This is a genomic window from Thalassoroseus pseudoceratinae, from assembly GCF_011634775.1.
GTDB lineage: Bacteria > Planctomycetota > Planctomycetia > Planctomycetales > Planctomycetaceae > Thalassoroseus > Thalassoroseus pseudoceratinae.
On record NZ_JAALXT010000005.1, the window covers coordinates 634,386 to 692,056 of the forward strand.

Here is a 57,671-nt window from a genome sequence, read left to right on the forward strand (position 1 = left end):
AGAGCTTCAATTCCTTGAAACGTGGTGATTGTGGTTGTCCGAAGATCGATCGATGTGACTTTGCCCAGATAGTCGCCCACTTCGACGATATCCCCCATCCGGTAAGGCTTATTAAACGCGATCAAGATTCCAGAGATGAAGTTCGCGGTGATATCTTGAAACGCAAAACCTAACGCCAACCCGATGACTCCCGCTCCGGCCAGGAGCGATGTCACGGTCTTGTCGAGATCCAAGATGCCAAGGGCAATAAACAGCCCAACGACAATGACACTAATCTTGACGATGGAAGTCAGTAGGTTTTGCACGCTTTCGGAAGACGTGATCTTCGCGACAACTTTTCCGAAAACACGTGCAGTGATCTTGGCCAAAAAATAGAAGATGACAAAGACAATTAAAGCCACAGCCAAGTTCGGCAAGTTCTTGACTGCCAGCTCAAACCAGCTTTGTAATTCTTCCGTTAAAAGGCTCTGAATCTTCTGCATATCCATATCGTTCTCACTCTTCGTATCACAACCAGTGTCACAACCAATCGCGGTCAACTAGTTGTTGAGTTTGAGACAAACGACTCATTCGAGCCTTTAGTGTAACCGTCCTGATCTGGAGCCGCCGTATTGCATCGTTATCGACTTGCATGCATGAGTTGCGTCGGCTGGAACTCGCCCCCGTGTTTGTGTCTGGCGATCTTTGATTGATGACCGTGATGTTTCGATGTGTTCGACATTTCGTGACGCACTCTCGATGACCGGACCGACAAAACCCGGACGAACACCGACAAGCGGAAACTTGTCTCAACTTACGCGGTGGCAAGTTGTGCCGCCGTCAGGGTATTTCGGAGCAACATGGCGATCGTCATCGGTCCCACGCCGCCGGGGACGGGGGTGATGGCGGTAGCAATTTCTTTGATGGGCTCGAAGTCGACATCGCCGACGAGTTTGCCATCAACGCGGTTAGTGCCGACGTCAATCACGGTCGCACCGGGTTTGACCATGTCCTGGGTAACGAACTTGGGCTTCCCGATGGCAGCGATCAGAATGTCGGCGGTGCGGGTGATCTCGGCAAGGTTCTCGGTTCGACTATGACAAACCGTTACCGTCGCATTCGCCAGCGGACCGCGTTGCATGAGGAGTATCGCCATCGGCTTGCCGACGATTTCGCTGCGTCCGAGCACAACAGCATGTTTCCCGGCCGTCTCGGTGCCGCTTTCTTCCAAGAGAATCTGCACACCGGCAGGCGTGCAGGGCAGGAACCGGGGCCGGTTTTGCACGATCAACCCCACGTTCTCCGGATGGAAGGCGTCGACATCTTTCGTCGCGATCACCGCGTCCAATACGGCTTTTTCCTCGATGTGCGACGGCAACGGCAACTGAACAAGAATTCCGTGCACATCGGCGGCGGCGTTGCATTCGGCGATGAGATCGAGCAGTTGCGACTGGGTCGTTTCGGCGGTCAACCGATGCAGCGTGCTCTGGATATTCGCTTGTTCACAAGCCCGTTGTTTGTTGCGGACGTAAACCGCGCTGGCGGGGTCGTCTCCGACGAGAATCGCGGCCAAATGCGGTTTGACCCCGGTTTTCTCGGTGAACGCTTTGGCTTCCGTGGCGATTTGTTCCCGTCGCTTCGCTGCGATGGCTTTGCCGTCAATGATGCTCGCCGACACGCTTGTCTTCTTTCAATTTGAAGTGGTTCCGCGGATTTCGGGGACGGAAGTCCGCTTCCCCCTGAACCCGGAATTCGCTATGACTGTCCTCATTGTGCAACTTACCAACAATGCTGACAGCGTAATGAACAGACGACACGCATACTGATCTGCGTGCCAATACCGCTCAACACCTATCAGATCACAATGGTAGCGTCACAAGATAGGGAGTTGAGAAAACCTTGTCGTCTCCCAACAATACTCCCTGGGACGGCCAGTTTAACAACACTGTTGGTCGGGCCGAAAGTCGACGCAGTGACGCGAATTCAACAGGAGTGATTTTTCCATGGCCGAAACGTCCACGCCGGATGCAACGAAACTCAGCAAGCTGGAACACCTCAAAGAAAACAGCCGCCAATTGCGAGGCACAATCGCCGAGGAATTGCAGGCCGGCGTTGAATGTTTCAATGGAGACAACTTGCAGTTGCTGAAGCATCACGGCAGCTATCAGCAGGACGACCGCGATCGGCGGAATGAGAAGGACGCCGACGGAAATCGGCTCGGCAAACGCTATATGTTCATGGTCCGCACGCGAATTCCCGGCGGAAAGGTGACTGCGGACGATTTCCTCAAAGAACTCGATCTTTGTGAGGAATACGGTAACGGCACCCTTCGAGTGACTTCGCGACAGGGGTTTCAGCTCCATGGCGTGCTGATCAAAGACCTGAAAGAAGCGATTCGGGGCATCAACCAGACGAAACTCAGCACCATCGCCGCTTGCGGTGACGTTTCGCGGAACACGATGTGCTGCCCGGCACCGTTCAAGAACAATCCGCTGCACGACGAGATGCAAGCCACAGCCGACGCCGTCGCCGAGCATCTCAAGCCGAAGACCACGGCGTATTACGAGATTTGGCTCAAAGACGAGGAAACCGGCGAGTCCGAGAAAGTCGAGGAATTCGTTCCCGTCGAGGAACCGGTTTACGGCAAACGGTACTTGCCTCGGAAGTTCAAAGTCGGCTTCGCCTTCCCGGAAGACAACTGCATCGACGTGTACTCACAGGATTTGGGTTTCTTGGCCGTTGTCGAGAACGACCAGATCGTGGGTTACAATGTCCTCGTCGGTGGGAGCATGGGCATGACTCCCGCGAAGAAGGAAACCTTTCCAGCGGTCGCCAAACGATTGACCTACGTCACGGCGGATCGTGTGGTCGACATTGCCGATGCCATTGTGAAAGTCCAACGCGATTTCGGTAACCGGGAAAACCGCAAGCTAGCTCGGATGAAATACCTCATCCACAACTGGGGCCTGCCGAAATTCAAAGCCAAAGTGGAAGAATACTTCGGCGAAAACTTGCCGGAGCCACATCCGACCGAAGTCACTGATGTCGATGACCATCTCGGTTGGCATGAACAAGGTGATGGCAAATGGTTCCTGGGTGTGTGTGTGCCGAATGGACGTATTCAGGACGAAAATGGTGTCCATTACAAGTCGGCGTTTCGAGAAATCCTGACGAAGTACGGCATGGAGACCCGGCTGACGGCTCTGCAAGATGTGCTGCTCTGCGACATCGAGGAGAAAGATCGCGAAGACATCACGCAGATCTTGAAGAGCAACAACGTCCCGCTGGCGGAGAACCTGACGCTGCTGAAGCGGTATGCGATGGCGTGCCCTGCGTTGCCGACATGCGGATTGGCCGTCACGGAATCGGAGCGAGTGGCTCCGGATATCCTGGCGGACATCGAGAAAGTCATGGACAAGCATGGCTTGATTGGCGAACGAATCGCGTTGCACATGACCGGTTGCCCGAACGGATGTGCCCGTCCTTACGCTCCGGATATCGGACTCGTCGGCAAAGGGAAGAACAAGTACACGCTGTATCTCGGTGGTGACACGGAGTGCACGCGAATCGGGTTTATCTACGACGATCTCGTGCCACAAAACGAAATCGCTCAACGGCTCGAACCGGTTCTGCAGTTCTTCAAATCCGACCGACAGAACGGCGAATGTTTTGGCGATTTCTGCTACCGTCAGGGTAAAGAGAAGCTCGCCGACTTCGCGGCTAACGCGTAAGTAGTTCTTCAGTACGATCACCCAAACCGCCGGTCATTTCCGGCGGTTTTTATTTTGCGCCGGCGGGCAAGATCATGTCTTCGTGCCAGAAGCGGCTTAGATCGCGAAGAAGTTGCAAGAACTTTCCAAAGTCGACCGGCTTGGTCATGTAGCTTTCGACGTGCAAGCGTTCGCTTTCGATCAGATCATCTTCCGCGGTGGAACCTGTCAGAATGACAACCGGGATCGACTGGAGCGATTCATCCGCTTTGATCTCCGCCAACACTTCCCGACCATCGCAGCCAGGTAACGTCAGATCGAGCAGGATCAAATCCGGTCGTGGGGCTTGAGCGTACTTCCCTCGCCGGTACAAGAATTCCAGTGCATCCTCGCCATCACTGAGCCAAGTCAGCCGATGAGCGACTTCACCTTTCTTGATGGCACCAATCGTCAGACGAGCGGCTACGACGCTGTCTTCCACTAGCAAGATATCCATCGGTCGTCCGACCGTATCATGAGTCATGAGTCCTGCCTCGACCGAGACGATTGTTTTCACCGCGTCCTTGGTGAAAGTTGCGTCTCTTGATGCGACTTACAAACTATTCCATTGGACAACCCAAAACTCTCCTCATCCTCATCTTACGGGGCGTTTATGAATCTGTCACGCGGAAAGTTCGGGAATCTCCCCCCTCGCTTACGAGTTCCTACCGGGAATCCCTACATCAAGTGTTGTCGGCCGGCTCATTGGCCCTCTATGCTGTATTGAAGTTCAACCGCACGTCTTAGAGACCGACCCATTATGATCACTCATCGACTTACACGCTGGCTCCATGTCGCTTTGTTTGTGATTGGACTTTCGTCAGCCCCCCCGATTTTCGCAGACCCATTGGCGGCTCCATTTCCCACGACGGGGTTGTTGCCGAAAACGGAAATCGGTGCGTTACGGTTTCTGAAGGAGCACCCCGAATTCGATGGGCGAGGCGTGCGGGTGGCGATTTTCGATACCGGCGTTGACCCTGGTGCCGTCGGTCTGCAAACCACCCCTTCCGGTCAGCCGAAGTTCATTGACTTCATCGATACCACCGGCAGCGGCGACGTGGATCTGCAAGAGACCGTCAAGCCGGACGGCAACCAACTGCCAGGACTGACCGGTCGCAATTTGAAACTCGATCCGCAGTGGAAGAATCCCGAGGGCATTTATCGTCGGGGGATCAAACGAGCGTATGAGTTGTTCCCCTCCGCCCTGGTGAGTCGCCTCAAGAAAGAGCGGAAGAAAGAGTTCCTCAAGAAACATCGGCAGGTGGAAGCGGAACTTCGTGCCAGTGTCGCGACTTGGGAAGACAGCGGATTGAAACTCACACCGACCGAGAAAACGCACCTTGCGGACTTACGGGCCCAACTGAAAGCGCTTCAGACTCTAGAGAACACTTACGAAGATCCCGGTCCGGTTTACGACGTGATCGCCTTCAACGATGGACAGCGATGGCGTGTCGTGGTCGATACCGACGAGGACGGCGACCTCACCGATGAAGACATACTCACCAACTACCGCGACGAACCGGCCTACGACACGTTTGACGAAGAAAGTCTGCTCAACTTCACCGTGCGTTTCGACGGCGATTGCTCGCGGGCATCGTTGGTCGTCGCGAGCGGATCGCATGGCACGCATGTTGCCGGAATCGTGGCGGCTCACTACGAGAACCAACCGGAGCTCAATGGCATTGCACCGGGGGCGCAGATCGTTTCCGTCAAGATCGGCGACACTCGGCTGGATGGCATGGAGACCGGGTCGGCTCTCGCCAGGGGTGTGCAAGCGGCCCTCGATTTGGATTGCGACCTGATCAACATGAGCTACGGCGAACCGACCAGCACGCCAAACGTCGGCGATTTAATCGATGTCTTTTCCAAAGCCGTCAATGAAAAGGGAACGATCTTCGTCGCAAGTGCCGGGAATTCAGGACCGTGTTTGACGACCGTCGGCGCTCCCGGCGGAACGACATCGGCCGTGATCGGTGTGGGGGCGTATCTGTCTCCGGAAATGGCCGCGACCGCGTATTCCTTGCGAGAACCAATTCCCGGCAGTGCGTACTCATGGACAAGTCGCGGACCGACTGCCGATGGAGATTTCGGTGTCGATATCTTCGCTCCCGGTGGAGCCATCGCTCCGGTTCCACCTTGGACACTGAACCGCAGTCAGCGAATGAATGGTACATCGATGGCCTCCCCCAACGCGTGTGGTGCGATCGTGTTGCTGCTTTCGGGATTGAAAGCCGACAAAATTGCGTACTCCCCGTACAGTGTCCGACGAGCGATCCAAAGCACCGCGGAACCGATCCGCACGATTGATCCGTTTGCTCAAGGCCCCGGTTTGGTGCAAGTCGATCGGGCTTACCAACATCTCACTACATTCGCCGATGCACTCGCCGAAGACTTGGCATTTCGCGTTTCGGTGTCGGGACGACATCACGACCGAGGGATTTATCTGCGGGAACGGAACATGACCGATTCGCCGCAAGAATTCCGTGTTCAGATCGAACCGGCCTTTCCCGAAGCCACGGAACCGCAAACGAAAGTCGATTTCAGTTTGTCGTTCAACTTCGAACCGTCCGCCGACTGGATTTCTTGCGGACGTCATATGTTGATGACCAGCGATGGCGGTTCGCTGGCGGTACATGTGGACCCCACGCGACTTCGTCCCGGTGCGTACGCGGAATCGATCGCCGCCTTCGATGCCACTCGGACCGACCGCCCCGCGGTATTTCGCATCCCGATCACGGTCGTCGTCCCGACGCCTAGCGACACCGACGATCCAGCACGAGTCGAACAATCCATGAACTTTGGACCGGGGGATGTCGGTCGTCTCTTTGCCGCCACTCCCGCCAATGCGACATGGGCAAACATTACACTCACGCTCAGCAAGGAAACGTCGGAAACGACTCCGGTCGAACCCAAACGGTTTCTGATGCAAACCGTGCAACTGCTTCCCGGTCGCACATTCGAAACAGCCATGAAGCGAAACTATCTGCTGCTTCAACCCGGCGAACCTCGCGTGATTTCGATTCAAACCACGGGGAGTCGACTGCTCGATGTCAGTTTGGTGCAAGATTATTCCAGCCTGAAGGAATCGAATGTCCGAGTCGAAGTCGAGTTTGAGGGACTCCAACCGGATGTCACCGATCTCGCGCTCACCGCGGGTGCTCTTGGCAGCCCGGTGTCAGTGACGGCGTTGACCGGGAAAGAACGCTTGAAACCAACCGCTCGGTTGGATCGGTTGCAGCGTTTCGTCACGCCAAGCGATGCCAGTATCCGCCCACTGTCGGACACGGATTCAAGCAACGCCGAGCAACTCTACGAACTCGAAACGACCTACGAATTCGAGCAATCGAAATCGGGAAAGGTCACGCTGCGATTTCCACAAACCGACGATTTGCTCTACGACTCACCGATCATTTCGCACCTTTGGAATGTCCACGATGCCGGTGGGCAACTCGTCGCGAGCGATGATGTCTTTCCGGAAGCGACCCAACTCGAAAAAGGTTCGCACACGCTGACCGTCAAGTTCTTCGATACCGATCCGGAACGCTTGGAAGACTTGTCTGCGGTACCGCTCGTAATGGAACGCAAACTGAGTTCTTCGATTTCCCTGAAGGTTTATCCGTCGCGAACCGCTGCCGCCGCCGAACGCGGCACCGTGTCCACAACACGATTGCAGCCGGGCGAATCGATGGACTTGTTCGTGGCGGCTCCGACGTTGAGTTCCCTTCCAAGCTCCGTGCAACCCGGTGATCGGCTGTTGGGAACCATTCACTACGGCGAGGAAAGTTCTTCGTCACTGGCGGGACGGCGGCCGAACGGTTGGCCGATCGCATGTTTGATTCCGGCGAATTCGAAGAGTCCATCAAAAACGAACTCGAATTCTTCCAGTGACAAGCCAACCGATCTCGCCGCCGCCATGCGGGACGCAGAAATTGCCTATCTAAAGTCTTTGTCTTCGCCGAAACAAGACCAGGAGTTTGAGACGTTAGCAGCGAAATTGCTGAAGTCTCATCAGGACAAATTGCCAATTCTGTTGGCAAGATTGCATCGGTTGGACAACGAGAAACGCCGGAAAGATCATTTGCCTAAAGTGGTGGATGCAGCTGATGCGGTGCTAGCGGAGATCGACACCGAGGCTTTGCAAAAGCACTTCGGCCAACGCCTCGATGAAGACGACCCGGAAGCGGTCAAAGAACGCAAGAAATTCGAGAAACTCCGCGACACACTGACTGACACGCTCTATCGCAAGGGCAGGGCGATTGGGTACCAGGAACTGCCAGACGTGGAGGAGAAACACCCCGTTAAAGATCCCAAAGCTCTCGATGCGGCCTTTGAAGCGAACTTCAAGGAACTCGCTCGATGGGTCGACACCACGGAGAAGAAATGGGATCTGCTGCATATTCGCTGGCTGCGTCGCAACGAACGATTCGGTCAGGCTCTCGAAATTCTCAATCGTGATTTGAAGGACTCCGCCCCGGATTATTGGAGACTCAAGAAACAACGGGACATCTACGAACAACTCGATTGGCTGCACGCCGCAGACTACGCGAACCGATGGCTCGCCATCCGCTTCCCGGACCGCGTCATGAAAACTCGCTAAATGGAATCAGCGGTTCTCCGGTCGTCCGCATCAGAGTGTGACCGAGAGGCAAGCCGAACTCGGAATTGATGGACGTCATTGACGTAACCGAGGGCGGCCTGCGTTTTCTCAATGCTTGCGGACACAAAAGACGGCCGCGCGGTCTAGCATGTTGAATCAAAGAATTCTATAACCAGCACTCAACGGAGAAAACGTACGCGTCTGATTGTGACGTTTCCAAAACCGGGTGGCATCACCCTCAACAGAAAGACGACTCATGAGCATGACGCTCCGCATTCGGATGTACCGCGACGGTCAAGTCGTCGAGGGTGATCGGGAATACAGATTGGCCTTCGAAATGGCCGAAACCGTGGACGAACTGTGTGAACAAATCGGTGTGATGGAACTCACGAACTTTTACGATCACTCCGACCTGGAAGCCGAGTTCGCCGCCGACGATGAATTCCCCGAAACCGATCAAGCCTGGTTCACCGCCGCCGATGGCCTGACGACTGTGGAAGCCGTTCTATCCTCGCTACACGATCAACCGGTCTCGTCGCTGCCAGAAGAACTTTCCGACGACGAGAGCCGGGAAAATCTGATCGACGAACTCGAACACTGCCGCAACACCCTCCGTGAAGCCCTCTCGGAAACGTTACCGTTCCATCTGCGAGTGGTGATGTAGGACCGATGATGAGTTGACGAGGTCTGGTGTGATGAATTGAATTTCCTCGGATTGGCACATCGGTGACAGATGTAAACGTTCCCGATAACCCGTCGCGGTCCTCCGACTCCTCCCTTTCATCCTCACTCCGCCATGCCCGCCTCGAAACGTTTTTCATCGCTTGATCCACTCACCGTCGGCACACTGCTTGGTGTGTTGGCGGCGTTGGCGTACACAGGGGCGAACACGTCGTTGCGGTTTCTCGCCCGCGAGAACAGCATGGACTGGGCGTTCTGGGTGACGACTTGGAAAAGCGTGCCGGCGGCGCTCGTGGCGTGGGTCATCATCGGCTATCGGATGTCGCAAGGTTTGGTCGCGTTGCCACCACGGAAAACGTGGGGCGTGCTGATCGCCGGCGGTTTGATGATGCAGATCGGCGGCAACGTGATGTTCCAATGGGCGTTGTCGTACATCGGCCTCGCGCTGACGGTGCCGATGACGTTCTCGACGATCCTACTTTCCAGCGCGATCCTGGGACGCATCTTCCTCAACGAACCGGTCAACAAGCAAACGCTGATCGCAATTGGTTTGTTGATCCTCGCGATTTGTAGCCTGAGTGCCGGAAGCGGTGAGTCGGCCCGTTCCGTCTTGGAAACCGTGAGCGTGACGGAAGTGTTGCTCGCGATTGGGGCGGCCATTATCGCAGGAACGGCTTACGGATCGGGCGGCGTTTTGATCAAGCGTCATCTCACCAGCGAATTGCCACTCGCCGCGACACTTGTCTTCTTCAACACCACCGGCGTGGTCGTGTTGGGCGTGTTGAGTGCCGTACGTCTCGGTCCCGCTGAACTGATGAAAACCGCCCCGCTGGATTTGACAGCCATGCTGACCGCAGGCGTCTTCAATGCCATCGCGTTCTTTTCTCTCGGTGCGGCACTGCGGCGAATTCCCGTTGTGCGAGCGAACCTCATCAACGCTTCGCAAGCCGCGTTATGCTCGTTCGCCGGCGTGATGTTCTTTCACGAAGCCGTCACGATTTGGCTGTTGATTGGCTTCGCACTAACCATCGCTGGATTGATCATCATGGGTCGGAAGACACGTGTTAGAACGCAGGCGGTCGACAACACGGAATCGGCGTCAGATACGCCTCCGAGCATGACGGACCCAAGCCAATTCCGATCCGAACTTCTGGAGAATACGTTCCTCGAATTCATTGAAATTCACCAAGAACTTCCATCGACGAACGATCGTGCATTGGAATTGGCGAGTGAAGACGACCTGCAACTCCCGGCGTTGGTTTTGGCTCATCGACAGTCAGCCGGACGTGGTCGCGGGGCGAATCGGTGGTGGGCCGACAAGGGCACATTGACGTTCTCGCTGATCATCGACGCTCATCACTTCCATGTTCCGCCGGAACGCTGGACGAAGATTTCCCTTGTCGTTGGTATGGCGATCTGCAAGGCCACGCATGAGTTTCTTCACCCCAAACGTCCGAGTCTGAAGTGGCCGAACGATGTGCTCATCGACGGTCGTAAACTCTGTGGGATTCTCATCGAGATGCCCTCTGCGGGATCGGGTCGTGTGGTCATCGGCATTGGTCTGAACGTCAACACGAACTTTGAAACCGCCCCCGAAGATATCCGCAGTCGGGCGACCTCGCTTCGTGACGAAACTGGCCTCGACCACAACCTGAATGAAGTTTTGCTCATGGTGCTGCGGGCATTGGAAACGGAACTCACCGGTTTGGCAAACGATGTCGATCTGCCGAGTCGTTGGGACCGTTGGTGTTGGCTGACCGGTCGCACGGTTGAAGTCGAAAACGGCCAACCAGCCACGCATGGTCTCTGTCGTGGCATCGACGCCGACGGAGCACTCCTCATCGACACCAATACCGGCACGAAACGCGTCTACTCGGGTGTGGTCCGAAGCATTTCGTAACACTTCTTTGACGAAGCTGTCTGCGTGTGCCACTGGCGTCTCGCCAGTGCGGTCGACCAGAACGCTCTCTCGCCAAGGCACAGCTGCCACAGCCGTGGCAAACATCTCTGGCAGCCCCGAACGCAACACCGTACCAATCGATCGGCGCGTACGTGATCCACATCTCGCACACGATTCGGGCCGAAATTGCCCTTTCCGACGAGCCACTCGGAACCAACAATAGCGCAACTTTGTTCACATGAAGTAAACGCTATCGGGGAAGGAGCCCAACCATGTCGGTCGTGAATTCTCGCAACGAAAAGATCCTGCTGCCGCGATCGGGAGCGGACGGATTTTGGCGAACGGTCATGGACCATTATGCCGGAACCGACACGCTCCGTTGGAAGTATCTGGCAATGCTCGCCCTCCGAGAAAACAGCGGTTGGCCGTTGGACACCATCGGCCTCGTCTTCGAGCATCCTCGCGGCCATGTCAGCCGGTGCTTGAGGAAAGTCAAAGCGGAACTCTGTGAGCAATTCAGTGCCGACGGCTTCGAGTGACGTGAGGCGTGGAAGACAGAAATCCGCCTCACGCCTGACTCCTTACGCCTCCCTCGATTGATCTCTTCCTGATTCGGATTTGGAAACTGATATGCAACTCCGCACGTTACCCATCACGGACCTCAAACCCGCACCGTACAATCCGCGGGTCGAACTCAAACCGGGCATGCCGGGGTATGAACGCTTAGCTCGCTCGTTGGATGAATTTGAACTCGTTCAACCGGTTGTTTGGAACGAACAGACCGGGCACGTGGTTGGTGGGCATCAACGTTTGTCGGTCCTGCGGGATCGCGGTGTGACGGAAGTGCCCGCCGTCGTGGTGTCGTTGTCCCTCGAACGAGAAAAAGCACTCAACATCGCTTTGAACAATGCGAATGTCGGCGGCGATTGGGACCCGACGAAGCTCGTTGAGTTGCTCTCCGATCTCGACGGACAAGAAGACTTCGATGCCACCCTCACCGGCTTCGACGCCGAAGAATTGAAGAATCTCGTCCTCGCCCCCGATCCAAATTTCGCACCGGAAACGTCCGAAGACACGCCGGAAACCGAACCAATCGTGCAAGTCACCTTCGAAATCCCCGAAGCCGATTGGCCGGATCACCGCGAGCGTTTCGATTCGCTCATCGCGGAACTCGACCTGAAAGTCCACGTGCGTCTGCCATCCTAAAGATGTGAGGAGTAAGGCGTGAGGTGTGAGGCGAAATACTGTCTTCCACGCCTTACCCCTCACTCCTCACGCCTCACATTTGCCACATTCCCCAGCCCCAAACTGTTCGACATGCAACTCAACGTCTCCTACGACCTCCGCCCCAAGCGGGCGAGTGTGAATACGTCGATCGTGATGGACGGATTCGGCATCGGTTTCGAAACCGGTCAACACACGATTGCCGAGGATTTCGAATTGCCGATCAGGCCCGACGATGTCGTGTTGTTCACGGGCGCCTCCGGTTCGGGTAAATCGAGCTTGATGCGGAACACGGGTGAGCAACTTCGAGATCAATCTGGGACGAAAGTCGTCAACGTCGATGACTTGGAACTCCCCGACCGCGTGCTGGTCGACGCCCTCGGCGTGCCGGTGCATGAATCGTTGGCATTGCTCTCTGCATGTGGATTGGCGGAAGCGCGGTTGTTGTTGCGAACTCCGAACGAACTGAGCGATGGGCAGCGGTATCGGTTCCGATTGGCGCTCGCACTCGCTCAGCATCCGGATTGGGTGATCGCGGACGAATTCACCGCCACGCTTGATCGCACACTCGCCAAGATCGTCGCCTTCAACATCCGTCGACTCGCCCACCGCACGGGCATCGGTTTTCTATTGGCGACCACGCACGACGATGTCGCGAGCGATCTCGATCCGTCACTTCACGTTGTGTGCCGACTCGATGGCCGGATGGAATGCACACGGAATGACGAACCCATATCGCCGCGAAAGATCAGTTTTTTCGACGACCTCAAAATTACCGTCGGCAGCAAGACCGATTGGCCCGCGTTTGCCGATTGGCATTATCGCAGTCATCACTTGGGGTTGGTGAAACGTGTCTCGGTGCTTTGGCATGGCGAGGAAAAAATTGGCATCTGCGTGTTCGCGTCGCCGCCGATTTCCCTCTCGCAACGCAATCGGTTTTTCGGATTGAACGGCGGATGGTCACGCACGTCGTTGCGAGCGCTCAATTCGCAACTTGTGACTTTATCACGAGTCGTGTTGCATCCGAGTTATCGCGGGGCGGGGTTGGCGGCGTGGTTCATTCGCGAGAGTTGCCGAGCGTGTCCGTGGCCTTGGATCGAAACGCTCGCTCAGATGGGGCATCTCAATCCGTTCTTTGAAAAAGCCGGGTTCGTCCGCGTGGGCGTGACGCAATCGAAGAACCAATCTCGCAGAGGACATTCCGCAATCTACGGAGGGAACCGCAATGGCCAAACGAAAATCAGCCACGAAACCCACGAAAAAAGCCGCCACTCGCAACCGGTCTACTACGTCTTCGACAACCGCTCCGAAGCGGCCAGGGACCAGGGGCAAGAAGTCAGAGCCGGAAAAGAAGACTGAGCCAACGCAACAGTCTGAACCGGAAGTGCTTTCAGTCGATCAACAATTGGCAGTGCTCCAATTGCTGCAACGCGGGGCGAGTCCGGCGGGAGCGATGCAGCAACTTGGTTTGTCGGTCGATGTGTTTCTGCGAACGGCTCTCAAAGATTCCGACTTTCACGAACGCACCATCGAAGTGACCGACGTGCTCAGCGGCAACGTCAAAGCGGTGCTGTATCGCACGGCGATGGAAGGCAACGTCTCCGCGCAACAAGCCTGGTTGAAGTTGTTCCCCTCTCGCATCGACAACCGCGAACCGCCGACACCCGCAACGTTCGACGAAATCTTGGAGACGCTCAGCGATGACCAACTGGTTGAATTGGCCCGTGCGATGGGCGTTGATCTGCCGCACGAAATTAAAGACCACCCATGATCAGCGGCAAGCCAGCCGCTCCCCTGAAGCATTTCGATCGGCTATGCGATTGAGTGAGAACGCAATCGAATCCTTTGGGAATTTGATTCAACCTTGGCAAGCCCTCGACTTCGCCGCTCTCGATCCCGCTTGGTTGTCGCTCGCTGGTTATGATGTGAAAACCTCTGTCCGACGAGCCTGGATCGAACGGCCCCGCGGTCACGGCAAAACGGCGGACATGGCGTTGCAACTCGCGTGGATTCTGTTGTTCTCCCAGCATCGCATCGAAGGCTTAGCAGCCGCTGCGGATCGCGATCAAGGCACGCTGATTCGCGATGCGTTGTTGCGGTTGTCGCTGGCGAATCCGGAATGGTTTTCGTCGCTGAAGTTCTGTCGACATTGGGTCGAACACAAACACAGCGGCAGCCGACTAACGATCATTTCGTCGGATGTTTCGAGTTCCTACGGGGCACTCCCCGACTTCGTGATCTGCGATGAACTTTGCCACTGGGAAAAACCGGACCTCTGGCATTCGCTCGTGTCCTCCGCTGCAAAGCGTCCGAAGTGCGTGTTGGCCGTGCTGACGAACGCGGGCGTCGGTCAGGGTTGGCAGTGGGAACTCCGTGAAGCCGCACGAACGAATGCGGAGAGTGACCACCCAACATGGCACTTCTCCAGCCTCGATGGCGTGCAAGCTCCGTGGCTCGATCCGCATCATTTGGAGGAGCAGCAGGCGTTGCTGCCGAAAGAGGTTTACGAGCGGTTGTGGCTCAACCGTTGGCAACAGTCCGACGGTGAATTCGTGACCCTCGCCGAAGCGGAGGCCTGCCGAGATGACGAGTTGATTTATCACGCAATCGGCAAAGGGGATCGGCAATACGTCGCCGCCGTCGACTACGCCGAGAAACACGATTTGACTGTCGGCGTGGTGGTGCATCGCGAGTTGTTCGAGGACGGTTTTCGCATCGTCGTCGATCGCATGGATGTCGTCGCTCCTCAGAGAGGTCAACCGACGCGAGTCGATTGGGTCGATGCCTGGATGCAAGAAATCCTCGCGGGTTTTCCGCATGTGCGGTTCGTGCTGGATGAGTATCAATTGGTCAGCGTGATTCAACATTGGGAAACGCGGACGGATGTCACGCGGTTCCCGTTCCGTGGCGGCATTGGCAATCATCGGTTGGCGACGACGTTGCGAAAACTCATTCTGCATCGCGAACTCGCCTGGTATCCCGGATGTGGACAACGCAACGACACCCACACACGCGACGACCTCGAAACCGAACTCGCTTCGCTGCTTTTGAAACAAAAATCCGACGGCCACATTCGCATCGATCATCGTCCCGACGGTCGTCACCACGACGACCGCAGTTTCGCACTCGGAGCGGCGTGTCTGCATTTGCTCGATGAAGAGTCACCGCCGGAGTTTATGCGGTTTGATGGTTTCATCGCGTGATGCTGATGTAAGGCGTAAGGAGTGAGGCGACGCAAGCGGGATTCGTGGGCCTCCACAACCCACAACTGACCACTAACAATCTTGAAAGGATTCGAACCATGCTCGGTTTTCTGCAAGATCAATGGAACACGCTTCGTTTGCGGGCTCGGTATCGCCGACTCGTGCAGGAACAACTCGTTTCACTCACCGAGGCCGACAGGCCGCAACCGGTCGCAGATGATCCCGGTGATTGGATGTTGCTCGGCGGCGAACGCGGGGTTTCGGAAACGGAACGGCAAGACTTGCGGACACAGGCTCGAAGGTTGGTGCATGAGCATCCGCATGCTCGGAATGTCTTGCGGCTATTGGAAATCTACGTGACTGGCCCAGGGTTTCAGTTGAATGCGGCAAGGTTGGCCCCGAATGACGGACCGGAATTGTCTCAATCGGTCGATCGCATTTGGCAAAGATTCTTATTCAGGAACCAACGACATTTCAGCATCCGCGAATTTGCTCGCCGAGTGTGGCGGGACGGCGAGTGTTTTCTGCGGTTGTTCGTCGATGAACATCAAACGCCAACGGTGCGATTCATCGACCCCGAACAAATCGGCGAACCGCCTGAATACGCGGGCACGCAGGGCATCATCACAGAACCGGACGACGTGGAAACGCCGCGACTCTATTTGCTGATCGCCCCTAACGATGGCCGTCTACGAACCGAGATTCCTGCCGATGACATTCTCCATACGCGGCGGGGTGTAGACTCGAACGAAAAACGCGGCGTCACTTGGTTCGCACCACTGATCGAACCGCTCGCTCAATTTGATCGTTGGCTCGACACGGAACTTACTGCTCGGAAATTGCAGGCGTCGATCGTGCTGTGGCGAAAGGTGCAAGGCGGACCTTCGCGGGCCAGTTCCGTCGCAGATGCCTCTCAAACCGGGTCGCTTTACGAGCATGGTGGCACGACGCGGCGAGAACGGTTTCGGGCGGGCACCATCCTCACGACTTCGCAAGGTACGGAACTGGAATATTTGCAACCGAACACCAACTTCGGTGACGCCGTTCCCTTGGGACGTCTCCTCCTATTGTGCACGGCGGCGGGTTCCGGGTTGCCGGAGTTCATGCTGACCAGCGACGCCTCCAACGGCAATTTTGCTTCGACGATGGTCGCCGAAGGACCGGCGGTGAAACTCTTCCAAGCCGAGCAACAGTTCTTCGCGGCGGAACTGGAACGCCTGTGGGTATGGGTGATTCGGCAGGCGATCGCACGGGGCGAGTTACCAGAGGACACGCTCGAACGCGTCCAACCGGAATGGACATTCCCGCAACTCGTCGCCCGAGATCGCAACAAAGATCGGCTGGCCGACGTGCGGCTGGCGAATGCGAAAATCCTCAGCCGAGCCGAAGTCGCCCGTCGTGACGGCACCAACCCGACCACTATGCGGAGCGAAATCGCTGACGAAGAATGATGATGTGATGAGGTCTGGTGTGATGATTTGAATATTCCTTGCCGTCGGTTTTCACCGGCGGCTTTTTGTGATTCGTAGGGTGCGTCGTGACGCACCATGTGATCGACGTTGAATGAGATTGGTGCGTTGCGTTTCACTCCACGCACCCCACGAAAATCTGCGCAACGTACTCGGCATAGGTTGAACACGCATGTCACTCACTCGAACGAAAGGACCGACGATGACTGTGACATCGGAACCGCCGTTGCAACAGTTGGCCGAGGAGATCCGCGATTGGCGGAGCGATGGTTTGATTGTCGATCGCGAGAATCGTTACGTGCGGAACGTCGCTCTCGCGGGCACTGTTTCCAAGAATGGATATCGTTACACCGAGCAGGCGTTGCAAGAGGCAACGTGCCTGTACCGCAATAAACCGGTGTTTCTCGATCACGCACCGTCGGCATCTCGAGCGACGCACCGCAGCACCCGCGATTTGGTTGGCTCGATCGTGAATCCGCGATTCGAAAACGGTCGCGTGCGGGGCGACATCCGTGTGATCGATACCGAAGCCGGTCGCACGTTCCTCGCTCTCGCCGAGTCGGATGGCCCTTCCGTCGGAATGAGTCACGTCGTCCTCGCCAAACGAAATGCCAACGGCACGATCGTCGAGCGATTGGAACAAGTCGTGAGCGTCGACGCGGTCGTCTTCCCGGCTTCGACTGTGACGTTCCGTGAAAGTCATTCGCCAGCGGGCGACGATCAAGGTGAGACGTTGACGCTCTCCAATCGCATCATGGACGAGTTGAATCAAATCCGCGAGCAAATCGCCAACCTGCACACCAAACGCATGGTTCCGCCGATCGTTTCCCCAACTCGCCCCACCAGCGGCGAACGCCAACCGCCCTCGACCGAAACCCTGACCGACGCCCAAGTGCTCTCCGCGTTGCGACAACGATAGTTCAGGCGACAGAAGTCACTTCGTCGGGTGCGTCATGACGCACCATCGGCACAGCAATCGTTTCGAAGAATCGGTGCGTCGCGACGCACCCTACAACAACACAACTGACAACCAACAACCAACAACCCACAACCCACAAAGGAAACAACATGTCCAATCAATTTCGATTCCGCAGCGGGCAGATGGCGCTTCGGAAAGTTCGCGTGGATTCGGGAACGGTGATCGAAGTCGGAGATTTGGTTTTTCTCGATACTGACGATGCCAAACCCGCGTCCGATTTCACTTGGGACACGGACCTCGCCACCACGCAATCCGCGTTCGCCACCGTGTTCTTGGGTATCGCTCATGAAGCGAGTGCCTCGGGCGAGACCGATCCGATCTCCGTCGATACCAGCCCGCTCTCCGTCTACGAGATGGATGTCGCCAGCGGTGCCTACGAAATCGGCGACGAACTCGGGCCGGATGAATCGTCGTCCACGCTGACCGATCAACAACTCGAAGCCGTCGGCAGCGGCGCGACCGGAGTCGCCTTTGCCGCTGAATACAAAACCTCCGGAGCCACCAAACTCCGCGTGCAGTTCAAATCCGCCTTCCACGCGGCGACGGCGTAGCCGCTTCGCGGGAGGTAGAGGGTCGTGGGTGGAGAGTTGCGAGTAGAAAACCCACCTCACACCCGACGCCTTACATTAACCGAACCGCTAGTCGACTCTCGGATTCAGACACAACCAACAACCGACCACTCACAACGGACAAAACCATGCCACACGTCAATCTCTCGATGCTGATCGAATCCCTTGGGCCGATGGGGTTCTATGACCGCGTTTGCTCGTTGCTTAACGAAGGGCAACTTTCGTCGGACGAGGTCAGTTACTACGAACTTGCGGATGCCTGCGGAGTGTTGCCGCGGTTGCGGTCGATGAATGAATCACTCTCGCCGACCGCTCATGTGTCCGCGTTGCTCTCGGAAGCCAATCCGGGCGTTGGCACGAATTTGTTTCAAGTCGTGACGGCGGAACTCATCGGTCGGCAAGTCATCGCGGGTTATGAGGACAGCACCGGATTCATCGGCGACAAACTCGTTACCGTGATGGCGAGCAAACTTCGCAACCAGAAGATCGCTGGCTTCAAAGCCCTCGCCGGTCCGACGGATGTTCCCGAAGGGCACTCTTATGAAGAGTCGAGCTTCGAGGACAAATACGTCACCACCGAGGAAACCAAACAAGGCCGAATTCTCTCGATCAATGAGGAACTCATCGCCTTCGATCAGACTGGCGAGATCAATCGGCGAGCGCGGGCACTCGGTTACTATTTGCGACAGGAACGTGAACGGACGATCGTGCGGGCCGTCACCGATGCCGACGCCGGCAGCGGCAAATATGTGTACCGACCCAGCGGCAGCGGCACGTCGCTGTATAAGACGGACGGTTCGCATCGCAACTGGATCGGTGCCGGCAACACGACCAGCACCGACTTCGACGCCGCCGTCCCGCTCGTCGATTGGACTGACGTCGAAACCGCGATGTATTACCGGGCTACCGAAGTCGTCGACGATCGAGTGGACGGCACGCCGCGTCCGATCGTCGCACCGGTTCGACAGTTGCTCGTGCCCGAGGCGCTTCGCGGCACGGCTCACAGCATCGTGAACTCGACCGAAGTCACCATGACCGACGGCGACAACCAAACCCGAGTGGCCAACCCGGTTCAAGGTCTGGTCGAAGTCCTCAGTTCGCCGTTCATCGACGAGCAGGGTGGGCAAGCCGCAAGCGATTGGTACATCGGCGACTTCCGCAAGCAATTCGTGTGGAGCGAAATCTGGCCGGTGCAAACCTTCCTGCAACGCGGCGACAGTGCGGCGGCGTTCGAGCGAGATGTCGTCCTTCGCGTGAAAGTTCGGCATTACGGCGGCGTCTCCGCCGTTGACACTGCCTTCGTGACCAAGGTCGATGGAGCATAGTTGGAAGATGTGAGGAGTGAGGCGTAAGGGGTGAGGCGTCGAATGGAAATCGCCTCACCCCTCACACTCCATGCCTCGCATCATCGCACCAGACCTCATCACATCATCATCTTCACACGGGGAACACGATGAGCGACCTTGACGACCTGTCCTCGGTCAGCGGCGACGAACTCAGCGAAGACCAGATTCGCGGAATTCTGGCTCAGATCGATTTGGACATCACGAACTTGCTCCGCGATGGCAAACTCTCGGCTCTCAAATACTCCGTTGGCAGCCGAGAGGGACGCACGACCGATCGGGCGGCGAATCTGCGGGCGCTTCTCGAAGCTCGTCAGCACTATCAACAACTTCTGAATTCGTTGCCGAGTTGGACGGTCTCACGTGGTGAAACGGAGGACGATTCGTGAGCGACTTCGATGACATCTTGAACGCTGACGCGCGATTGTTTCAGTCCGATTGGTCCGCGGTTTCCGTCTTCCAGCTGGCTTTGTATGACGGCGAAAGTTACACGAGCCTTCCGGGTGTGATCGTTTCAATTCGCGTGGGCGAGCCATGGGACTTCGAGCGTTACAAAGTTCCCCTGAAAACAGGCGACGCGACAACGGGCATGACGCCGAACGGCGTCGACATCGAAATCCGAGCACGGATTACGCCAGAAACCGGGACCGATACCGTGCTCGATGTGTTCGCGGAAATCGAAACGCTTCGACAAACCTTGCACGACATGACCGATGGGCAATTCGCTCTTTTTTTACATCACGACGAGTTCGCGAATCGGTATTTCCAAAGTTGCTCCGTCGTCCGCATGGACTACGACGCGTCCGATCCAACGATGTTGGACTATGTCCTGAAACTCCACGCCGACGATCCGGTCATCTACGGCGGGGACGAGTATTGAGTGGACGCGACGTTTGAATTTCCAATCATGCCCACGCAAAGCCGTGGGGATGACACCTGTTTCATGACACACACGCGAAATTCGTTCACGCCTTACGCCTCATTTTCTACGCCTCACACTGGCTTCGACACCATGCGACGCATCTTGCACTACTCTGAAACTCCCACGAACTACACCGGCGATCTTTCTGATCGCGCGATCCTGGGGGCGTGGTTTGAACTTCATCGCCAAGGCGGTTGCGGAGCCGGTGAGGTTCGGTTGCATGATGCGTTCGCAGATCGGGAGACGATCGCGGTCGGGGATTGGCTGGCGTTCGAATACGGTTCCGGGAACCGCTGGTATCTGGGTCGCGTGAATTCCCGAGAAGCGACCAGTCCGGCAGTTGTTGCTTTCCGACTTGAGGGCATGACGGCTCAGCTGGACAACGTGTTTCCCGGCGGGTTCGGTGCGTCGGCCAACGGCATCGCTCCGCATCGGTTCGCTCAGACCGACTTGTTCTCACTCGACCCGGATCATTCGGCGGAAACCATTGATTCTGTCAGCGGTCCAGCGGATGTCGTGCGTGTTCTCGTTCAAGATTACGTCACTCCGAACACAGACATTCTCTACGATGCCGACCGAATCGACGAACCCGCAAACGCCGCGAACGTGACGAGTCTCAAAATTCGCGGAGCGGAATCGGTCACATCGCTGTTACAAGATTTGGCCACTCGCGCACGGGGAGCCAATTGGGGCGTTGACGAAACCGGCACGTTCTTCTTTGAACCGGCCCCGACCACACCCGCCGCTATCTGGCAAGAAGGTCGCGATATCACCAAACTCGAAGAGACACTCGATCGACGGTTTCTATTCAATCGGATGATTCTGACGGGGGATCGAATCTACGCCGCCGACTCCAATGGCACGCAATCGAGTTACCGTTGGCAAGCTCATTACGTTCAACCTCAGAGCCGAAGTTCGTACGGGGAACGCAGCATCCGCGTGAGTGTGCCTTGGATTCGCACCGCTAACGATTCCCGGGCGTTCGCTCGCGAATTCTTTCGACTCTACGCCGAACCCACCCCGAAAATCCTGCTGGAAACCAGTTCGCAAGACACGCTGTTTCGACCGTGGACGGGAACTGTGCGAGTCGAAAATCAGGGCGGCGAGGAACTGATGACCGCCGTCGCCGAGACGGTGCGAGTGCTTTTCGATCACTCGCCACGATTTCGTTTTGAACTTGGTCCAACTGACCCACGCACATTTTGGTCGAAGCTTGGCCATGATAAACGCGAGGAATTGCCGCGAAACCCGGTCAGCGGATTCGGGGGCAGCGAGTTGACACTGACTTCGGAATCGAGTTCCACCGACAGCGGTAGTGTCGTTGTTCTTGATCACTTCACCGACACCCAGTTCACGTTGATTGAAAACCACTCGCCCGATGTCGGGGGAAATTGGCAACGGTGGAATTCGAATTGGTCGATCGGGGTCATTGATGCCAACACCGTTTCCCCCGATGGGCCGAATGCGTTGGCCGCCATCAACGCATTGACCGCGGACGCTGTTGTGTCGGTTTGGATGAAGCAATCGAACGGCAACTCGCCGAGCAATGGTGGATTGGTTCTGCGACTGGTCAACTCGCTGAATTATTGGAAGCTGATCGTCAATTACGCATCGCAATTACTGGAGTTGATCGAAGTCGTCGCCGGCACGCCCACTGTCCGTGATAGTACAAGCGTTTCCGTTCAGGGCAGTTCGATGGTGTTTCTGGAAGCCACATTGAACGGCAACGCAATCGTCGGTCGAGCCACATACGGGGCATCCGCAACACAGGCAAGTGTCAGCGACAATACCGCGTCTTCATCCGGAACCTCACATGGGTTGTGGGCCAACTTCCTGGACTCGTCGGAAGGCGATATTCCCCATGCATTCGATGATTTCCAAGTGCAAGAGTTGTAGTCGATCGTTGGAACATTGTGTTTGAAGACGGATCACTGACGCACGCCCTGGTTGGAGAGCAAGCTGATGACGGCGGTATTCTCTCGATTGCAAACGGACGGTTCCGAAGTCGCAATTTCGATCAATAACCTTTACGCCGGTCCGCAGCCGTCGGCATGTTGGTTGATTGGTGGCGGGCCGTCGTTATCGATGCTACCGATTGCGGAAATCGCGGCCTCGCCATTGCCGAAGATGACAATCAATCTCGCTGGCACTCGGCTGATTCGCCCCACGTTCTGGACCAGCTACGATCCAACCGCACGGTTCCATCGCAGTGTGTATCTCGATCCGAGTATCACGAAATTCGTCCACCGACGTCGAGCGATGGAGATCGTGCCAGATTCGACATTCAAGGTCTGTGAATGTCCGAACGTCATCGCCTTTGATCGCCAGAAACGCGGATACCGCGAATTCGTCTCCCCCTCAGCAACCGGTATTCTGGATTGGTCCGATTCGTTCGTGCAGGCGATTGATTTGCTTTATCAACTTGGCTTTCGCATCATTTATCTGGCTGGGTGTGAGATGCGTGTACGACTTTCGACGCAGCAAAAAAAGCTCGCCACCACCAAAGGGGTCTCTTATGATGCTCGTCAATCGTTGAGAACGTTTTTGCGAGACTGCAAACGCAGCGGAATCTCAGCGGCGGAGTTCGATAATCTTCCAAACCTTCAGCAATACCACTTCGACGATCACAAACCATTCGCGGCGGCGGTGCAGACGGACTGGCATTACTTTCGCATCACCCAAATGCTGCGACTCTCGCGAACGGCGATGGCCACAGCGGGATTACAACTCGTCTCGGTCACGCCGCATAGTCGACTCAATGACTTCTTTCCGTACGTGCCCGCCCGCAAAGTGGCTCGATTCGTCGAAACGTTCATCGGTTCTCCGAATCACGAACCCGTGCGGGGATTGTTAAGCCGTCAGGAACCTCGATTGCCCAATCTGCGAACGTCCCTGCAGGACATTCCCTCGCCAACGAATCACCGCGACGACTCTGACTTTGTCATTGAAAGCGAAGGCCCGATTCGCTGCCACTGAGTAGTTCGATGAACTTTTCGCGGTATTGGCCTCCGTTTTCTACCGCGATGGCCTGGACCGCACGGCCGATTTTTCTAAGAATTCCGAAGCTGATCAATTAGCGCGACCCCGATGGTCACTCACCCGGAACTGACCGATGCCGATTCAATTTGCATGCCCCTCCTGTGCCGCCGCGATTCGTGTTGACGAGTCGGCCGCCGGGAAAAAAGGAAAATGTCCACAGTGCGGTCGGGAACTGATTATTCCTCGCCCCACTTCCGCCGCACCGCAGGCAGGAGATTCTGGTCTCCCGGCAATTTCCGTTCAAGAACCGACCGCAGCACGGCGGTATTCGTCGCGGCGTCGAAAACGGTCTGGCTCACGATTCTGGTCGATCGCTGCACCGTTGGTGCTGTTCTCGATTGTCGTTGGTACGATGGTCTTCTTACTTCGGGAATCGGAACCCACCTTGGAGGGGAAACTCCCGGGAGAGGTGATTGCCGATTTCGAAATGCCACCGCAGTTGTTGGCCGCTCAAGACCTGGGAATTTCCGAGGAGGAATTTCAATCGTTATTGGAATCCGTCCGCGAAAATCCGCCACCAATTGGCATGATTCCCAAACAGTTGCGGTTGGTCATCGAAGCCGATACTGACGCGATTCGCGTTGGTTTTGAGAAGCTTCCGCAAACCGAACTGGTTCGCGTCACGGTTGATGCCGATCGGGAATTGTATTCGTGGTTGCTGGAACACCGGGCCGAATTGGATCGAATTCAACGACAAGCGGCCGAGGAAACATTGGCGGAATTCGTGAAATCGCTGCAACGATCTTACGACGAAGATCTTCCATTCGACACCGCAAGTTGGGCATCTCGGTTGGTGACACTTTTTGAGAACGGATTCGGATTCGCCACCGAAGCGGTTACGAAGACGAGTCGTGCCCGTTGCGTCTATGAAAGCGACGAGGGCGAGCTTCATTTTCTGTTGCCAGAGTCAACAAAGACGTTCCGACTCGAAGAACGCGAAAACAGCCCCGCAAAATTTCCCGGTAGCTACACGATCCAACTCGAGAGCAGTCGCTAACCAATTGCAGTGTTTTGCCGGGGCATCCGAACGCCAACCGCGCATAATAAAACGCTTCCCAATGACAGGGAAGCGTTAATCGCTGATCGAAGTAATCCGGCGGAAAACCGTGTTCCGATCGTCTGTATTAAGTGTGAAATCTCGTTCGCCTTAGGCTTGTTCGCGATCAATGCGGGTCATCTCGTCCAAGATGACCGGATGCCAATTGGCGGATCGTTCGCTGGAAATGGCGTAGTTCTTGCGAGCCCAAGTGCGAAGCCGAAGTTCTTCGATGAAATCTACGGTAGAGGTTTGATTGGCGAGCGTGTCCACTTGCCCGTTGATGACATTGGGAACGTCAGTCACGGTACTCATCGTTTTCATCTTTCCTATCAAGAACGATTCGGCTTTGAGATGTCAAAGAACAAGTCATTGACCATGAGCCATGCAGTGCGATATCTACGGATAGACCTCGATCCCTCTGCATCCTCACGTGCGGGAAAACATTACCATTCTCGTACCGCTTGATTCAAGCCACTCCCAAATAAAAAACCACATTTTTCTTAAAAAAATTGGAACTGCCGCGAACCTTTGCTGAACTGAACCATCGACCAGAACTTTTGGCGGAGTCGATTATCGGTTTGTCGTCGACACCGGCAGACGTTTGGCCTCGGGATCTTCCGGCGGACGATCGAGCATGAGGAACTCGAATAGATCGAGCAACTCTTGAGGCTTCAACTGTTTCTCCAGACCTTCGGGCATCAACGACACTGGGCTGACCTTCTGAGCCGCCACATCGTCTCGGGCGATAACTTCTTGTTTGCCACCTTGAATTTTCAATACAATTCGTGTGGGGCTGTCTTCGACGAGCAAACCGGTCACTAGTCGACCATCCACCGTAGCCACCGTGACGGCTCGGTAATCGGCTCCGATGACCAAACTTGGATCGAACACATTGGACAGCAATTGCTCCAACGAACTCCGACCATTGCGGGTGATATCCGGCCCGACTTCCTTGCCCTCGCCATAAATTTGATGGCATTGACCACAGAGCTTGTGGAACACGACTCGTCCAGCTTTGGGGTCGCCTTTGCCGGCTTGAATCTTTTGTTTCCATTCCTCGATCAGCTGTTCCCGAGCCGGATCGCGGCCATCGCGGACAACTCCCCAGTGCTGCCGAATGCTCTCGGCAAGTTCTTCGTCTCCCGTCGCCATCAATCGCCGAACTTGATTGACGTTCAACACGTTCGCCGAGACTTTCTCTTCGCCGATGGCGGCCAATAATTGCTTCGCCCAACTTGGGCGTTGTGTGAGCAGTTCGATCGCCTTCGGTTGTAAGACGGGCTCTAGTTTCGGCCAACTGGATAGCAAGACTGAGGCAATCTCATCTGATTGAAGTCGACCAAGCGACACCAACACCGCTTCCCGAAACTCGAACGAATTCCGTTCCGGATGCTTCAAGACCGTTGCCAAGTTTTGCGGAAGTTCGACGTCTTGAACGGCCACCAACGTTTGTAGCGCTTGAGTACGACGACGCGCGGACGCAGTCGAGTTGGTGAAGACATCTCGAACATCTTTTCTTGCGAGTTGATCACCCCATAGCGCGGCCATTCGTTTCGTGATGAAAGCCAATTGCGCTTGGTCAGTTTGCCAGATTTTCTCGAATTCCGCTTGGAGATCCCGACGAATCAATTTCAACTCACGGTTTTCGATCTCTCCAGACTGCACACGATTGACGATGCGTTCCAAACACAACCGAGCCGCGTCGAACTGCTCCGCCCGAATCAAACTGCCGACCAAATTGGAAACTCCAACGAGGTTCGGTGTTTTGTCGGAAATGGCAACATCGAGCACGCGAGGCAACAAGCCGATAACGTTCCTTGAATCCGCGTAGTTGGAGTTCGATGCCAACGAAAAGTAGAGGTTCGCGTCGTTCTGCAATTGCGGCAACAAGTTCTGCCAGACGATGTGCGGAATCAGCGGATCGTCGCCGCAACGATCGAGCACCCGCATCAAGGTCGGCATCGTGGACAGTCGATCGAGTTTCGCCGCAGCGATGGCAAGCTGAAGCTGCACACGCGGCGAATCTTCGGTTGAAACCATGTCGGCGAGACGGTCATCGACTTCCGCTGCCACCGAACCCAAATTCCCCGCCGCACGCACACCCCACTTGCGAACTTCCGGGTCCTGGTGGGACAGCAACTCCAAATGAAATTTTGGATCCAACCGATGCGAACCGATCAGTGCGAAAACGGCTCGCATTCGCACCTTCTGGGAAACTTCGTCCAGCACAACCTCGCGTAACCGCTTCCGTGTGTGATTCGCCAGCGACGATTGCGGGTCCGACAAACGCTCTGACAGAATCCGCTGAGCAACACTCGCGAAGAAACCGTTATTGCCATGCAGTCGTTTGATGAGTTGTGTGTCTGTTTCCTCGGCGAGATTGAACGGAGCAGGGCGGGGCGTGTTCTTGTAGCGAACTCGATACAGTCGCCCTTTCAGCCGGTCGATGCCTTTCGGGTCACGGTTCGCATCTTGATAACAGTGATACCGGTCGTACCAATCGAGCACATACAGCGAACCATCCGGCCCGGTCTTTTGATCGACTGGCATGAACCAGACATCATTGGCGGTCAGGAAGTCCGGACGCGGTTTGGCGAAGTACGTCGCCCCGCGATCTTCCAGCGTATCGACATTCACGCAACCGCCGTGAATGTTGCCCATATAGAGATGACCGCGGTACTCCTCGGGGTAGGCATCGGAATCGTAATATTCAATGCCGCAATAGGCAGCCATCTGATGCTTGTGTTTGACGATCGACCCCAACTTCCAAGTGTGCGGTGGATACGGACCGCCTTGCCGATGGTAGTATCCGGTTTCGGTCAGATGCCACAAATGGTCGATCACGCAAGCACTGATGAACGCATCCCCTACCGGATTGAACGCCACGCCCCACGGGTTGCTCGTGCCTTCACAGAAGACTTCGAACTCCCAAGTTTTGGGATGAATGCGGAAGAGTGCGCAGGTGAAACGGAACCCGTTGGGATTGTCTTTCGCGTGTGGCGAGTTCGCGGGATACTTCACATGACTCGCGTTGAAGACACCGTTCAAACCATAAAGATAGCCATCCGGTCCCCAGGTCAACGAGTTCGGCAGCTCATGCGTGTCGTACCGTCCGAAACCGGTGACGACCACTTGAGAGGTGTCGGCTTTGAGGTCGCCATCGGTGTCTTGCATGAACAGAAGATTGGGAGCGTTCGCCACCCATACGCCGCCATGACCAACCGCAATTCCGGAGGGAATATTGAGCCCGTCCGCGAAGATTGTGGTTTTGTCCATCCGGCCATCGCCGTCGGTGTCTTCCAGAACTTTGATGCGGTCACGACCGGGGCCGGGTTCACGACGGGGATACTCGAAACTCTCCGTCACCCACACGCGGCCTTGTTCGTCGAACGTCATCGAGACGGGATTGACGAGGTCCGGTTCCGAAGCCACCAGCTCGACCGCAAACCCGTCCGGCACGGTCATCTTTTGGATTGCGTCTTGTGGGGACAATGGCGGTCCTGGGGGTTGGCTTTGACGACGCGGAATGAAGTCATCCGCCATCACTGAACCAACGAAGCTCAGAACCAGACCGACTCCACCCCACAACCATCCCACGCGAGCGTCTTGCATCGGATTCCTCGTTGATTGACGAGATTCAGAACTCAAGAGAAGAATTCTGTTATACCGAAAACCCATTCAAAGATTGAGCGAGTCTGGCATCGCAAGCCGTCGTGCCTTCCATAGCGCAATAAAAAAGCCCCACGGTTTCCCGTGAGGCTTTCGAGTCTCGAAGTGTTCTTCACAGTCGCTTAGTACAAGCTGTTGTCCAAAACACCTTGTCCGTTTCGTTGACCGTTCGAGGACAACAACTGCAAGTAGACTTGGGTATTGATCGTGTCAGAGATACCTTTTGCCGCACCATCAGCGAAGGCAACGTGTACGATATCTTGGTGGTTGGAAGCTGCCTTCGCGTTGTTTCCACCAGACGTCGTTGGGGCGTTGATTCCTGAACTTCCCAAACTAGTGACCCCACCGACACCCAAGTTCGTCTTACTGCTGGCGCCAAAACCGCCACCACTCAAATCGCTGATTGCCACACCAAAACCCAAGACTGTCGGGCTGCTTGAACGCCATCCTGCAGACGATCCCAAGGTGTTCTCGGCGATGAGAATGGTACTCCCGAGCCCGTCTCCTTGAGAGATGAAATCAAACGACATGTTCCGATTGCCTGCTCCACCAATTCGTTGGAACATTGCACCGGTTGAATACGCTTCCAGGTAATCGAGTGATCCGCCCGCTGTACCGTCCAAGGCAAGTTCCGCATCACCAGCATCAGGTCCACCAGGGCCGGCATCGGTTCCGCTTGTCAACCCGCTCATGTATCCCATATTGACCCGGTAGGTCAAACCAAAATCTTGCTGCCAAGCGTTCAGGTCATCCGGGCAGGTGAAGACTTGCAACCAAGTGTTTGCCGGAGAGGCTCCCGCAACCGCACCACCAGAACCATCCGTACCGGTAAACGGATCCGCTGCCCCTGCCGCTGCGTTGGTACGCAACTGACGTTGAACAGCTTCGTTGTCCAAGGTGTTGAGAAGTTGAACAGGCCAGCCACTAATCGCTTGCTCAGGACCGGTGCCTTGAGTCACGTCTCGAACGTAGGGAAGTTGGCTGTTGTGGGAACTTCCGAAGTTTTGCATCGCGATTCCCAGGTTGTGCAGGTTGTTGAGGCACTGGGTTCGGCGAGCAGCGGCACGGGCACTTTGCACAGCGGGAGCGATGAGCGAAATCAACGTGGCGATGATCGAAATCACCACCAACAATTCGATCAAAGTGAACCCGCGACGACGCGACGCGGTGCGATGGCGAGAAACGTTCATGTTCATCCTTCTTTGATTCAAACGAGCGGTCAGTGGACTGTGTGATGGAAACAGATTCGATTTGAGCTGAAATCGCTGGAAATTCGCGATCTTTCAGAGCTGTGCGATCGAGTGGCAGGAAGCCAGTTGATCAGGTCTTGTTCACGTCATTCGCCGCGAAGTGAGACACCGCCCCACAGAATAATAGGACGTCCCTGCTAGAAACGCATTCGGTCACTCAACATCAACAGCGATTTTTGCAAAATAACGAGAAATATCAAGAATTGAACGAAAAAGCCGCCGGTGGGAACCGACGGCTTGTGTGAACGTTTATTCGATGATTTCTCGATGGACGATTAGCTTTCGGTAATTGAACCCTTGTGGGTTGTTGCCATTCCGATTGCCCCAGAACGCGAAGGTCGGTGGCAGATCGTGCATGGACGGATCGTAGTCCTCGAACCGCAAGTCGAAGTTTGCCGGCCGCAGCTCACCAAACGCCTTGCTACGGTCGACCACGTAGAAGTCACGATACGCCGGAGAATCCGATAGCTTCCCGCCAACCTGCTGCAGCGTGTACGTTTCGCTACCAACAGTCACGTCGGTCTCAACCACTTCAAAGAAGTCCACCTGCACAAAGACAAAGAACGCATTCGTTCGCGTTGTCGAGTTATTCAGCAACTTCGAGAACAACCGATACTGTTGATTCGCATCGGCATTTGAGGAATCTCGCAGCTCGAACAATCGTCGTCGGTTGGATACCGAGACACCATTCGCCACATCGAGTGGCAATTCGCGGAGAACGGTGTGATCGAGGCTGTCGAGACCATCAGAGGTGAACGTCAGTGGACGGAACGGCTTCGCTGATGGAGACCCCGGCAAGATCGCGGCCAAATTGTCCGTAATCGCTCCCGCTGAGACTAAGTCGAGCCCATCGCGTGATTGAAGGAACTCACTCCACCAATCCCGTCCTGTCGTCGAAAATTCCTGACTATCCGGCATGTAACGGATGGGGCTGCCATAATCGGTATAGGGCACACCATCTCGGATCGGTGTCATGGTGCTGAACGCCGATGAGTCGTCGATCAACCCTGCCAACGATGCCGGATAACGAATGCCGTTGAGGTTCATCAAACCTGGTTCCCGGATTTCCCCTTCGCGGGAGATCACCGAGGGCCGTTCGAAGAACTCAAGCAAACGGTACCAACGGTTATCGAATTTGACGGGAATGTCGCCATCGACGCCCGCATTTCGTTCGTCTTCTTCGTCAGTTTCACTATCCCCGTCGTCATCCATCCCCGCGAACCCCGGGAAACCATCGCTTCCCCGACCGCCGGGAATCAGCGGACGCACGAACTTAGCGACTCCCGCCGTATTCACACCATTGCCGAACCCGTTACTCTCATCGAGTTTGGCGGTCAAATCTTCTGGGCCGTACAACGGAACCTGCAACAACTCGCTGACGGAATAGAAGTCTCGGTCACCATGTGGCTGCCAAAGCGTATAGTTGCTGTTCTGGTTGTCGCGACCAAGAGTGTTGAGACGGAACAGTTGATAGTTTGCAGTCTTATATGAATCGAAGTCCATGTCGTCACTATAGGTTTCTGCCATGCCGTCGTGATCGAGGTCGACGTCCATCTCATCGAAAGCCCCAGCGGGATTGGGAATACCCGCGTACCGTTCGACCGCGTTTCGATCGAGACGCTGAGTCCGCTCACGACTTTCGATTTTGTCTTTGAGCAACCGGGCTTTGATTTCCCAGCCGTTCTTGTCATTTTCCGTGAGACGCAAATCACCAACACCTTCACCATTCGGATTCAGCGTGAGCACGTCGACATCGATCCATGGGTTGTCACGGTTGTAGTCGTCGGCTCCATCGTTGGGGTCGACTGTCGTGGGAACGTTCCGCCCCGGATGCAATCGACGTCGCAAGGTGAACCGCACTTGAGGCATGACGGTTGTCCCGGCATTCAAGTCATCCAGGAACTGGTCGCTGACAGCCCCATCAAGATCGTACTTGCCGGGGTTCGTGATCAAGTCGATCTGCGGAAAACCAGTCCCGGCCGGAGCCAAAACTCTCATGTTTGGCATGGGCATCATGGAATCATCGTAATCGAGATCCGCCATGAAGCGACTATCGGCCAAGTCCGTCCCGGTCGTGGTTCCGGATGACATGATCAAGAAGGAACCACCACCCGTGACGGGCGATGAGGTACTTCCCGGGTTGGCAAGCAACGTTAACGTTCGCGTGTCGGTGACGACGCTGGATGCGTCGATCGTTTCCATCTGCACTTGCCAGTCGCGATTCAGGCTAACCGAATAGGGAGCGGCATTGAGAAGTTCCAGATAGGTGAAGTAGTAACGATGGTTCTCATCGTGTCGGGTAGCCACCAGGTCTTGGTCGCCCATGTTGTCCATGTTCGTATCGACGTATTCGGTCCGGAAAGCCAAGCCTTCCGCCAAAGTCAGTTCTTGCGTCTCTACACCGTAGACAACACCGCGGTCGGCGGTTGGGTGTGAATCCTGGAAGGCACCACTTGCAAGGAAGGTTTCCGTGCCTTGGTCATCGTATTGATACGCACCATCCGTCACGTCGTAAGGATCGTCGTCCAGGTTCCAACCATCGGAGAGGTCTTTATCGTATTCGAACTTTTCGATCACGTTATCCGGGTCGAGCCGTTCTACCACATTGATGGCGAACTGCGCCATTTCGTGAAGTTGATCATCATTGTAGAGCTGGCGTCGGGATTTAATTTCATAGTCATCGACCGTGCCATCACCATCCAAGTCGACTTGGTTCGTGAGGTCGCCAAGCACTGTGTTTGGCGTCGCGACATAGTCGATGTCTTGACCACCACAGAAGGTGTAGAGCAGCACGTAAATATCACGAGCAAGCAATTGACGATCGTAGCGTGCCCAACGCTCTCGGCTGGCATTCGTCGACAAACTCGAAAGCGGTGGTCGCCAACCTGGATTCGTCCCCCGTTCGACAGGAACGACGACCGCATCTCCCGGATTCGACGGGTGAGGAGTCAAACCACGCGAGTACCCCACAAGTTGATTGTTGAGCTCTCCAAAGCAAGTCACACCATTGAGGTTCAACGATCGTTGCTGACGCGACTCGGTCGCAACCGGGTCCAAATTTTTCGGGAACGCTGAACCATTGTGATTGGTCGGCAGCACCTTCAAACTCTGACGTAATGCTAACCGGAACGGTTCAGCCTTGTTATAGTTTGTCGGCCAGTTCGTTGGATCAGTAGCTGTCACAAAATAAGGCGGGAACTCCAGATCACCATAGAAGTCAGGCTTGAACTCCTCTGATCGCTCGGCGGAGTTGCTCGTCAACGTTCGGTCAGAGTTGATACCGAAACTCTTCATATCCCAACCGAGCGTGGTGAATCGTTTGCGGATTTGCTCGGCGATTTCGCCGTTGGTCCCCACGTCGCGAAGGTTATACGACATCAACTCACCCACACGGGAATTGATGCTGTAGTTCTGAATGTCTTCCTTGCTCATCTGCAAGAAGAGGTTATCCGAAAGCGGCAGAATGTCATCCATCGGATTCGCCGAATCATGATCGACATTGACTTCAAACGCTTCGTCGATCAACGGATTGGCAGAAGGCGGTTTGATTTCGTTCTGCATCAACGAGGTGTTGAAGACATTCGCATCCCAACCCACATAGCCCAGCGGCGTGGGATAACTATCGAACTGCTGCCAGCGGCCGGACGTGGTCGAAAACGTTCGCGTTTGTCGTCCGTTGTTTGCGGAGCCGGTCCCTAAGAAGTCCAGCGGTTGCGAGTAAACATAGTACCGGTTGTAGCTACCGGCAGCTTGCAACGGATTGGTGAAAGGATTGTACTCGCCGAGAAATTGGTTGTAGTTGTCGTCGGCTCCTGTGACACCCGGTTTCGGAAATGCTCCCGCTCCCAGATTGTTTCGGCGGGGAGACGTGCCGGCTGCATTGAGCAGGTATTGATCTTCCCCATAGACACCGGCGTACTCGTCGATCACATCAGTATCCCGATCACCATAGACGAGTTTCCCCACTCGCGACATGAACCATTCCATGTTCGCGATTTCCCCGGTCGTCGGTGGAATGGCCGAGAAGTCGCGACCGAAGAAGTGAGCGTGTTGATCGAGTTTCGCCAGTTCGGTGGCGTTCGTCGGTTCCGGTCCGAGCAGACCCCACATCGGATTGATTTCGGTCGCGGTTGCTCCCAGGTTTGACGTATGGAGTAGTTCGTTGATCGAAATCGTGTTATCAAAAGTCGGGCCTTGATCACCAAAGACATCCACTTCGCCGTCACCACTGTTGTCGGCTCGGAACGCAGGGAAGCGGTTGATATTGCCCTGGGCAATCAAGTTCAAAAGACCGTCGGCATCGTAGATCGTGACGGCGAACATCGGGATGTATTTCGTCCCCGAACCATCCGTTTTGACTTGGACCGGGAAGTCCAAATCGAGATAGACAGCTTCTTTAACGCCGTCACCATCGGGGTCGGCATCGTATTTCACGAATTCCCGAGCTTCCCAAGTGACGTTGCCATCGGTGACGGTATCACCAATCGTCTGATAATTTTCCCAGATCGGTTCCGAACTCCCGCTGTCACCCGAAGCTTGGGCGACATACACGAGGTTGTCCATCTTCGGAAAATTCTCATCATGCGGCATCGTGGCGGGTGTGTATCCGGCGGACGGAAAAATCATATCACCGGGTTGATAGGTAAAGTTATCTTTCCATCGCCCCACGGGACCGTCCCAATATCCTTGGTAACCTTCCGGATCGCCCAAAGGAAATGGTCCATTGGCAAATGTCACGCCCGTTTGTGGATACCGTTCGCCGAGCACCGTTCCATCGGGAGCAATGTGCATGTGCTGGGCTTGCGGACGCATCACTCGTTTTTGCCAATTCGTAGTGCTCGTCGCCCAATCGTTCACGGCACTTCCACCGCTTCGCAGATACTGCGGACGGTGATACGAGGGAATAATCACTTTGGCCGGCAAGTTAGTCGCATCGAGACCGTACCCATTGAACCCGATTGCCACGTTGTTGATGTCCGGATACGAATACGGAACGTCCGGCATCGGAAAGGTCATGCGGCTATTCGCATGGTCCCAATAGGTCGTCAGTGGAATATCGGCTGTGCCGGCGTCGAAGTCTTCGTATCGTCCGATCAAATCGCCAGCCATCGCGGAACCATCAGCCACGTAGGCACCGGCTTGAGCGGCGGGTGAGTCGTTGAATTCCAGCAACGCGACGCTACCGTCATCAACGCCGTCGAAATCTTGGTCGACGATCATCACGCCACTATTGTCGACCGTGACGTTGATCCCACTTCCGCTGAAGGGGTGCACGTCTTGACCGAAGGCGGTGGTCATCAACGCATGACGTCCGCCCCACAGAGCACTGTTCGGGAGATCGACAGGCCCACCGTTGATGATCTGCTCCATCGCCCAGTTGAAGTAGATATCGCGACTGACACCACTGCTCGTCACATGCTGGGCGGCGTTGAAGTATTCCGCGTTGCCTTGCTCCTGACGGGCGAAGGTATAGAACGCAAAACCTAAGAGCATCAAGAGACCAAGCAGGCCCATGACGACCACTAACACGGTTCCCCGCCGGTTCTCACCACCGGGTGGCCGTTTGTGCGATTGGTTCGCACGCATGTGCTGTTTCTTCATTGTCATGATTCCTTCATGAAAGGCTAGCCGTGGCCCAACCGGCCTTCAAACAGGGATTGTCTTCAACGTCGGGTGATTGATCTCAGACGCTGCTTCGCTAAGGAGCGAGTGACTGCACAATCGTGAGTTGTCGGAGTTGATCGCTCGAAATGTCGTGCAACAGAATTGTAATTTGAATGGCCGTCAAAGGCCGATCCTGTCCGTTTCCGTCTCGTAAACTAAACGGCGGCGGATCGTCTTCAGAATCGCCATCTAAGTCGATTTGAGGAGCCGGGTGCCAAGTATCGAATGTGCGATTGTTGTAGAGAGACGCATCTGTTGGGTCCGTCGGACGACGATCCCCGAACAACAGGTTTGCATTCGTATTCTGTGCGAGCAATCCTTGAAATGCCGAGTGACCGACATTCACGAACATCGCCGTCGTATCAAGGACGCCGTTGTTGTTGGCATCTTCGCCCGTGCTGAGTGCTCCGTCACTGTTGGCGTCTTCGTTGTAGAGTGGGTCCCAAACTTTGACATCGAACGCGAACACATTCGACATCAGGATGTCTTCGGCCCGTCGTGTTCCACCAGCCGCCGATTGCCAACCACTGGAATTGAATTCGACGATTCCATCATTCCCCACACGAATGCTCGTGTTGAGAACATCCCAGTCGTCCGTTCCCATCGGGTTGCCGAATGTCGGAACTGAGTAGGGATACGTGAAGCCGGTTGAGTTGTTGAGCCGGTAGGATGTTTCTTCCATGGTGTAACGGCCGATGAACACGCCCGGGCTGGTCGTGCCTACATATTCTTGAGGCAACCCCGTGGCATGATTGAAGCCAAACCGATACGCCGGCTTGCCCAAAGGGAAGAAACCGGCGGCGGTGGTGTTGTTCAGAGAACTGCTCCCGTGCAACAACATTTGTGCCGGAGAAATCGCCGTATTGCGAAACGCGGAGTAATCGAAGTCCCGCCAAAATACCGGCGGGGTTAAGTTGCCATATTGGAACGGCTCGGCCGGTGCGGGGTCGAAGAACTCTTCGGCGTCCGCTGGATCGTTTGTGGATGGTGAGTTCTCCGGCTGTTTTTCGACGCTGGAGTCGGGATCGATCAACATCATTCGACGGTACAAAATTCCGTTTCGCAGGAAGTAACAGACTTCCGCCTGATGCGACACGCCCGCCCCGTTGAACAACCCGTCCGAATAATCCGGTTGATTGCGATCCGGGAATGTACTCGGATCGTTGTCCATATCTTCGTTGTCATCCAGTTGGAGTGCTTGGCCGTAGAATGGGTCATCGGAGTTCGGGTCGACTTCGATTGTGAATTGCAACACGTCGTCCGAGTCGTTGGCAGGGTCATTCTCACTGATATAGAAGTAACCACGTCGTTCGCCAAAGTCGGCCTTGTCGTTGTCCGGAGGATCGCCTTCGCCAACGGTGAAGGGCAGCACCTTGCGGAAGGTGCGATTCTGAAGATCGTTTTGAATGATCGTCGTCAGCGTTCGAGCACGTTGATCGTTCTCGGCTAGTCCTTTCATCTCGCCCATGGTGGCGGTCGCGATGGAGAAGATCTGAGCAAACAAGAACATAATCAACACGACCAAGGAGGCCGCCACCATCAGCTCCACCAACGTGAAGCCTTGGCGATTCGCGGAGTTCTTGAAGCGTCGAGAATTCATAGGGCACCATTTGCCTGAGACATCAGTGACTTGGCGATTCAGCCGGTTGAACTTAGTAAGGGAACACATCGATCACGCCCGACGGAATGATGGCATTGTCTTCAGCCGCGGGAAGTTTGACCGGAACATCACTCACCGCTCGGTCTAACACGAGCGTGGCTGATGTCGCAGTCTCGGCTTGGACCTGCACGATCCGATACCACTGCCCGTTCGCCGTACTGTAGAGAAACTTGTTTTGCCCGTAGTTGGGTTTGTTAGCCGCTGCCATCCAATTGATGGTCACCACGTTGGAAGCGTTTCGGTCAGCGTTGATAAACCCGCTGGCCGCTGGCGTTGAGATAAGCCGTTCGTCAAGCGGGTCGAAGGACCGGTTGAAGAACACAACGATGTCTGCGGAGGATACGCCGTACATATCGGTGTGAACCGTGAGCATCCACGTGTACTTTGGCGACTGGAATTCCACCCGCACACGATCGACATTGGCCGTCGTCACGCCGGTGATGGCTGGGGAAACAGTGATCGTTTTCGTGGTGTCATTGACTGCAACAATTCGCCGCGTCACGGCTTTCGGTCCGGCATTGGGAGTCGACAAAAACAAGACTACACGGGCCAGGGGATTGCCGGTCAATGGCACCACACTGAGATCGAGATCCGTGCTCGCGAGTTGAAGAACAGTCGATGTGCTTGCCGGTAGAATCGCGTCTTCGCCGACGGTTTCCCAGGTATCAGGCAGGGCAACGATTTGTTCGGCTTGCAGCTGAGTCAAAATATCTGGTGCGGGACCGTTCAGGGCACTGCCGGACCAGCGACGAATCCCGAACGGTGCGGCGGAATCGTCATCGTCGTGTCCAAATACATTCGCGGGCACACCGGCACTGATACCAACGTCGGTCCAATAGGCCCAACCCAGGGGATCGACCACATACAACCCGCGTCGGACACGGTCGGGATTGCCATCCCCGTCGACATCCTCACCGACTTCACCGCGATCGAATATGCCGTTGCGGTTGAAGTCGTTGGAGAAGTGTTCCTTGAAATTGCCGTCGAAGTCCGGGTCGGCTAACAACCGCGGATCGGACTGCACGCGGGCTCGGGCGTTGACGCAGAGAATCGCGGCCCGTGTGAGGTGCGAAGCTCGCACACTTTTCAGGACCGACAACGGAAACATCGTTGCCACCGCGACGACGCCGATGCCCATCACCAGAATCGCCATGAGCACTTCGGTCAACGTCACCCCACGACGCTTGTGCGGGGAGGGTGGTATGGAATGGTGTTGCATCGGTTTTCTCATTGAGCCACCTCGCCGGTCTCAGCAAAGCGAAACGTATCGGTTGGGTGAACGGGATGCGAGGAGATATGCCCGGTGCGTGTGAACAAGGTCACAATCAATTCATCGCCCTCACGGTTGGGATCGCTAAGAACCCGGCCGTTCTCCACGTCGGCCACATCCCGGAGAACGAAATGTATCAATCCGCTGGCCGCCGCCGGTCCGGTCACAACCCCGCGAGGCGAGAACATGACGTCCAACGGTGGCGAAAGCGTATACTGCGGTTGCGGCAGCGGAGGCGGTGATGCTTGTGGCTTCAACCACGCGGAAGGCAACTTCGTGTCGGTCGCGTATCCATCGCCATTCGGATCCGCAGAGACTGTCAAGTCGATGACAATGTTCGACCCCAACGCCACCGGTTCCTGATTCGCCATGATCGACGGACCAACTTGCAACTGCACAAAGAACTCGTCGCCCGTCATTCCGCTAGACCACGTTGGCGTTTCGTTCAACTCGATCTCACCGGTCGGAATACCACTGCCATTCACGATCACATTCGAGATCCGCAGTCGCTGTGGTTTTCGGCCTTTCATATCGTCGTAGTCGGAGGTGCTTGGTTCGTAGACTAAGATTTCCAAACCTGTATACAACTGCCCTCGCAACGCCAGGTTGAGCCAACTTTGCCCGTAGTTTTCGGACTCATTGTTTTCCCAGAACGACGAAGAATTTAATCTCATCTTCCCACGCACCGCGGGTGAGCTTTCGACGAACACCATGGCATTGACTTGGGGTCTCGTGCCGCCGCCATTGCCGGCGTTTTGGTCCACGAGAAAGCGGACCCCCACATTGGGTTGCGAGCCCTCACGGCCTTCTTCGGCCCAACGTCGCCCGGACAAGATGGCACGATCGCGTGCCCCTTCCAAGTACGACTGAATTTGCCGTGCCGAGGAGCGAATCCGATCGCTATCGGCGGCGGTGTTGTAGATGGACAAGCTCATGTAGGCGAGAATCAGCAAAATGCCGATCACGACAAGTAATTCCACTAACGTGAAACCACTTCGCTGATTCATAGTTCGGAAACGTCTCATAGGTGCAACCTTGATTGTGCGTCGCTATCGTTGCGTGGGCGGTCAATCAATTCTAGATGCCTTGGTAGTTCGTAATATTGTCGTACAGCACGTCGTAGTTGATCGTACCTGTCGAGTCGGTAATCGGTTGAGCGAGGTGCCCGAAATTGGCGGCGTCGGGTGCTTCATATAAACCGAGTTCACCATCGGGACCCGCCGACACAACCAACGGAACTTGGTAGGTCGATGGCGTGTGAAAAGTGTTCTCGAATTCCACGAGAGCTGCATTCACTTGAGCCGCTGGCGGAGGACTTGGAATATTGTTTGGCGGGTTCACTCGAACGAGATAGTTCCGAATGAACTCCTGAAGGAACTTTCCGTTAGGATCATCAGGATCTGAGTTGAGGTTATATTTCGATAGCGACGGGAACATTGTTGTGATCAAAGTTTGATCGAGACTTGCACCATTGCCACCGGGGCGGAACAGACGAGTCGGGTTGAAATAGAACCGCAATGGTTTGCCCCAAGCATCGACAAACTCCATTCGCCCATCGCCATCCGTGTCCATGACTTCGCTGCTCGTAAACTGATCAGCTGCGTTTGTCGCCTGGAAAAACGCGATCCCATTCGTCAATGCGAAATACATCAGTTCTGAACTCAACGTTTCGGGTTGGTGCTTCGTTGTGTCCCAACCCGTATTGAAGTCGGTGTAGAGTTGAGTCGCAGGCGGGACAACAGTTTGTGATGACCCACCCGAAATCATGGTGAGAGCATTGAGGTCTAGCAGGCGTGTTGGCATGCTCTGTCGCAACGTTGCCTTCCGAAAACCAACCCGATAATCAACGAACCCGGTACTTTTGGCATCGGGAATCCGTTTGAAGCGTTCGACGTTCTTATAGACCTGGGCGTTGGAATCTTGAACGACATCAAAGCCTCGGCTGCGTTCCATGATGAGTTCATGGACTTTTGCGATGGTCGCCTTGGTCGCTGCTTCCTTGGAAGTACCGAGCATGTTGCCGATGATGACACCAGAAATGGTAATCAAAAAGCCGATGATGCCGATGACCACCAATAGTTCAACCAAGGTAAACCCAACCGGTTGCCGATTTGCTGTGCGATGATGTCGCATGAGAGTTCCGTTTCTATGCAATTGTGCGATCTGACAAGTGGCGATATCAATCCGCTAGCATGCCTGGATGAAAGTTCGTGATGTTGTCTCGTTCTGCACTTCGCGTTGAAGGATTCGCGTCGTAGCCAAGTTTGGCATCGGCTGTTTCCGGATCATACGTGCCACCTGTGCCATGCTCATTGTCGAAGCCCGGCGAGACGATCTGATACGAATCCGGTTTGAAGGGTTGACCAACATCAAGAGTCGAGTTGCTGTTGGCATCTTCGGACGCATCGAGTGTGTTATTGAGGTTGGCGTCTTCACCCGGCAAACGGTAAGGCATGGTGCCCGCCGCGTAACCACGTCCGTTGTTTGCACTCAGATAGCCATAGGGTGCGGTTTGATTTGGTAGCGGATCGACGTACTCCGGAAATCCGTTGCCGCCACTGGGAATGTTGTCAACCAAGCGGCCGGTTTCAAACTCTGTGAACGGCCCGAGTCGGCTGCTCCCCGCTCTGGTAAACGGGTTCGCGGGATTCTTCGAGAAACCAATCATCGCAAAGTTATCACCGTCCTGATCTGCCATTCCCCCGAGGAAGAACACCAAACACTCGTTGCCCGTCAAAGAGAAGCTGTCGGTGGTGTTGCCGTTGCCATTGAAGTCGTGGTCAGCAAAGTCGAATTGAGGAAACATGCGGCGGATAATGGCACGATGCGGCGCGGCCGCAGGCGTGTTCCAGTTCGCCCCGGTTTCATGCAGTACAAGTGTGCTTGGCGGATAGAAGTCGAACTTCGCTTTAAAGTTTTCGAGTCCGCTTTCCAAACTCTTGATTTCCGTCGAAACCTGCGCCACTCGGGCGTTGCGTCGAGCGCTGCTGATGGCGGGGAGGATCAGCGACATCAGGATGCCGAGGATCACGATGACGATGAGTAGCTCGATCAATGTAAAACCGGTGGCCTGCCGGGGTAGGGGAGCCGGTTGAGTTTGGGTTTTCACGGTGGGAAACTCCTTGAATGTCTCAGTGTCTTCCGGCACGAGGGGCGAGCCGGTAGCGTGAGTTCAACACGCTGGGCCACGAAAATGGATAGATGGAACCCGCCCGACGACGGTTCGCCGTCGAGCTGGGAAGTCGATTTGAGCTGCGAAGTTAAGACAGGTCGTTAAGCAGTTTCACCAGCGGCATGAATAACGCAATGACGATGAAACCGACGATCAAACCAAGGATCACGACCATGAGTGGTTCGAGCAGGTTGATCAACCCCTCGACCAGCACCGAGACTTCTTCGTCGTAGACATCGGCGACTTTGTAGAGCATCTCGTCGAGTGCCCCGGTCTCTTCACCCACGTCCACCATGTTGACCACCATGTCGTCCACGATCCGAGTTTCCCGGAGTGGGACCGCCATGGATTCCCCTTCACGAATCGCCGCATAGATTTGGTCGAACGCTTTCTTGAAAACGGCGTTCCCGGCGGTGTCCCGGGCAATAATCAGGGCTTCCAAAATGGGCACCCCGGATGATATCAATGTCCCTAGCGTTCGAGAGATTCGCGCGACAATCGACTTTTTCACAATCGGCCCTAATAACGGTAGCCTGAGTGTGATCCAGTCGACCGCAAAGGCCCCGGTCTTGTTCTTCTTGATAATTTTGATCATCAGCCACGCCCCAATGGGAATGGCAGGAATTAGGTAGAAGTAATTCACAACCCAGTCGCTCATGCCGATGAGCGTTGTGGTCATGCCGGGCAATTCGGTGTTGAAGTCTTCGAAGATCTTTTTGAACTTCGGAATGATGTAATACATGATGAAGCCGACGATCAATGTGGCGACTGTGATGACCGCACACGGATAGATCATGGCCCCTTTGACTTTTCGCTTCAGACTTTGAGCCCGTTCTTTGAACTCGGCGAGTCGTCTAAGGATGACTTCCAACGCCCCACCGGCTTCCCCGGCTTTCACCATGTTGACATAGAGGTTGTCAAAGGCTTTCGGGTGTCGAGCCATCGCTTCGGACAGCGTGTTCCCGCCTTCGATGTCTTCGATGATTTCGCCCAACGCATTCTTGAGCGGCCCCGGTTTGGATTGCCCTTCGAGAATCCGCAGGGATCGCAGAATCGGCAAACCGGCGTCTTGAAGTGTGGAAAGCTGCCGAGTGAACGTACAGAGTTTTTTCTGGCTCACTCCACCAATCGAAAAGCCGCCGCCCTTTTTCTTTTTGCGGGTTGGCTGTTGCTTGGTTTTTTCGCCAGTCTTCTTTTTCTTTTGTTTCTTCGCGCGTTCTTGGATTTTGGTGACGAAGAAACCCTTCTCACGAATCTTAGACTGGGCTTCGTTCTCGTCCGCCGCCTCGATCGTCTCTTTGATTTCGAGGCCGGTATTATCCATGGCCTCATATTGATAGACTGGCATGAGCGTTGTCCGTGGTTAGTGGTCCTTAGTCCGTTGTCGTGTCCAAGTTGCCGATCCGAGCGGCGGGGTCATGGGACAGCGTTATTCAATATCTTCCATGACGGTTTCCCGAACGATTTCGTCGATCGTGGTCACGCCATCGAAGATGAGTTTCAAACCGGCTTCCCGCAGGGTTGTCATGCCCTGGGAACGAGCCATATTCCGCATTTCGTCGACCGAGGCATCCGCACCGATCATGTCGCGGATTTCGTCGGTGATTTCCATGAGTTCGTAGATTCCGGTTCGGCCTTTGTAACCGGTGTTGTTGCACCGTCCGCAGCCTTTGCCGTAATAGAATTTGTATTTCCGAGCCCGTTCGATCGGCAGTTGCAACTCCATGAGGAGTTCATCACTGGGGTCGAACCGCGTGCGGCATTCGGTGCAAATTCGCCGCACGAGCCGTTGGGCCTGAATTGCTTCCAAGGCGGCGGTAATGAGGAACGATGGCACGCCCATGTCGAGCAAACGTGTGATCGCCGACGGGGCATCGTTCGTGTGAAGTGTGCTAAACACACGGTGCCCGGTCAGTGCCGCCTGCACCGCGATTTCCGCCGTTTCGTGGTCTCGAATTTCACCGACGAGAATCGTATCCGGATCGTGTCGCAGGAAGGCCCGTAGCACGTTTGCGAAGGTCACATCGATATCGGGATTGACGGGAACTTGAATCAGGCCGTCAATGTCGTATTCGATCGGGTCTTCAGCAGTGAGGAGTTTGTCTTCAATCGTGTTGAGTTCGTTGAGAGCTGAATACAACGTGGTCGTTTTGCCGGAACCCGTCGGCCCGGTCACGAGGATAATTCCGTTCGGACGTTTGATGTATTCGCGGAACCGGGACAATGTGCCCGGGTCCATGCCGATCTTGTTGAGGTCCAACTGGACGACGGTTTTATCCAACACCCGCATCACGACGGATTCGCCAAACAGTGTTGGTAGCACACTCACCCGCAAGTCGACCGCGTTGCCGCCGACATTGAGTTCGATCCGTCCGTCCTGTGGCAAACGGCGTTCGGCGATATCCAAATCGCTCATAACCTTGATCCGCGACACGATCGCATTTGCCATATGCCGAGGCGGTGGAACCATCTCGTACAGCACACCATCCGCTTTGACGCGAATCTTGAATTCTTCCTCGAACGGTTCGAAGTGAATGTCGCTGGCCTGGTCGCGAATCGCGAGCAACAACACCATGTTGAGCAGCTTGCGAATCGGCCCGCTGTCTCCATCGTCGTCGAGGCTGTACCCTTTGGTTTCGTCGTCCTCGTCGTAGTCTTCTTCCAAGCTGCTCACAACATCGGCGATGCTGTCTTCATGCTCGGCATAGTGTTCGGCGATGGCGGCTTCGACATCTTTTGTGGTCGAGATTGTCCCGCGAACGTCGTAACCCAGGAAGTTCCGCAAATCGTCGAGAGCCCCGACGTTCTGGGGTTCGGCCATCGCCACTGTCAGCACATTGTCTTTCAGCGAGATGGGCATGATGTGGTAAATCTCGGCCATCGTCTGCGGGACGACTTCCAAGACTTTCGGGGGAATGTTCGTCTCGGGCAAATTGACGACACTCATGCCCCATTGTTCTGCGAGCGCTTCGGTCACTTGGGCATCGGTTACCAACCCCATTCGGATCGCAACTTGACCGATGACTTCCCCGGGACTTTGCTTCTGTTCTTCGAGCACGTCCCAAAGTTGATCTTCCGAGAGATATCCCAGATCGACCAGGATTTGCCCAAGCTTTCGTTGCGCCATGGAAACGCTCTTTGTTAAACGTCAGTTGTTAGTTGCAATAAATAAAGGCGATTCGCCTCGGCTGACGATCCGGAATCGGATGCATGATGTCGAGCCGCGATTATCGTCGCAATGTTCTCGCCGAATCTTCACCAAGAATTGATCAGATTCGGCGAGAGCAGTGTCATCCAAATTGGCAATGGCCAAAGCTCTTGAACCTTGCCGGAAACTCCGACGAGTCCGTTGAGTACCAAGCAATGACCACTGGTCCTAGAAATCTAAACGTTGTTCTGACGGAAACTTCAACCGTTGAGGTTTCCGATTAGTCCTCATCGTATTCGTCGTCGTCATCCCAATCGTCGTCGTCATCGTCATCTTCTTCTTCCTCGTCGAACATGCCGCGTTTGGCACGTTCGATGCGAACCTTGAGTTCGCCTGGATTGTTCGATTTGTACATGACGTCTTTTTCCTCGCACAAACCGTCTTTCCAGAGGTTGTACAAGGCGTCGTCCAGCAGTTGCATCCCGAACTTCCGCCCGGTTTGGATCGACGAGTTAATCCGGAAGGTTTTCCCTTCACGAATCAGGTTCGCGATCGCCGGTGTCACGACGAGAAGTTCATACGCAGCAACCAAACCTTTGGGAATCCGAGGCAACAACGCCTGACTGAGAATCCCGATGATCGCCGTCGACAATTGGGTTCGAATTTGTTCTTGTTGATTCGTCGGGAACACGTCGATGATTCGGTCGACGGTTCCTTGGGCACCGGTGGTGTGCAAAGTTCCGAACACGACGTGCCCGGTTTCCGCCGCGGTGATCGCCGCCGAAATGGTTTCCAAGTCCCGCATTTCCCCCACGAGAATCACATCGGGGTCCATCCGCAACGCCCGCCGAAGTGCTTCCGGGAACGTCGGCACGTCCACGCCGATCTCACGTTGATTGAACGTACTTTTATTGTGATCGTGGTAATACTCGATCGGGTCTTCGAGGGTAATAATGTGGTGATCGAGGTTGTGATTCATCCAGTTGAGCATACTCGCCAAACTGGTGGTCTTCCCGGAACCGGTCGGCCCGGTCACCAGGAACAAACCCCGTGGACGTTGAATCAATTCTTCAATGACCGGTGGCAAACCGAGTTGCTCGAACGTGAGGAAGTCCGTCGGAATTCGCCGGAGCACCATGCCGATCATGCCACGCTGCTTGAACACCGCGACACGAAATCGAGCTTTGTCACCGAACGCGAAACCGAAGTCGGTCCCCCCAACTTCTTGGAGTTCCTGTTGGTTCCGCTCCGGTGTAATACTCTTCATCAACGCGGTGCAGTCTTCGGCGTCGAGCTCCTTAGTCTCCAACCGCACCATTCGCCCCCCCAATCGGACAACCGGCGGTTGCCCAGCGGTGATGTGCAAGTCGCTCACGCGTTCCTTAACCACCGTTTCGAGAAGCTTGTCGATTTGGATTGTTGCCATGCGTGTTTTCCCTCAGTTGTGCCCATATTCTGGGCTGACTCTGTAACAATCTCAAATAAATATTGTTTTTGGCGGAATCCGAACGATTTTCTTGTTGACCCATTGGCCAACCGACACCGCCGTCCTGGCTTGGCTAACGCATCGGAATTTTCAGGGACAACCTGCAATCTGGAACGCACAATGGAAGTGTTGCATTTTGCAACACTTCCACACATTGTGTGCCCCAAGTTCAATGCTGGCTTTGACCTTTGCCATCCTATTCATCGGCCTGACAATTAAACTTCGGCACATGTGTGGCAAAAACATCATCCGGCTCACGCTACGACCAAGGCGAAACCGCCGTTTTGTGGACAGTTAGTCACGACTTGTCTTCAACTTATAAACTTCGGTCAAAGTTGTAAGTCCTTGGATAGCCTTATCTTTCGCATCATCGACGAGAGTCTTCATGCCGAACAGCCGAGCCTGCCGCCGAATTGCCTGGGCGGGTTCGCTGCGGAACGTCATCTCTCGCAACGTCGAGTTCATCGTCATCAACTCGAACACCGCGACCCGGCCTTTGTAGCCCGTGTGCTGGCACTCGTTGCACCCTTTTCCGCGAACAAACTGACCTTTGGCCAATTCCTCGTCCGTGATTTCGAGTTGTTCGATTTCGCTCGAATCGGGCTTGTAGCTGGTCACGCATTTCTTGCAAACACGCCGCACCAAACGTTGAGCCATGACCGCCATCACACTACTCGCGACGAGGAATGGCTGAACATTCATGTCGATCAGGCGTGTAATAGAACTGGGCGCATCGTTCGTATGAAGGGTACTGAAAACCAAGTGTCCTGTTAAACTAGCTTGGATTGCCATCTCTGCCGTCTCCAAATCGCGAATTTCTCCCACGAGGATCACATTCGGAGCCTGCCGCAACATCGCCCGAATAATCCGGGAGAAATCCAGTCCGATCTCATGCCGAACTTCGACTTGGTTGATTCCAGGCAGATAGTATTCGACCGGATCTTCCGCCGTGATGATTTTTCGGTCCGGCTTGTTCAGTTCACCTAAAGCACTGTACAGAGTGGTCGTCTTTCCGGACCCCGTTGGACCAGTGACCAAAAAGATACCATTCGGTCGTCGAATGACATTTTGGAAGGTTCGATACTTTTCTTCACTGAACCCTAAGTTCCGGATACCGATCTTGATGTTCTCACGATCAAGAATACGCATGACCACCGCCTGGCCATGATTGGTAGGGATAATACTGACACGCAAATCGTAGTCTTGTGTTCCGACCCGAGTTTTGATCCGGCCGTCCTGCGGTCGGCGTTTCTCGGCGATATCGATCCGCGACATAATTTTGATACGAGAAACAATCGCTCCCAACAGTCGGCGGGGAGGGTTGTCCCGCTCGATGAGGCTTCCGTCGATGCGGTACCGAATCCGCACACGATCCTCGAACGGCTCGACATGGATGTCGCTCGCTCGCATCTTGACGGCTTCTTCGATGATCAAGTTCACCAGCCGAATCACCGGAGCACTATCGTCTTCTTCTTGGATATCACCGCCGGTTTCGACCTGGGTCAGGTCGATTTGCGTCTCGGTGAACTCTTGTATCATGGAATCGACCGACTCTTCGTTGCCGGTCTGTCCATAATGTCGCTCAATGCAATTCTGGATGGATTCCTTCGGAGCGATCACGATATCGACACTACGATTGAGCAAGAACTGGAGTTTCTCGAGCAGGTCGTAAGCCATCGGGTCGTGAAAGGCGATCTGGGCGGTTTCCCCTTGCAGAGCCACCGGAACGATCACGTTTTCTCGGGCCATCGATTCGGTTACGAGCTGAATGACATCGCCTGGAATCTGGATGCCATCCAAATTGACGTACTCATAACCGAATTGCCTGGCCTGATACTGACAAACGGTTTCCTGGTCCACATACCCGTTCCGAACCAACGCATCCGCGACTTTCAGCCCCATGCTCTGCGCCATGGATTCCGCTTCCGCGAGCTGATCCCCACCGATCAAGCCGTCATCCACAAGTTGTTGTAACCAATCGCCAGCCATGTCTTTTATCTCCAAAAGCGGAACTGCAGAGGGAGTGCCTGTTTGTCCAGAAAATTAATCTCGAATGCCAGCGGTCAACGAAAGAACCGTCGACACCAGCCCTCGCCCCCTCAATCGTTTGAGGAGAAAGCCGTTTGCCAATTCGATTGATCAGCGACTTCCAACTCAAGGAGCGCTCGAAGAGAAAGGTGCGAGATATCAGGTCGCCATGACGAGCGAGGCAGAAGAACGTTGATACGCTCCGCATGGCAGATTTCGAAAGGAGGAATTCGAGTGGATCGGCAATCACCGTTGCCATCGACACGGATGTCGGTGTCGATGAGTGAAATATCATCGAGAAAATGGTCACTCCGAAAAGTGCGGAGGCCAACGGTCGCCTACTTAGGAAATTGTGGTCTGCAACTTTAGGTGTGTCAAGGAATTGCCTACCGTTCCACCATAACCCGCACGGTTTCTCCATCCCATCAAGACCACCACATTCCGCAGAACTCGCTTTCCAATTGCCACGCGATTTGGATATAATCGACATCGTCAGAACAAAGGGGACGTAGCTCAGTTGGGAGAGCGCTGCGTTCGCAATGCAGAGGTCGTGGGTTCGAATCCCATCGTCTCCAATCATAACCCCTTATAAATCAACACGTTCTGACTATTGCCCCTTTACTCGCAAATTCCGCCGAGATACCTTTTTTGGTCCCGATTTCCGAAAAAAGGTATCTCCGAAGGTATCTCGCAATGTGAGTCGTGAAGGGTGTTTTTCTGCCACGCAAAATCCGCCTGACTTGGCAGCCCGGTGCTGACGGTCGTAGTGGGCGTTGGAAGAAAATTTCAAAGAGGGCACCATCTGCTCAGGTATGCCCCTCCAAGAACTCGGCCCGCTTGACGACAGTCGGGTTCCTTCGGGCTAATTAGCGAGGGGCGTGGCATTCCAGAGATGGATCATTTTGCCCTGACCAGCCGCCGCTATCACACCGCCGTCGGCGCTGAAGACGATGGTCGTAGGATTGCTGGGTGCGTTGTCCAATGAGAATAATTCATCACCCGTTGTGCCATCAAAGATTCTTAACGTCTTGCTTGCACCACCGATTACGAGCCTACGACCATCAGGCGAAAACGCTAGGGCATACCCAGACTGATTTCGCATCGTCCGAATTTCTTGCCCTGATGCGGCGTTCCAGAGCTTGAGAACGCCGTCGCCATCAATGGAGGCCAGTCGCTGCCCGTCCGCACTGAACTCGACATCGTAAAGACGATCGAAATGGCCGCTCAACGTGAAAACCTTTTGCCGCTCTTCGAAATCCCAAACATTGACGACATTCGGACGATAACCTGCGACGGCCAAACGCCGGCTGTCTGGACTGAAGGCGATAGCGTAGATCTGAGAAATCTCCGAGTCGATTGTCCATAGCTCTTCGGCTGTGTCTGCGTCCCAGATTTGAACCTTGTTCGTTTTCCAACTTCCTGCAGCGAGCTTCTGGCCATCATGGCTAAAAGCGATGGCGTGCGTGTCACCAAGTAGGTCGAATTCTTGTTCAATCTGCCCTGTAGCAAGGCCGCGAATACGGACTTTACCGCCATTTGCGAACGCCAACTCCGCAGCGTTTGGGCGAAACGCGACTCGTTGCGAGCCCTCAAATTTCGTCGCCGGCATTGTGGCGTCGAGATTCCAAAGCCCGATTTCACGGCTTTGGGCGTAGGCCAACAAACGGCCCTTCGGTGAGAAGGCGATGTCCAATGCCGAAACTGGTATTTGCAGCGGAACGGTTGTTTGGGGCGTGGCATCCCAAATTTGCACAGTCCCGTCTTGGCTACCTGACGCAATTAACTTTCCGTCCGAGCTAAATCCCACAGTGGCTGCGATCTCTCGATGCCCCACATACGCGGCGAGTTGCTCGCGACTCTCGGCATCCCAAATTTGCACAGAACCATCGTGTGAGCCGACGGTCGCAATTCGCTCACCGTTTGGACTGAAAACCAAATCACGGACGTAGGGCCCGATAGTTGCCGTCCAAAGTTGCTCACCGGTGGCGGGGTTCCAAGCGGCCCACTTGCTTCCTGCAGCCGTCAGTAACCACTGGCCATTAGGACTGTAATCCACGGTACTACTCCGGACAGCCAACCGAGTAGTCACGGTGCCACTTGCAATATCCCAGATGCGGGAGGGATTGCTGGCCACCGCGACGTGCTGGCTATCTGGACTGAAGGCTACGTCGGTTGGAACGGATTCGTGGTCTGAGAGATTCACAAGCAACTCACCGCTTTCGACTTCCCAGAGGCAGACCGATTTATCCCGACTCCATGTCGCGATTTGCTTTCCGTTTGGGCTGAACGTCACGCCCATCAGTCCTTCGGTGTGAGCTCTGACGGTTGCTTTGGGCTTCAGCCGGTTCCCTCGCAGCGTCTGTAATTTCTTTCCTGTCTGAGCGTCCCAGAGGATGATGTTTTTGTCATAGCCTGCCGAGACAAGGTGTTGGCCGTCCGGAGAGAAATCGATTCCGGTCACGTGACTGCTATGCCCTTCAAGCGTACGAAGGAGCTTCCAGTCCCCGACATCCCAGATCAAAATCTTACGGTCCTCTCCAGCCGAAGCGAGCAGCTTACCGTCTGGGCTAAACGCGACGTCAGTCACGGCTTGTTCGTGCTCTTTGAGTGTGGCTCGTGCCGAACGACAGAGACGGTCGAAGTAGTGCCACTCAAAGCCACGGAGGTCGATTCCGGCGGTCTTGTCCGGAACGGTCCTCTGCAGGCGTCGACGGACACGGTCGAAGTCCCGAGACTGTAAATCCCGGCTGGCTAGCGTCATTTCGGCTCGGTAGTAAATTCCGACCGTGTTCCGGAATTGTTCTTCTGCCCTGATTCTCGCTGCATCAGCGTTCTCCGTTTGCCGGATCGCTTCAGCGGTTCTCTGTTCAGCGACTTGCTTGGCGGCCATCGCGGCCTCGGCTTTTTTGTCGGCGTCTTTCCGCTTCTGTTCTGCCTGTTGTCTTGCTTGATCCGCCGATTGCCGTTCGCGGAACGCTTCTGTCGCTTTGACCTCGGCAATTTGTTTCTGCTCGGTCGCTTCGATCGCTTTCGCTTCGGTGCGCGAACGTTCCAATTCCAACCGAGCCGCGAACACAGTCGAAAGCACGGCCGTGCCGAACAGTAAGATCGCAACTGTTCCCACTAGGCCGGCGATGGTCGGGTTTCGCCGAGCCCACCGGTGCACGCGTTGCAGCGCGGTCAGTGGGCGAGCGGAGATCGGTTTGTCGTCCAGGTAATGCTGAAGGTCTTTCGCAAGCACTTCACAGGTTGCGTAGCGGTCACCGATCTCCTTAGCCATTGCTTTCTGGCAGATCGTTTCCAGGTCACGCGGGATATTCGCGTTGATTGTCGCGGGCGGTGGTGCTTCCGAATTGGCAGCGTGAAACAGCACGACCGCTGCTGTCGTGCCGCTGAACGGAGTTTGGCCGGTCAGCAGCTCGTATAGCACGACCCCAATACTGTACTGGTCGCTGGCCGGGCCGATCTCGTCTTGCTTGCCGGCAGCTTGCTCGGGCGCCATGTACGCTGGCGTCCCAAGCACATGGCCATCCTGTGTGAACTTCTCCGTGGATTCCTCTAGGCGGGCAATGCCAAAGTCCATCAGTTGTGGCTCGTCTCGGCCATCAAGCATCACATTGTCCGGCTTGACGTCCCGATGAACGATGCCATTCTCGTGGGCATAATGCAAAGCATGCGCCAATTTTTGGACGATGGCGGCCGCACGCCGAAACTCTAGCCGGTGTCCGTCCATTTCTTCAGCCAGCGACTTGCCGTCGATGAACGCCGAAGCAATGTAGTACTGATCGCCAATGCGACCGGCTTTGAACACCGGCACGATATTTGGATGTCGCAGTCGGGCCGCAGCTTTCGCTTCCCGCAAAAACCGCTCCCGCGATTTCTTGGACTTCAACGTGTTGGCCGTTGGCAATTTCAGTGCAACATCGCGGTCGAGTTCTGGATCGTATGCGCGATAGACCTCCCCAAAGGTGCCCGAACCGAGTCGCTGTCTGACCTCGAAACCAGCGATCGTTCTGGATGACTGTGACAAGCCGCGAGCATTTGCGAAATCATCATCCGCTGTCTGGGACCTAGACCGATCGCGGGGTTTGTTCTTTTCGAGTCGAATTGGCCGTCCACATGAGGAGCAGATGAGTGTCTCCGGCAATATCTCAGCCGAAATCCGCTGCATAGAGCCACAGTCCGAATGAGGACAACGGACTTTGCGCGTCATAAGTTTTCCAGCCAAATTCGTCGATGCAAGACATTTTCCGAAGACTGGTTCACTATAACTGGCATCGGGAAAGTGATCAAACACATCCGATACGCCGGTAAGTTCGAGTTTGGAGTTTACAGAGCGAGTGCGACGGTGTTTTCTAAGAGTTGTCGGAGTTCTCTCAACCCCGGTTCTTGCCAGGGGATCGAAAAGACCTGTCTTCGGATGCTTTGACGTCTGAGTGTTACGAGCATGCCTGCGAACGATGCCTGAGATTTCTGGCGATACGACGGGCAGGGCAGTGATTTGTAATGACGATGGCCGTCTTGTACGAACGACAGAACGATCAGACTATATAACAGCATCCCGATCGGTGCGGTTCGTTCAACAGAATCACCCCTCCAACTTTGCGGCTCTTTGAGGCCCAGCGACTGCTTGCGACTTTGGAAGGTGGAGCTAATTGTCTCGCGGTATCGAATGCCTACGCCAAGCAACAATGTAACTGGGTATTTCCTGTTGGATGTAGGAACCGACGCAGGTCGGAAACCAACCAGACGATCCACGTTGTTTGAGCATCGACTGATATTGCTGTTCCGTGAGATCGAATGAAATGTTCCTCTCGTCATTATCATCACTTTGATGGAAGACGCAGGACACCTTTAACTCAGTCGTTCCAGCGCTTAACTGAAAGAAGCTTAATGGCCAGCCACGGGCACCGAATTCCTTGGTCTTGCTTTTAAACTCACCAAGTGTCAAACCGACAAATGCTTGATACTCTTGACCAAAATGTCGTCGGCAGACAAAGGAGTTATTTCGCTGATTCGCAGATTCTGAGCATACGAGCGATACGGGCATCCAGCCGTCGCTCGACACTTCTTCTACAGCTTTTTGCAGATCTTTCTCCCCGATATTGAGCGTTAAATAGCCCTTACCGGTCGATCTCCAAATCTTTAATCCCGGACCTTCTGTTGGTACTGCATTTGGATTCGGGAATAGCAGCTTCCAAAGCAACTGGTGAGTCTTGCCAAACTGCTTGTAGTCCTGACCAGCCTGATGATCGTTTTCAAAGAAACTGACTTGGAATGTTGCACCATCGACGGTCGGGAGAGCAACCGCATCGAACAAGACGTCAGATGTCCCCCAACGCAAGTTGATGTGCTTGGGATAGTATTTCCCCTGAATTGAATCCAACCAATCTTGTAACTCTGCCTTCGTGGCTCCGTGAGTTTCCGAGAATCGTGATTGCAGAGTTTCGTTGGCACGTGAATCGATTGCGAACTTGTGAGCGTCAATATTTGCGGCAATGCGGAACCCGATCGCGATTCCAGAAGGGACTTCCTGGTGACAAGAGATGCGATACGCCGAACGAGAGTGATAGTGCCACCAATAAAAGTCACCCCCACGGACAACCCTGTTCGGCAAGTTCGGATCCGTTGCTCCACGCGGATCGATGGTGATTGATTTCCCCTCATCGACATACTGCTGGGACGACCATCGATCGTTCACATACTCATGAACATTACCGGCCATGTCGAAGAGCCCGAATGGATTCGGAACAAGCGAACCAACCGCTAGTGGTCGGCCATGTAAGCCTTCAAGGTTCTCCTTGTCCAAGATTGTATCTTGATGATCGCCGGTCCAATAGACGGTATTCGTTCCTGCACGACAGGCGAATTCCCATTCGGCTTCAGTCGGCAAGCGATAAAACTGCTGGCTCTGATCTTCACCAGTCAGACCAAGTTGAGCATGAAGGCCCTTTAGAAATTCTTGAGTTTGGTTCCAACTAATCGTTTCCACCGGAAACTTCGCTGTCGACAGGTTCTTGAATTCCTCATTGTTTTCAGGCGAAAAGTGGGAAGGGTTAAAAGACAGGATCGATTGAAACTGCTCCTGCGTGACTTCTGTCGTCGCCAGATAGTATGGCTTTGTCAAAGCGACACGGTGCTGCGGGCCTTCGCTGATTTGGCCTCGTTCCCAGAATTCACCTCCAGACTTGGCGTGCTCCCTCCAGTTGTCGAGCTCGGTTTCCGATGAGCCCATGTCGAACTCGCCTGGAGGAATCAAGCGAAATGTGAACCCGAACTTATCGGTGAACTCCACGGGAACACCGAGGTGCTCGGCCCATTGTTTTTGATACGTTGACGCTTGCTGCGAATTAAACGGAGCGATAGCGGGCGGTGGAGAGTCGGCAGGTAGGTTTTGCCAGTGAGGAGGAAGTTTGTCCCGATTATCCTGTTCTGTAACGAACTTCGATGACGTCGCGTGCTTCCGCCAATTGACAAGGTAACTCACGGTTCCGTCGTCAATAGATGAACCAACGCAATGAGGAGCCCAACCAGAATCTTTTCGCTGTTCGAGCTCAGACTCGTATTGCGATTCTGTCAGATTGAATGAGGTCGCTGATGAAACGCCAACTTTGTTTTCACAGAACGTGCAATTGATCCGTGGCGTTGATGTCCCTGCCTGCAGTTGAAAGAAATGTAAGATCCAGCTTTTCCCTTCGAACTCCTCAACTTTGTTTTCAAACTCATCTTGGGTCAGGCCAACGAACGACTGATGCTCGATATCGCCTCGCTGGTGACCCAAGAAAAAGTTGTATTCGTGGCCCGCTGATTCCGTCGTACACAGCGACATCGGAAACCATTTCCGATTGCTGTAGTAATCGACGGCTTCTTGAAAATCTTGGTCTTTGATGTCCTGGGGCTTATACGTACGCTTCACTTCCCGACGAATTCTCAATCCCGGCCCTTGTTGCGGTCGCACGCCTTCGGTAGGAAACAAGAGTCGCCAATACAGGGCGTGTGTCCACCGATATTTCGATGAGAACTCGAACGCTTCGGAATCATTTTCAAAAAAGTTGACGACCCAATTCCTCCCTGTCGTGTTCCGTTCTGCGGTGGCATCAAAAATCCATTCCGATGCTCCCCATCGCAAATTGATATACAGGGGGATGTATTCGCCACGAATCGATTCGAGCCAGGATTGAAGTTCGGATTTCGTGACTCCGTGCACCTCGGCGAAGTGTGATGGCTGTTCGGGTACGCTCGATTTGGAATCGCGGTCGGACTGTGCAGCTCGATCAACCGCCGGGGCCGTAGGCTCAATTGTGAGCACGTTGCGACCATTCTTACGAACGGTAAACTTCTCTGGATTCCGAACAACAATATCGCCCTGACGAACTTCATAACCGTATTCGCCTGGCGCGACCGTTAGTATGAATTCCGGACCTGAGATGAGATGAGTCTCGCCGTCAAACTTTAGGGTAATGTCGCCACGCTTGAGCAGCTCGTCATCAGTCTTCACGAGCAATGTGACATCGCCGGCCTTGATGAGAAACGTGACCCCATAGATTATTCCGCCAAGGCAAATCATTGTTGCCAAGATCATCGCCAGACGGGTCGAACGTTTTCTCGCCTTTTCCAGTGGAAGCAGTTTTCCATACGGATCGAACGCATACTCGCGACGTTCCACGGGAATATGGCGATACGTCTGCAAAGCCTCACTGAGATCGCGAGCGAATTGATTGTCGGGTTTGATCTCCAACAACCTCCGTACATTCGCTTCGATTCCCGCACAATTTTGTGACTTGCAACACTCCTTAAGCGTCTTTAGGAGCATGTTTGCTTCGTCTTGCAGATCGATCGCGTTTTTTAACGTCTGCTCGATCACTGGAGAACGCATTTTCTGAGGTATCTGCTGCAGGATTTGAGCAGCCCTCGCATAGTCATACTTCTGCATGAACATGCGAGCCGTTCCGACCAAGGTCGGGATGCCCTCCCGAATCTTTTGGGGAAGCTTTTTCACTCGCTCCAATTCGTTGAGAGCCCAACTCGCATAACCGGCAGCCTGAGTGTCGGTTGCCGCACTCATCTTTTCGAGCAAACTCACGGCTTGGCCATACTGCCCGCGTTTGACAAGATCGGCCACTTTCCGCTTCACCTTATCCAACTTTTTCAGACGAGGGCTTTTGTCGTTTTTTTCTACAATCCGTTCGGCACTGGGGTTCGTTGCGTATTGATCGAGTTGATCGACCACTTCTTGCATCGACTGCGGACGATTCTCGATTTCCTTCGCGATCATCTGCAAACAGAATTGGCAAAGTCTGGAGTCAGCATCGGGATTAAAATCGAGCGGGTTTCGTGGTTCGTCGCGAGTAATCTGTACGAGGATCGAGTGAATACTGCCTCGGAAAGGCAAATCTCCGGAAATAAGTTCGTAGAGAATCACCCCGAGTGCATAGATATCTGTGGCTGGTCCTATCTTTTGTACATCGGCCTCAACCTGTTCGGGAGCCATATATCCAGGCGTTCCCAGTAATGCTCCCTCGCGGGTAATTCGTGACTCCTCTGACTGGTCCACTTTTCGGGCAAGTCCAAAATCGGTCACGATTGGCTTGCCCTCCTCATTGATCATCACATTGCCGGATTTGAGATCGCGATGAATGACCCCCATTGAATGAGAGTGCTGGAGTGCGTCTGCGATATCGCGGACGATCTGCATGATCTCTTTTTGGCTGAGTTCGTCACCGCCGATGAATTGAGAAAGAGGCTTTCCGTTGATGTAGGCCATCGTGATGTATGGCCGATTGGAAAATTCCCCAAAGTCAAAAACAGAACAGATTCCGGGATGACTGAGTTTCGCGGCGGCCTGCGCTTCCCAACGAAACCGAGCCAGGAATTCGTCGTGCTCCCCGTTCCGTACTTTCGGAATCTTGATAGCCACCTCTCGGTCAAGTTGGGTATCGATGGCCAAATAGACCGCTCCCATCGCCCCTTCGCCAAGTTGTTGCTTGATCCGATAGCGACCGAACATCTGCCCGACCACTACGGTGTCAGTGTCATAAGACGTTTTGGATCGCGATGTGTCTCGATACGCTTCGGCTTTTGAGGTGTCGCCTTGACGAATGAAGTCCTCGACCAAAGCGGCACCGCCGACATAGGCACGGATTTCGTCCGCAATCGTTGGATGTGCCCTGCATAGGGCGTCGATATCGATCTGTTCACCGGAGTCGACTCGACGCATGTAGTCAGCCAGAATCTCTCCAACTTCATTCTCAGCCATGCTGACCTCCAGAATTCCCACGAACGATCTTAGAGAGGGTCGGATTCCAGAAGTCTTTTAAGCGCGGCGACGCCTCGGTAAATGACTTGTGCGGCCGCCGCAGGGGATTTGCCGAGAATTCGAGCGACATCTTCGATTTTCCTGCCTTCCAGGTGTCGCAGACGAACGGCTTTCTGCTGTAATTCGGGCAATTGAAGGAGTGCCGCTTCGATTCTCTGATGCTTTTCTGCCCGCATGGCTTTCTGGCTTGGGGAGCTAACGTTTCCGGCAAATTTATCCGCATTTGCATCGCTCTTCTGGCGTCGAACGTCTCGACGCTGAGCCTGATGATTTCGCGCCAAATCGATAAACGTGTGTTGCTGAATTTGCTCCAGC

The 57,671-nt window shown here is 54.8% G+C and carries 37 protein-coding genes and 1 tRNA gene (2 of these 38 cut by a window edge); 19 read left to right on the plus strand and 19 right to left on the minus strand.

Translation table 11 applies throughout. The annotated features are described in order from the left end of the window. Positions 1 to 482: the 5' portion of a mechanosensitive ion channel family protein gene (locus G6R38_RS20220; RefSeq protein ID WP_206028651.1), read on the minus strand. Its footprint begins 397 nt before the window's first position; only the first 482 of its 879 coding nucleotides appear in the window; the start codon lies at positions 480 to 482; the stop codon falls past the left edge of the window. A 311-nt stretch (positions 483 to 793) separates the two neighbouring features. Next, positions 794 to 1,657 carry a bifunctional 5,10-methylenetetrahydrofolate dehydrogenase/5,10-methenyltetrahydrofolate cyclohydrolase gene (locus tag G6R38_RS20225; RefSeq protein WP_166830523.1) on the minus strand — a complete coding sequence of 288 codons (864 nt, stop codon included), beginning with the start codon at positions 1,655 to 1,657 and terminating at the stop codon, positions 794 to 796. Between the two features lie 325 nt (positions 1,658 to 1,982). On the opposite strand from G6R38_RS20225, the gene G6R38_RS20230 reads away from it, so the two are divergent. Next, positions 1,983 to 3,710: an NADPH-dependent assimilatory sulfite reductase hemoprotein subunit gene (locus G6R38_RS20230; RefSeq protein WP_166830525.1), complete on the plus strand. Its 1,728-nt coding sequence runs from the start codon at positions 1,983 to 1,985 to the stop codon at positions 3,708 to 3,710. 49 nt (positions 3,711 to 3,759) lie between these two features. Here the strand turns inward: G6R38_RS20230 and G6R38_RS20235 are convergent, their stop codons facing one another. Beyond that, a complete protein-coding gene (locus G6R38_RS20235; RefSeq protein ID WP_166830527.1) occupies positions 3,760 to 4,212 on the minus strand; it encodes a response regulator in 453 nt (150 codons plus the stop codon). A gap of 276 nt (positions 4,213 to 4,488) precedes the next feature. Here G6R38_RS20235 and G6R38_RS20240 point away from each other — a divergent pair, with 276 nt between their 5' ends. The 17 genes from G6R38_RS20240 (at position 4,489) to G6R38_RS20320 (ending at position 24,651) form a co-directional block, all read left to right on the plus strand. Beyond that, positions 4,489 to 8,325, plus strand: coding sequence for a S8 family serine peptidase (locus tag G6R38_RS20240; RefSeq protein ID WP_166830529.1), 3,837 nt, complete (start codon positions 4,489 to 4,491; stop codon positions 8,323 to 8,325). A 256-nt stretch (positions 8,326 to 8,581) separates the two neighbouring features. After that, positions 8,582 to 8,989: a hypothetical protein gene (locus G6R38_RS20245; RefSeq protein ID WP_166830531.1), complete on the plus strand. Its 408-nt coding sequence runs from the start codon at positions 8,582 to 8,584 to the stop codon at positions 8,987 to 8,989. 132 nt (positions 8,990 to 9,121) lie between these two features. After that, entirely contained in the window at positions 9,122 to 10,906 is a 1,785-nt protein-coding gene (locus tag G6R38_RS20250) for a biotin--[acetyl-CoA-carboxylase] ligase (RefSeq protein ID WP_166830533.1), read from the plus strand. Between the two features lie 272 nt (positions 10,907 to 11,178). Then, positions 11,179 to 11,445: a hypothetical protein gene (locus tag G6R38_RS20255; protein WP_166830535.1), complete on the plus strand. Its 267-nt coding sequence runs from the start codon at positions 11,179 to 11,181 to the stop codon at positions 11,443 to 11,445. Between the two features lie 91 nt (positions 11,446 to 11,536). Continuing rightward, on the plus strand, positions 11,537 to 12,112 hold the full coding sequence (locus tag G6R38_RS20260; RefSeq protein ID WP_166830537.1) for a ParB N-terminal domain-containing protein: 576 nt from the start codon (positions 11,537 to 11,539) through the stop codon (positions 12,110 to 12,112). A gap of 111 nt (positions 12,113 to 12,223) precedes the next feature. Next, positions 12,224 to 13,489: a hypothetical protein gene (locus G6R38_RS20265; RefSeq protein WP_166830539.1), complete on the plus strand. Its 1,266-nt coding sequence runs from the start codon at positions 12,224 to 12,226 to the stop codon at positions 13,487 to 13,489. 25 nt (positions 13,490 to 13,514) lie between these two features. After that, on the plus strand, positions 13,515 to 13,901 hold the full coding sequence (locus G6R38_RS20270; RefSeq protein ID WP_166830541.1) for a hypothetical protein: 387 nt from the start codon (positions 13,515 to 13,517) through the stop codon (positions 13,899 to 13,901). Next, positions 13,831 to 15,333, plus strand: coding sequence for a terminase large subunit domain-containing protein (locus G6R38_RS20275; protein ID WP_240928300.1), 1,503 nt, complete (start codon positions 13,831 to 13,833; stop codon positions 15,331 to 15,333). The genes G6R38_RS20270 and G6R38_RS20275 overlap by 71 nt, the downstream gene beginning before the upstream one ends. Positions 15,334 to 15,431: 98 nt before the next feature. Continuing rightward, on the plus strand, positions 15,432 to 16,784 hold the full coding sequence (locus G6R38_RS20280; protein ID WP_166830543.1) for a phage portal protein: 1,353 nt from the start codon (positions 15,432 to 15,434) through the stop codon (positions 16,782 to 16,784). A 220-nt stretch (positions 16,785 to 17,004) separates the two neighbouring features. Beyond that, entirely contained in the window at positions 17,005 to 17,721 is a 717-nt protein-coding gene (locus G6R38_RS20285; RefSeq protein WP_166830545.1) for a hypothetical protein, read from the plus strand. A gap of 149 nt (positions 17,722 to 17,870) precedes the next feature. Further along, complete coding sequence (locus G6R38_RS20290) at positions 17,871 to 18,332, plus strand: hypothetical protein (protein ID WP_166830547.1); 462 nt, start codon at positions 17,871 to 17,873, stop codon at positions 18,330 to 18,332. A 146-nt stretch (positions 18,333 to 18,478) separates the two neighbouring features. Then, on the plus strand, positions 18,479 to 19,675 hold the full coding sequence (locus tag G6R38_RS20295; protein ID WP_166830549.1) for a phage major capsid protein: 1,197 nt from the start codon (positions 18,479 to 18,481) through the stop codon (positions 19,673 to 19,675). Positions 19,676 to 19,803: 128 nt separating this feature from the next. Then, positions 19,804 to 20,082: a hypothetical protein gene (locus G6R38_RS20300; protein WP_166830551.1), complete on the plus strand. Its 279-nt coding sequence runs from the start codon at positions 19,804 to 19,806 to the stop codon at positions 20,080 to 20,082. Beyond that, a complete protein-coding gene (locus G6R38_RS20305; protein WP_166830553.1) occupies positions 20,079 to 20,573 on the plus strand; it encodes a hypothetical protein in 495 nt (164 codons plus the stop codon). The genes G6R38_RS20300 and G6R38_RS20305 overlap by 4 nt, the downstream gene beginning before the upstream one ends. A 27-nt stretch (positions 20,574 to 20,600) precedes the next feature. After that, the gene (locus G6R38_RS20310; protein ID WP_166830556.1) at positions 20,601 to 22,511 is read left to right on the plus strand and encodes a hypothetical protein; all 1,911 of its coding nucleotides are present in this window, start codon (positions 20,601 to 20,603) and stop codon (positions 22,509 to 22,511) included. 66 nt (positions 22,512 to 22,577) lie between these two features. After that, the gene (locus G6R38_RS20315) at positions 22,578 to 23,591 is read left to right on the plus strand and encodes a hypothetical protein (protein WP_166830558.1); all 1,014 of its coding nucleotides are present in this window, start codon (positions 22,578 to 22,580) and stop codon (positions 23,589 to 23,591) included. A gap of 136 nt (positions 23,592 to 23,727) precedes the next feature. Beyond that, positions 23,728 to 24,651 (plus strand): hypothetical protein, encoded by a 924-nt coding sequence (locus G6R38_RS20320; RefSeq protein WP_166830560.1) that lies wholly within the window; start codon positions 23,728 to 23,730, stop codon positions 24,649 to 24,651. A 150-nt stretch (positions 24,652 to 24,801) separates the two neighbouring features. Here the strand turns inward: G6R38_RS20320 and G6R38_RS20325 are convergent, their stop codons facing one another. The 13 genes from G6R38_RS20325 to G6R38_RS20385 all read right to left on the minus strand — a co-directional run bounded on the left by G6R38_RS20325 (position 24,802) and on the right by G6R38_RS20385 (position 48,001). Continuing rightward, on the minus strand, positions 24,802 to 25,005 hold the full coding sequence (locus G6R38_RS20325; RefSeq protein ID WP_166829175.1) for a hypothetical protein: 204 nt from the start codon (positions 25,003 to 25,005) through the stop codon (positions 24,802 to 24,804). Positions 25,006 to 25,263: 258 nt separating this feature from the next. Then, positions 25,264 to 28,305 carry a PVC-type heme-binding CxxCH protein gene (locus G6R38_RS20330; protein WP_206028652.1) on the minus strand — a complete coding sequence of 1,014 codons (3,042 nt, stop codon included), beginning with the start codon at positions 28,303 to 28,305 and terminating at the stop codon, positions 25,264 to 25,266. Between the two features lie 179 nt (positions 28,306 to 28,484). Continuing rightward, positions 28,485 to 29,552: a DUF1559 family PulG-like putative transporter gene (locus G6R38_RS20335; protein ID WP_166830562.1), complete on the minus strand. Its 1,068-nt coding sequence runs from the start codon at positions 29,550 to 29,552 to the stop codon at positions 28,485 to 28,487. A gap of 309 nt (positions 29,553 to 29,861) precedes the next feature. Then, positions 29,862 to 35,213 carry a hypothetical protein gene (locus tag G6R38_RS20340; RefSeq protein ID WP_166830564.1) on the minus strand — a complete coding sequence of 1,784 codons (5,352 nt, stop codon included), beginning with the start codon at positions 35,211 to 35,213 and terminating at the stop codon, positions 29,862 to 29,864. A gap of 97 nt (positions 35,214 to 35,310) precedes the next feature. After that, entirely contained in the window at positions 35,311 to 36,876 is a 1,566-nt protein-coding gene (locus tag G6R38_RS20345; RefSeq protein WP_166830566.1) for a PilW family protein, read from the minus strand. A 52-nt stretch (positions 36,877 to 36,928) separates the two neighbouring features. Then, positions 36,929 to 38,155 carry a type IV pilus modification PilV family protein gene (locus tag G6R38_RS20350; RefSeq protein WP_166830568.1) on the minus strand — a complete coding sequence of 409 codons (1,227 nt, stop codon included), beginning with the start codon at positions 38,153 to 38,155 and terminating at the stop codon, positions 36,929 to 36,931. Positions 38,156 to 38,163: 8 nt separating this feature from the next. After that, on the minus strand, positions 38,164 to 39,213 hold the full coding sequence (locus G6R38_RS20355) for a pilus assembly FimT family protein (RefSeq protein ID WP_206028653.1): 1,050 nt from the start codon (positions 39,211 to 39,213) through the stop codon (positions 38,164 to 38,166). 70 nt (positions 39,214 to 39,283) lie between these two features. After that, positions 39,284 to 40,339, minus strand: a complete 1,056-nt coding sequence (locus tag G6R38_RS20360; protein ID WP_166829178.1) for a prepilin-type N-terminal cleavage/methylation domain-containing protein — start codon at positions 40,337 to 40,339, stop codon at positions 39,284 to 39,286. A gap of 46 nt (positions 40,340 to 40,385) precedes the next feature. After that, positions 40,386 to 41,315, minus strand: a complete 930-nt coding sequence (locus tag G6R38_RS20365; protein ID WP_166830572.1) for a type II secretion system protein — start codon at positions 41,313 to 41,315, stop codon at positions 40,386 to 40,388. Between the two features lie 151 nt (positions 41,316 to 41,466). Then, positions 41,467 to 42,726 carry a type II secretion system F family protein gene (locus tag G6R38_RS20370; protein ID WP_166830574.1) on the minus strand — a complete coding sequence of 420 codons (1,260 nt, stop codon included), beginning with the start codon at positions 42,724 to 42,726 and terminating at the stop codon, positions 41,467 to 41,469. Between the two features lie 81 nt (positions 42,727 to 42,807). After that, positions 42,808 to 44,505, minus strand: a complete 1,698-nt coding sequence (locus G6R38_RS20375) for a GspE/PulE family protein (protein ID WP_166830576.1) — start codon at positions 44,503 to 44,505, stop codon at positions 42,808 to 42,810. Between the two features lie 301 nt (positions 44,506 to 44,806). Further along, the gene (locus G6R38_RS20380; RefSeq protein WP_166830578.1) at positions 44,807 to 45,952 is read right to left on the minus strand and encodes a type IV pilus twitching motility protein PilT; all 1,146 of its coding nucleotides are present in this window, start codon (positions 45,950 to 45,952) and stop codon (positions 44,807 to 44,809) included. Positions 45,953 to 46,306: 354 nt separating this feature from the next. Beyond that, a complete protein-coding gene (locus tag G6R38_RS20385; protein WP_166830580.1) occupies positions 46,307 to 48,001 on the minus strand; it encodes a GspE/PulE family protein in 1,695 nt (564 codons plus the stop codon). Positions 48,002 to 48,542: 541 nt separating this feature from the next. Here G6R38_RS20385 and G6R38_RS20390 point away from each other — a divergent pair. Next, a tRNA-Ala gene (locus G6R38_RS20390) sits at positions 48,543 to 48,615 on the plus strand. Between the two features lie 287 nt (positions 48,616 to 48,902). Here the strand turns inward: G6R38_RS20390 and G6R38_RS20395 are convergent. The 3 genes from G6R38_RS20395 to G6R38_RS20405 form a co-directional block, all read right to left on the minus strand. After that, positions 48,903 to 52,211 (minus strand): WD40 repeat domain-containing serine/threonine protein kinase, encoded by a 3,309-nt coding sequence (locus G6R38_RS20395; protein WP_166830583.1) that lies wholly within the window; start codon positions 52,209 to 52,211, stop codon positions 48,903 to 48,905. A gap of 480 nt (positions 52,212 to 52,691) precedes the next feature. Continuing rightward, positions 52,692 to 57,296 (minus strand): bifunctional serine/threonine-protein kinase/formylglycine-generating enzyme family protein, encoded by a 4,605-nt coding sequence (locus G6R38_RS20400; RefSeq protein WP_166830592.1) that lies wholly within the window; start codon positions 57,294 to 57,296, stop codon positions 52,692 to 52,694. 29 nt (positions 57,297 to 57,325) lie between these two features. Next, positions 57,326 to 57,671, minus strand: the 3' portion of a protein-coding gene (locus tag G6R38_RS20405; protein ID WP_166830594.1) for a sigma-70 family RNA polymerase sigma factor. The gene runs 242 nt beyond the window's last position; the window shows 346 of its 588 coding nt (coding positions 243–588); its start codon lies off the right edge, out of view — the gene reads right to left on this strand; it ends in the stop codon at positions 57,326 to 57,328.

What these genes read in the sequence shown, in the direction of transcription:
- G6R38_RS20250 (WP_166830533.1), top strand. Translation starts at nt 9,122, where the DNA reads ATGCCCGCCTCGAAACGTTTTTCATCGCTTGATCCACTCACCGTCGGC.
- G6R38_RS20355 (WP_206028653.1), bottom strand. Translation starts at nt 39,213, where the DNA reads ATGAATCAGCGAAGTGGTTTCACGTTAGTGGAATTACTTGTCGTGATC.
- G6R38_RS20350 (WP_166830568.1), bottom strand. Translation starts at nt 38,155, where the DNA reads ATGCAACACCATTCCATACCACCCTCCCCGCACAAGCGTCGTGGGGTG.
- G6R38_RS20280 (WP_166830543.1), top strand. Translation starts at nt 15,432, where the DNA reads ATGCTCGGTTTTCTGCAAGATCAATGGAACACGCTTCGTTTGCGGGCT.
- G6R38_RS20240 (WP_166830529.1), top strand. Translation starts at nt 4,489, where the DNA reads ATGATCACTCATCGACTTACACGCTGGCTCCATGTCGCTTTGTTTGTG.
- G6R38_RS20230 (WP_166830525.1), top strand. Translation starts at nt 1,983, where the DNA reads ATGGCCGAAACGTCCACGCCGGATGCAACGAAACTCAGCAAGCTGGAA.
- G6R38_RS20235 (WP_166830527.1), bottom strand. Translation starts at nt 4,212, where the DNA reads ATGACTCATGATACGGTCGGACGACCGATGGATATCTTGCTAGTGGAA.
- G6R38_RS20255 (WP_166830535.1), top strand. Translation starts at nt 11,179, where the DNA reads ATGTCGGTCGTGAATTCTCGCAACGAAAAGATCCTGCTGCCGCGATCG.
- G6R38_RS20320 (WP_166830560.1), top strand. Translation starts at nt 23,728, where the DNA reads ATGCCGATTCAATTTGCATGCCCCTCCTGTGCCGCCGCGATTCGTGTT.
- G6R38_RS20370 (WP_166830574.1), bottom strand. Translation starts at nt 42,726, where the DNA reads ATGCCAGTCTATCAATATGAGGCCATGGATAATACCGGCCTCGAAATC.
- G6R38_RS20375 (WP_166830576.1), bottom strand. Translation starts at nt 44,505, where the DNA reads ATGGCGCAACGAAAGCTTGGGCAAATCCTGGTCGATCTGGGATATCTC.
- G6R38_RS20335 (WP_166830562.1), bottom strand. Translation starts at nt 29,552, where the DNA reads ATGAACGTTTCTCGCCATCGCACCGCGTCGCGTCGTCGCGGGTTCACT.
- G6R38_RS20300 (WP_166830551.1), top strand. Translation starts at nt 19,804, where the DNA reads ATGAGCGACCTTGACGACCTGTCCTCGGTCAGCGGCGACGAACTCAGC.
- G6R38_RS20315 (WP_166830558.1), top strand. Translation starts at nt 22,578, where the DNA reads ATGACGGCGGTATTCTCTCGATTGCAAACGGACGGTTCCGAAGTCGCA.
- G6R38_RS20290 (WP_166830547.1), top strand. Translation starts at nt 17,871, where the DNA reads ATGTCCAATCAATTTCGATTCCGCAGCGGGCAGATGGCGCTTCGGAAA.
- G6R38_RS20275 (WP_240928300.1), top strand. Translation starts at nt 13,831, where the DNA reads ATGACCAACTGGTTGAATTGGCCCGTGCGATGGGCGTTGATCTGCCGC.
- G6R38_RS20380 (WP_166830578.1), bottom strand. Translation starts at nt 45,952, where the DNA reads ATGGCAACAATCCAAATCGACAAGCTTCTCGAAACGGTGGTTAAGGAA.
- G6R38_RS20400 (WP_166830592.1), bottom strand. Translation starts at nt 57,296, where the DNA reads ATGGCTGAGAATGAAGTTGGAGAGATTCTGGCTGACTACATGCGTCGA.
- G6R38_RS20325 (WP_166829175.1), bottom strand. Translation starts at nt 25,005, where the DNA reads ATGAGTACCGTGACTGACGTTCCCAATGTCATCAACGGGCAAGTGGAC.
- G6R38_RS20260 (WP_166830537.1), top strand. Translation starts at nt 11,537, where the DNA reads ATGCAACTCCGCACGTTACCCATCACGGACCTCAAACCCGCACCGTAC.
- G6R38_RS20385 (WP_166830580.1), bottom strand. Translation starts at nt 48,001, where the DNA reads ATGGCTGGCGATTGGTTACAACAACTTGTGGATGACGGCTTGATCGGT.
- G6R38_RS20395 (WP_166830583.1), bottom strand. Translation starts at nt 52,211, where the DNA reads ATGCAGCGGATTTCGGCTGAGATATTGCCGGAGACACTCATCTGCTCC.
- G6R38_RS20340 (WP_166830564.1), bottom strand. Translation starts at nt 35,213, where the DNA reads ATGAAGAAACAGCACATGCGTGCGAACCAATCGCACAAACGGCCACCC.
- G6R38_RS20245 (WP_166830531.1), top strand. Translation starts at nt 8,582, where the DNA reads ATGAGCATGACGCTCCGCATTCGGATGTACCGCGACGGTCAAGTCGTC.
- G6R38_RS20330 (WP_206028652.1), bottom strand. Translation starts at nt 28,305, where the DNA reads ATGCAAGACGCTCGCGTGGGATGGTTGTGGGGTGGAGTCGGTCTGGTT.
- G6R38_RS20265 (WP_166830539.1), top strand. Translation starts at nt 12,224, where the DNA reads ATGCAACTCAACGTCTCCTACGACCTCCGCCCCAAGCGGGCGAGTGTG.
- G6R38_RS20345 (WP_166830566.1), bottom strand. Translation starts at nt 36,876, where the DNA reads ATGAATTCTCGACGCTTCAAGAACTCCGCGAATCGCCAAGGCTTCACG.
- G6R38_RS20310 (WP_166830556.1), top strand. Translation starts at nt 20,601, where the DNA reads ATGCCCACGCAAAGCCGTGGGGATGACACCTGTTTCATGACACACACG.
- G6R38_RS20295 (WP_166830549.1), top strand. Translation starts at nt 18,479, where the DNA reads ATGCCACACGTCAATCTCTCGATGCTGATCGAATCCCTTGGGCCGATG.
- G6R38_RS20285 (WP_166830545.1), top strand. Translation starts at nt 17,005, where the DNA reads ATGACTGTGACATCGGAACCGCCGTTGCAACAGTTGGCCGAGGAGATC.
- G6R38_RS20360 (WP_166829178.1), bottom strand. Translation starts at nt 40,339, where the DNA reads ATGCGACATCATCGCACAGCAAATCGGCAACCGGTTGGGTTTACCTTG.